This window comes from Streptomyces griseus subsp. griseus (assembly GCF_000720255.1).
Taxonomy (GTDB): domain Bacteria; phylum Actinomycetota; class Actinomycetes; order Streptomycetales; family Streptomycetaceae; genus Streptomyces; species Streptomyces griseus_I.
Genome location: NZ_JOJE01000005.1, coordinates 459,270 through 516,940, shown reverse-complemented (window position 1 = coordinate 516,940; position 57,671 = coordinate 459,270). Strand labels below are relative to the sequence as shown.

Genomic DNA, 57,671 nt, shown 5'->3' with positions numbered 1-57,671 from the left:
CGACGCTGCTCACGGCGCTGCACCGGCTGGGCAACGGGCTTGATCCGGTGGAGCCGCGTGGGGACCTGTCGTACGCGGCGAACTATCTGTACATGTTGACGGGCAAGGAGCCGGACCAGCGGCAGACCCGGGCCATAGAGCAGTACTTGATCTCAACCATTGATCACGGATTCAATGCGTCGACCTTCACAGCGAGGGTGATCGCCTCGACGGGTGCGGACATTGCGGCCTGTCTGGTGGGAGCTGTCGGAGCCCTGTCGGGACCCCTGCACGGTGGGGCCCCCAGTCGTGCGCTGGACACCCTGGACGCGATCGGCACCCCCGACCGCATCGACGCGTGGATCCGTGAACGTGTCCTCGCGGGCGACCGCATCATGGGCTTCGGCCACGCCATCTACCGCACGGAAGACCCCCGTTCCCGCATGCTGCGCGAGATCGCCCAGCACTTCGGCGGCCCTCGCGTGGACTTCGCCGTCGAGGTGGAGCGGCAGGTCGAGGCGATCCTGGCCGAGCTGAAGCCCGGGCGGGAGCTGCACACGAACGTCGAGTTCTACGCCGGCGTGGTCATGGAGCTGTGCGGTCTGCCGCGCGAGATGTTCACCCCGACGTTCGCGGCGGCACGGGTGGTGGGGTGGAGCGCCAACATCCTGGAGCAGGCGGAGGACAGGAAGATCATCCGTCCCGTGGCGCGCTATGTGGGCCCTGGAGCGCCGGTGGCCGTGCCGGCGGTGGCCTGATGGCACACGTGTGGCCTGGTGCCGTTCTGGCGCCAGGCCTCATCGGAGACTGACCGAGCAGTGACGGGGTGCCGGGCTGCTCGCCGGACGGGTGCCCGGCTCACTCGACGGTTGCGGTGGCCGGGGAGGACGACGGGAGGGTCAGGCGTCGGGGATGTCCGCTTTGGCGCGGATCAGGGTCTCCCGGCTGACGATGACGATGCGCTCGTAGTCGGCGCGGGAAGCATCGGCAGGCAGTTCTCGCTCAAGCGCCTCGGTGGCCTCCGTGCCGATGACGGCGAAGTTGCCGTCACTCAGCTCGAACACGTCCGGGCAGTTGGCTCCAGAGGTACTGCCACGGGCGCTCGGAGGCACACCGATGCGGCGCACGATCTTCAAGGGTTACCGGTCCTTACAGAAGATTTGGGCACATGCTCGGCAGCACGTTACTGGGATTCAGGAGGTGTACGTGTCTGCGTGGACAAAAGTCACCCAGCCGTGTCACTCGGCCGGAGGCTCGCCCACCACCCACCACTCGTCCGTGTCGGCCTCGTCGAGGTCCCTGATCAAGCCGTCGACCATCCGGCCGATCCTGGCCTCGTCGGACGAGTCCGTCAGGGTCGCGCGCTGAGCTCTGGAAGCCTCCCAGTACTCCCGCACGACGGGGCTCTGGAAGATCTCCCGCAGACGCCCGTAGAGCTCCTCCTGGTCGAGCATTCCGGCTCGGTAGAGGTGGTAGAGGTTTACGTACCACGCGTTGGCGTAGAAGAACTGGCGACGCTTCTCCGCCGGGATGCTCTTGTCGTACGTGTCGATCACGGACGCCAGGGAGGGGTCGTCGATCGCCTTGGCCAACAGTTCCCAGTGCATGCGCTGTTGATGCGCGAGAGCCTTGCGCTGCGAGGCCAGCTCCTCCAGTTCCAGCCTCCGCACCTCCAGCCGCGCCTCCTCGAGCCGTCGTTGACGCGCGGCCAGCGTCAGCCCGGCGGTGGCGAGCACCAGGCCGGCCGCGGCGGAGCCCAGCCTCCCCGCTTTGTTCCTCTGTGTGGCCATGTCAACCCCCGAATCAGGCAGCCGTCCGCCGGTCGTCGGAATGCGGGTCGACTGAGGGGGACCGGCGAGCAGTGGGCGGCGCTTGCCGTCTCCCAGGGTGCCGAGCGACTCTGGCCGGCGGGGAGGCGGAGAGGAGGCGCACGGAAGGAAGTGAGGGTCGCACGCTCCGGCGCCATGCCCAACGTCTGCCCCGCAAGTGCTGCTAACAATCGTTCACTTCGCGGTGATTCTTCCGGCTCGTATCCTGGGGCAACATTCAAAACTCGTACGTGCGCCGGGACCGCGAGCCGGTGCACACGTCGGTGTGAGAGAGGTCGCGCGTTGGGCCACAGCAGTCCGCCTCAGGTGCCGGTCGTCGTACTCGCCGGGTTCTTGGGCTCCGGGAAGACGACCCTGCTCAACCACCTCCTCCACCACAGTGGTGGCAGCCGCATCGGAGCCCTTGTCAACGACTTCGGCGCCATCGAGATCGACGCCATGGCCGTGGCCGGCGCGCTCGGCGACTCGACCGTCTCCCTCGGAAACGGGTGTCTGTGCTGCGCCGTCGACGCGAGTGAACTCGACGTCTACCTGGAGCGGCTCGCCAACCCCGCCACCGGCATCGACGTCGTCGTCATCGAGGCCAGCGGGCTCGCCGAGCCCCAGGAGCTGGTGCGCATGGTGCTGGCCAGCGAGCACCCGGGGATCGTGTACGGAGGGCTCGTCGAGGTCGTCGACGCGGCCGAGTTCGACGACACCCGCGCCCGGCATCCCGAGATCGACCGGCACCTCGCGCTCGCCGACCTCGTCGTGGTCAACAAGCTCGACCGCGCACCCGACGCCGAGCGCGTCCTCGGCCTCGTCCGGTCGCTCACGGACCGCGCCGCGGTCGTGCCCGCCCGTCACGGCCGGATCGACCCCGAGTTGCTCTTCGACTGCCGTCCGAGCGAGGAGCGCGTCGGGCAGCTCTCCTTCGACGACCTCCACCACGGATCCGGTGACGATCACGCGGGCCACCTGCACAGCTCGTACGACAGCCTGTCCTTCGCCTCCGAGGTGCCGCTCGACCCCCGGCGGCTGATGACCTTCCTGGACAGCCGGCCCGAGGGGCTCTACCGGATCAAGGGGTACGTCGACTTCGGCCCCTACGACGTGCGCAACCGCTACGCCGTCCACGCCGTCGGACGCTTCCTGCGCTTCTATCCGGAGCCCTGGGCGGATGCCGAGGACCGTCTCACTCAGCTCGTCCTCATCGGCTCCGGCATCGACGCGCCCGCCCTCGGCAAGGAACTCGAGGACTGCAAGAGCGACGCCCCACACGCCGACGAACACGGCATGTGGGGCGTCCTGCGCTACGTGCGGGACCCGGACGACGGACCGGAACCCCGCCGGTACGAGGACGACGTACCGGCGGATCCCCCCGACGTGCCGGCGGACCCCGGCGACGGGGTCCCCGAGGACTAGACCGGCCCGGCCACCACCGACACCGTCTTCGCCAGCGACACACCGGAGCCGTCCCGGCGCGGGTCCATCTCGGGGAGCTCGGCCGGGGTGCCGTTCTTCTGGGCGGCCAGGGCCGGGGCGGGTCCGGCCCAGGCCAACGACAGACAGTCCTCGCCCTTCAGGAACCGCTGGCAGCGCACGCCACCGGTCGCTCGGCCCTTGCGCGGATACTGGTCGAACGGAGTCAGCTTCGCCGTGGTCTGGACGGAGTCGTCCAACGTTCCGCGCGAGCCCGCGACCGTGAAGACCACCGCGTCCGCCGCCGGGTCCACCGCCGTGAAGGAGATGACCTTGGCGCCCTCGGCGAGCTTGATGCCCGCCACACCACCCGCGGGCCGGCCCTGCGGACGGACCTGGGCGGCCTGGTAGCGCAGCAGCTGGGCGTCGTCGGTGATGAAGACCAGGTCCTCCTCGCCCGTACGCAGCTCGACCCCGCCGACGATCCGGTCACCCTCCTTGAGGGTGATGACCTCCAGCTCCTCCTTGTTCGCCGGATAGTCCGGCACCACGCGCTTGACGACACCCTGCTCGGTGCCGAGCGCGAGGCCGGGGGAGGACTCGTCGAGCGTGGTCAGGCAGACCAGCGTCTCGTCGCCCTCCAGGGAGACGAACTCCGCGAGGGGCGCGCCGCCCGAGAGGTTCGGGGCGGACGCCGTGTCCGGCAACTGTGGCAGGTCGATGACGTTGATCCGCAGCAGACGGCCCGCCGAGGTGACCGCTCCCACCTCGCCGCGCGCCGTCGCCGGCACCGCGGAAACGATCACATCGTGCTTGACGCGCCGGGCGTCCGCGTCCTGGGCGGAGGGCTCGCCGTTCGCCGTACGGGCCAGCAGCCCCGTCGAGGACAGCAGGACCCGGCACGGGTCGTCCGCGACCTGGAGCGGGACCGCCGCCACCTGGGCGCCCGAGGACTCCAGCAGCACCGTACGCCGGTCGGTGCCGAACTTCTTGGCCACCGCGGCCAGTTCGGAGGAGACCAGCTTGCGCAGCTCGGCGTCCGACTCCAGGATCCGGGTCAGCTCCGCGATCTCCGTGTTGAGCCGCTCCTTCTCCGCCTCCAGCTCGATGCGGTCGTACTTGGTCAGACGGCGCAGCGGGGTGTCGAGGATGTACTGGGTCTGGATCTCCGACAGGGAGAAGCGCTCCATCAGGCGCTCCTTCGCCTGGGCGGAGTTGTCGCTGGAGCGGATCAGCCGGATGACCTCGTCGATGTCGACGAGCGCGGTGAGCAGGCCTTCGACCAGGTGCAGACGGTCGCGCCGCTTGCTCCGGCGGAACTCGCTGCGGCGGCGCACGACCTCGAAGCGGTGGTCGAGATAGACCTCGAGGAGCTCCTTCAGGCCCAGCGTGAGCGGCTGGCCGTCCACCAGCGCCACGTTGTTGATGCCGAAGGACTCCTCCATCGGCGTCAGCTTGTAGAGCTGCTCCAGGACGGCCTCCGGCACGAAGCCGTTCTTGATCTCGATGACCAGGCGCAGGCCGTGCTCACGGTCGGTGAGGTCCTTGACGTCGGCGATTCCCTGGATCTTCTTCGAGCCGACCAGGTCCTTGATCTTGGCGATGACCTTCTCGGGACCGACCGCGAAGGGCAGTTCCGTCACGACCAGGCCCTTGCGGCGCGCGGTCACGGTCTCCACCGACACCGTCGCGCGGATCTTGAACGTGCCGCGGCCGGTCTCGTAGGCGTCCCGGATGCCGGCCAGACCCACGATCCGGCCGCCGGTGGGCAGGTCGGGGCCGGGGACGTGCTTCATCAGCGTCTCGAGATCCGCGTTCGGGTGGCGGATCAGATGGCGGGCGGCCGCGATGACCTCGCCGAGGTTGTGCGGCGGCATGTTCGTGGCCATGCCGACCGCGATGCCGGACGCGCCGTTGACCAGCAGGTTCGGGAAGGCGGCGGGCAGGGCCACCGGCTCCTGCTCCTGGCCGTCGTAGTTCGGGTTGAAGTCGACCGTGTCCTCGTCGATCGACTCGGTCATCAGGCTCGTCGCCGCGGCCTGGCGGCACTCCGTGTACCGCATGGCCGCCGGAGGGTCGTCGTTGCCCAGCGAGCCGAAGTTGCCGTGTCCGTCGACGAGCGGTACGCGCATCGAGAAGGGCTGCGCCATGCGCACCAGGGCGTCGTAGATCGACGCGTCGCCGTGCGGGTGCAGCTTGCCCATCACCTCGCCGACGACGCGGGCACACTTCACATAGCCGCGGTCGGGACGCAGGCCCATCTCGTTCATCTGGTAGACGATGCGGCGGTGGACGGGCTTGAGGCCGTCCCGGGCATCGGGCAGGGCACGGGAGTAGATGACCGAGTACGCGTACTCGAGGAAGGAGCCCTGCATCTCGTCGACGACGTCGATGTCGAGGATCTTCTCCTCGTACGAGTCGTCGGGCGGCGGGGTCTTCGTGCTGCGGCGGGCCATCGCTGCCGGCTCCTCCTGATTCCTGGTGGTTCACCTACAGGGTGCTCAAGCCGGTGCGGGACACCGACGCGCCCCTTCGGCTCACTCACTTGCTGAAGCGTTTGACGGGATCTGATGCGGACCATTGTGGACCGTGGCACTGACAAGACGGGCCGGGACCCGGTGTACAACGCCCTGTCCGGCACCCGGAGGCGCCGCGTGCGCCCACCGGGCGGCCCCTCGGCACGACTGCCCGCAGGCTACGCCATCGCTGCCCGCGACCGGCTTCTCGCTCTCGGCGTACGACCTCCGGGAACTTCGCCGACTGTCCGCACGCTTGCATAAAGTGGCAGGACCAGCAGGAAATCCGCGGTCAAGCACGACCGCTCCCGCGATCGAAGGGATGTACATGCCCATGGGTCACACGGCCACAGCCCAGGCAGGCTCCGGCGGCCTGACAGCGACCGAGCACCGCCTGGCCAACGGCCTGCGCGTGGTGCTCTCAGAGGACCACCTGACCCCCGTCGCGGCGGTGTGCCTCTGGTACGACGTCGGTTCGCGCCACGAAGTCAAGGGGCGTACCGGCCTGGCTCACCTTTTCGAGCACCTCATGTTCCAGGGCTCCGGCCAGGTGAAGGGCAACGGCCACTTCGAGCTGGTGCAGGGCGCCGGCGGCTCGCTCAACGGAACCACCAGCTTCGAGCGCACCAACTACTTCGAGACCATGCCCGCCCACCAGCTGGAGCTCGCGCTCTGGCTGGAAGCCGACCGCATGGGCTCCCTGCTCGCCGCCCTGGACGACGAGTCCATGGAGAACCAGCGGGACGTCGTCAAGAACGAGCGCCGCCAGCGCTACGACAACGTCCCCTACGGCACCGCGTTCGAGAAGCTGACCGCCCTCGCCTACCCGGAGGGCCACCCCTACCACCACACTCCCATCGGCTCGATGGCCGACCTGGACGCGGCGACCCTGGAGGACGCGCGCGCGTTCTTCCGCACCTACTACGCGCCCAACAACGCGGTCCTGTCCGTGGTCGGTGACATCGACCCGGAGCAGACCCTGGCCTGGATCGAGAAGTACTTCGGGTCCATCCCCGGCCACGACGGCAAGTCCGCGCCCCGTGACGGAGCGCTGCCCGAGGTGATCGGAGAGCAGCTGCGCGAGGTCGTCGAGGAGGAGGTCCCGGCGCGCGCCCTGATGGCCGCCTACCGGCTGCCGCACGACGGCACGCGCGCGTGCGACGCGGCCGACCTGGCCCTCACCGTCCTGGGCGGCGGCGAGTCCTCCCGCCTGTACAACCGGCTCGTGCGGCGCGACCGCACGGCGGTCGCGGCAGGCTTCGGCCTGCTGCGGCTGGCCGGGGCGCCCTCCCTGGGCTGGCTGGACGTGAAGACCTCCGGCGACGTCGAGGTGCCGGTCATCGAGACCGCGATCGACGAGGAGCTCGCCCGGTTCGCCGAGGAAGGCCCCACGGCCGAGGAAATGGAACGCGCGCAGGCCCAGTTGGAGCGCGAGTGGCTGGACCGCCTCGGCACCGTCGCGGGCCGCGCCGACGAACTGTGCCGCTACGCCGTGCTGTTCGGCGACCCGCAGCTGGCCCTGACCGCCGTCCAGCGCGTGCTGGAGGTGACACCGGAGGAGGTCCGGGAGGTCGCCAAGGCCCGCCTGCGCCCCGACAACCGCGCGGTGCTCGTCTACGAGCCGACCGCCCCCGAAGCCCCCGCCGACCAGGACGAGAACGAGGAGGCGGCCCGGTGACCGAGCTCGCCACGATGGACTTCCACCCCCAGCCCCAGGCCGGCGATGCCAAGCCGTGGGCCTTCCCGGCCCCCGAGCGCGGCACCCTCGACAATGGCCTGACGGTCCTGCGCTGCCACCGCCCCGGCCAGCAGGTCGTCGCCGTCGAGGTCCTCCTGGACGCGCCCCTGGACGCCGAGCCGGCCGGCCTGGACGGCGTCGGCACGATCATGGCCCGGGCCTTCTCGGAAGGCACCGACAAGCACTCAGCCGAGGACTTCGCCGCCGAGCTGGAGCGCTGCGGTGCCACCCTCGACGCACACGCCGACCACCCCGGCGTACGCCTCAGCCTCGAAGTCCCGGCCTCGCGCCTGGAGAAGGCCCTCGGACTGCTCGCCGACGCCCTCCGTGCGCCCGCGTTCGCGGACAGCGAGGTCGAGCGGCTCGTCCGCAACCGTCTCGACGAGATCCCGCACGAGCTGGCAAACCCCTCGCGTCGTGCCGCCAAGGAGCTCTCCAAGGAGCTGTTCCCGGCCACCGCGCGCATGTCCCGGCCGCGCCAGGGCACCGAGGAGACGGTCGAGAACATCGACTCCGCGGCCGTGCGCGCCTTCTACGAGAAGCACGTCCGTCCCGCCACGGCCACCGCCGTGGTCGTCGGTGACCTCACCGATGTCGACCTGGACGCGCTCCTCGGCGACACCCTGGGCGCCTGGGCGGGCTCGTCGGCGCAGCCGCGGCCCGTGCCGCCGGTGACGGCCGACGACACCGGCCGCGTCGTCATCGTGGACCGCCCCGGCGCCGTGCAGACGCAGCTGCTCATCGGGCGCATCGGCCCCGACCGGCACGCGCGCGTGTGGCCCGCACAGGTGCTGGGCACCTACTGCCTGGGCGGCACCCTCACCTCCCGCCTGGACCGGGTCCTGCGCGAGGAGAAGGGCTACACCTACGGTGTCCGGGCGTTCGGGCAGGTCCTGCGGTCGACCCCCGACGGCTCGGGCGCCGCGATGCTCGCCATCAGCGGTTCCGTGGACACCCCGAACACCGGCCCCGCCCTGCAGGACCTGTGGACGGTGCTGCGCACCCTCGCGGCGGAGGGCCTCACCGACGCCGAGCGCGACGTCGCCGTGCAGAACCTCGTCGGTGTGGCGCCGCTGAAGTACGAGACCGCGGCGGCCGTCGCGAGCACGCTGGCCGACCAGGTCGAGCAGGGCCTGCCGGACGACTACCAGGCGACGCTCTACCAGCAGCTCGCCGCCACCGGCACCGTGGAGGCCACCGCGGCCGCCGTGAGCGCCTTCCCGGTGGACCGTCTGGTGACGGTCCTCGTCGGTGACGCCGCGCAGATCAAGGAGCCCGTCGAGGCCCTCGGCATCGGCGCGGTCACGGTGGTGTCCGCCGAGTAACGGCACACGCGTACAGGGGCCCTGGTGTCGGAACCGTCACCAGGGCCCCTTGATGTCCGAATTGGGGCAGAGGTTGCCTGTCTGGCCTGTGGGATGCGCTACAAAAGCCGCGATCGGTTTGAGGATTGAAAGTCGTCCCGCTTAGCGTCGTCCGGGCTGTTCGTCAGGCAGTGCGCCGTAAACCGCGGCACCGGACAGTCATCGCCGAGTCCCCGTACGGCGCGAGCCAGGGGAGCCGGGGACCCAACTTCGTAGTCCCTGGGGTGAATCGGACGCCCGCGCGTGTCGCGAGGGGGCCCGTAGGAGACCTTCCTGCTCCGAACCCGTCAGCTAACCCGGTAGGCGAGAAGGAAGGAAAGGACCACTCAACTTCATGGCGTTCACCTGCGCCACCGGGAAGCACCGTCGTCCCAGTCGCATCAAGCGCACCACCGCTCGCGCCGCGGGTGTCGCCGCGCTCACCACCACCGGCATCATCGGCGCGCTGAACGCGCCGGCGCTGGCCGCCGACACCGCCGTCGAGCAGACCGGTCTGACCCCCGTCGTCACCGTCGGCGACTCGGTCGCCGTCCGCGTCGACGAGCAGGCCGCGGCCCAGAAGGAGGCCGCGCAGCTGAAGGCGGCCGAGGAGGCCGCGCGCAAGAAGGCCGCAGAGGAGGCCGAGAAGGCGCGTGCGGAGGCCAAGCAGGCGCGCGAGGCCAAGGCCCGTGCCGTGCGCGCGGCCGAGCGCAAGCGCCTCAACGCCTTCGTGGCACCGATCTCCGGCTCCTACATCTCCACCGGCTACAAGACCGGCGGCTCCCTGTGGTCCTCGGGCAGCCACACAGGTGTCGACTTCCACGCCGCGAGCGGCACCCCCGTGCACGCGGTCGGCTCCGGCACCGTCGTCCAGACCGGCTGGGGCGGCGCCTACGGCAACCAGGTCGTGCTCAAGATGAGCGACGGCACGTACACGCAGTACGGCCACCTGTCGTCCATCGGAGTCTCGGTGGGCCAACAGGTCACGCCGGGCCAGCAGATCGCCCTCTCCGGTGCGACCGGCAACACGACCGGCCCGCACCTGCACTTCGAGGCCCGTACCTCCCCGGAGTACGGCTCGGACATCGACCCCGTCGCCTACCTCCGTCAGCACGGCGTCAACGTCTGACGAACAGATCAGAACAGATCGACGATCAGACGCAGGACATCCCGCGGCCCCGGCTCTCCGAGCCGGGGCTTTCGGCGTTTCTGGGACCCCGCTGTCCAAAAAATATCCATGGATTCCGGCCCGCCATCGGAAATTCCGGCTCGTTGCAATAGAGTCACTGACCACACGTCCATCGTCGACGTTTCACGGGGATTAAGGCGGAGGTCGGTCATGCGTATTCCGGCGCATTCGGTGTGCACGGCCATCCGGGACGACATCGTCGCGGGTGTCTACGAGCGCGGCAGCCGGCTCACCGAGGAACTCCTCGCGCGCCGCTACGGCGTCTCCCGCGTCCCCGTGCGCGAAGCTCTGCGCACACTGGAGGCCGAGGGCTTCGTGGTGACCCGACGGCACGCGGGCGCGTGCGTCGCCGAACCCACCGAGCAGGAGGCCGGCGACCTGCTGGAGATGCGCATGCTCCTGGAGCCGCTGGGCGCCTCCCGGGCCGCCCAGCGGCGCACGGAAGCCCATCTGAAGGTGCTGCGCGGGCTCGTCCGGCTCGGCCAGGAGCGGGCCAGGAGAGGCAGCAGCGACGATCTGCGCTCGCTGGGGAGCTGGTTCCACGAGACGCTCGCCCAGGCCTCCGGCAGCCATGCGATGACCTCCACGCTCACCCAGCTGCGCCACAAGATCGCCTGGATGTACGCCGTCGACGCCCCCGCCGACCCGGTCGAGTCCTGGGCGGACCACGGCGCGATCGTCGACGCGGTGGCGCGCGGCGACAGCGAGCGCGCGCGGGCGATCACGGCGCTGCACACCGAGCGGGCGACCGCCGCGCACCGGCTGCGCTTTTCCGCCGGGGAACGCCCGGAGCGTGTGAGGACTTCGCAACATCCCGTAAACATGTCGGGCCTGCGGCATTAACACGGGGGCCGTATACAAAGAGGGGATATTTGACGGAGGTGTATTTCCGCTGCCCTTTTCTCGCGCGCCGTGAATTTCTGGTGGCGCGCCTCACGTATGCCCGCTCGCCATTTTGTCCCCGAAATTGCGTGAGAAACAGCGAAGCCGCGCCGCCCGGAAGGGCGACACGGCTCCGTGCGTGCTGCGAGCGGTGCTCAGACCGTCTCGGGCAGGTCCTCCAGGCCCTCGGAGACCAGCTTCGCCAGCCGGTCGAGGGCGGCGTCCGCGCCGTCGGCGTCGGAGGCGAGGACGACCTCCTCGCCGCCCTGGGCGCCCAGGCCGAGGACGGCCAGCATGGAGGCCGCGTTGACGGGGTTGCCGTCGGCCTTGGCGATCGTCACCGGGATACCTGCGGCCGTGGCGGCCCGGACGAAGATGGATGCGGGGCGGGCGTGGAGGCCCTCGGCCCAGCCGACGTTGACGCGGCGCTCAGCCATGTGATGCTGCCCTTCGGTGCTCAGGTTGTCTAGACCAGTGTTCCACACGTGAAGCGTGGCGGGAACGGTCCTGCGTCCCGTTCCCCATGTGGTCGTCGGACCTCGGCCTCGATCCGACTTCCGTCCTCCACAGACTGCCTCGCGCCGTTGTCGGACGCGAGCCGTACTCTGGGCCCCATGCAGAGCGCGTCGGACCGGCACGAGTACCCCGCCCACTGGGAAGCCGACGTGGTGCTGCGCGACGGCGGCACCGCGCGCATCCGCCCCATCACCGTTGATGACGCCGAGCGCCTGGTCAGCTTCTACGAGCAGGTCTCGGACGAGTCGAAGTACTACCGCTTCTTCGCGCCCTACCCGCGCCTGTCCGCCAAGGACGTCCACCGCTTCACGCACCACGACTTTGTGGACCGGGTGGGACTCGCGGCCACGGTCGGCGGCGAGTTCATCGCCACCGTACGCTATGACCGCATCGGGGCCGACGGCATGCCCGCCTCCGCCCACCCGTCTCCCACCGCCACCCTTGCCGGAGGGCGCTTCGCGCCCGCCCCCGATATTCCCGACGAGGCCGAGGTCGCCTTCCTGGTCCAGGACGCCCACCAGGGACGCGGTGTCGCCTCCGCCCTGCTCGAACACATCGGGGCCGTCGCGCGCGAGCGCGGCATCCGCCGCTTCGCGGCCGAGGTGCTGCCCGCCAACACCAAGATGATCAAGGTCTTCACGGACGCCGGGTACACCCAGAAGCGCAGCTTCGAGGACGGCGTCGTACGCCTGGAGTTCGACCTCGAACCCACCGAACGCTCCCTCGCCGTGCAGTACGCGCGCGAGCACCGCGCCGAGGCGCGCTCCGTGCAACGGCTGCTCATGCCCGGGTCCGTCGCCGTCGTCGGTGTCGGACGCAGCCCCGGCGGCGTCGGCCGCAGCGTCCTCGACAACATCCGTGGCGCCGGCTTCACCGGCCGACTGCACGCCGTGAACAAGGCCTTCCCCGACGAGCTGAAGGAAATCGACGGAGTGCCCGCCCACCGCTCGGTGCGGGACATCGAGGGCCCCGTCGACCTCGCGGTCGTCGCCGTCCCCGCCGAGCACGTGCCCGAGGTCGTCGCCGAGTGCGGCGAGCACGGCGTCCAGGGGCTCGTCGTGGTCTCCGCCGGATACGCCGAGAGCGGTCCCGACGGACGCGAGCGCCAGCGCCAACTCGTACGGCACGCGCGCGCGTACGGCATGCGGATCATCGGGCCGAACGCCTTCGGGATCATCAACACCTCCCGGGACGTACGGCTGAACGCGTCCCTCGCCCCCGAGATGCCGCGCCCGGGGCGCATCGGACTGTTCGCCCAGTCCGGCGCCATCGGCATCGCCCTGCTCTCCCGGCTCCACCGCCGCGGAGGAGGCGTCACCGGCGTCACCGGCGTGTCCACCTTCGTCTCGTCCGGCAACCGCGCGGACGTGTCCGGCAACGACGTCCTTCAGTACTGGTACGACGACCCGGACACCGACGTCGTCCTCATGTACCTGGAATCCATCGGCAACCCGCGCAAGTTCACCCGCCTCGCCCGGCGCACGGCGGCGGCCAAGCCCCTGGTCGTGGTGCAGGGCTCCGGTTCCGCTCCCCAGGGGCACACCGTACGGGCGACGCGGTTGCCGCACACCACGGTGTCCGCCCTGCTCAGGCAGGCCGGGGTGATCCGCGTGGACACGATCACCGAGCTGGTGGACACCGGGCTGCTGCTCGCACGCCAGCCGCTGCCCACGGGCCCGCGCGTGGCGATCCTCGGGAACTCCGAGTCACTGGGGCAGCTGACCTACGACGCGTGTCTCGCCGAGGGCCTGCGGCCGTTGCCGCCGCTGGACCTGACGACCGGCGCCTCCGCGGAGGACTTCCGCGCGGCGCTGGCGCGGGCATTGGGGGACGCCACGTGCGACGCCGTGATCGTCACGGCGATTCCGGCGATCGGGGAGGCGTCGCCGGGCGAGGCGGAGCTGGCGGAGGCGCTGCGCTCGGCTGCGGCGGCCGAGCCCGCGAAGCCGGTGCTTGTCGTGCACGTCGAGCTGGGGGGACTCGCGGAGGCTCTGTCGGCTGCGACGAGTACGGCACCACAGGCCGGTTCCCAAGGACCCGGCGTTGTCGGCCGTTCCCACCCGTTCCGCCCGCTGGACCGACTGACCACCGCCGCCACGGAACCGCCGGCCATCCCGGCCGACGCCCACCTCATCCCCGCCTACCCCGCCGCCGAACGCGCCGTCCGGGCCCTCGCGGAAGGCGTGAAGTACGCGCAGTGGCGGCGCGAAGCAGCCCGGCCCGGGAAGGTGCCCGAGTACGACGACATCGACGAGAGGGGGGCCGCCGAGCTGATCGGCGGGTTGCTCGCGCGAGGTCAGGGGCTCACGCTCGGCACGGAGGCGACGTACGAACTGCTGCGGATGTACGGCGTCCACGTGCACCGCGCCGTGGCCGCGCCCACCCCCGGCGACGCCGTCGCGGCCGCGGGCACCCTCGGCTACCCCGTTGCCCTCAAGGCCACCGCCCCGCACCTGCGACACCGCGCCGACCTGGGCGGCGTACGGCTGGACCTCGCCGACGAGGAACAACTGCGCAGGGCGTACACCGAGTTGACCGGGCTGTTCGGAAAGCCGGAGGAGCTGCGGCCGGTCGTGCAGGGGATGGCTCCGCGCGGGGTCGACACCGTCGTCCGCGCGGTCATCGACCCGGCCGCCGGCGCGGTGCTCTCCTTCGGGCTCGCCGGCGCCGCCTCCCAGCTGCTCGGAGACATGGCGCACCGGCTCGTCCCCGTCACCGACCGGGACGCGACCTCCCTCGTCCGCTCCATCCGGACCGCGCCGCTCCTGTTCGGCTGGCGCGGCTCGACACCCGTCGACACGCCCGCGCTGGAAGAGCTGCTGCTGCGGGTGTCGCGGCTGGTCGACGACCACCCGGAGGTCGTCGCCGTCACCCTGGAACCGGTGGTCGTCGCGCCGCGCGGTCTGAGCGTGCTCGGCGCCTCCGTACGCCTGGCCCCGCCCCCCGCCCGGGACGACCTCGGCCCGCGGACACTCCCCGTGTACTGAGCGGCCCCGAGCGGTCCCTCGCAGTCAGTGCACCCCCGTAGGATGGAGGACATGGCCAAGACCAGTACGACGACCCAGGGGCTGCGAGCGGCGATCGAACGCAGCGGCTACTACCCGGCCCTCGTTGCCGAGGCGGTGGAGGCCGCCGTGGGCGGCGAGCCCATCCGGTCGTACCTGGTCCACCAGGAGACGACGTTCGACCAGAACGAGGTGCGACGGCACGTGACCGTGCTGGTCCTCACCGGCAACCGTTTCATCGTCAGCCACACCGACGAGCAGGCCGCCGACAGCACCTCCCCGACGCCGTACGCCACCACCTCCACGGAGTCGGTGAAGATCGGCCGGATCTCCTCGGTCGTCGTCAGCCGGGTCGTGGCCAACCCGGAGTCCTACAAGCCGGGCACGCTGCCCCGCGAGGTCGTGCTGACCATCGGCTGGGGCGCCGTCTCCCGCATCGACCTCGAACCGGCCGCCTGCGGTGACCCGAACTGCGACGCCGACCACGGATACACCGGCAACTCGACCGCGGACGACCTCAGCCTGCGCGTCAGCGAGGCCGGGGACGGCCCCGAGACGGTGCGCCAGGCCCTCGTCTTCGCACAGTCGCTCTCCGAGGCGACCGCGGACGTCACCCGCTGATGGTCCAGTCCGCCCCCTGGGACCACCCGGAACCGCTCGCGCCCGCCTCCGCGCCGCTTCCCGAGTACGGCAGCGGCTCCCTCGCCGACCTGCTCCCCACACTGGCCGCGGGCATGGGTGTGCCGGCGATGCAGGCCGCGATCCAGGAGCTCACCCCGGCCGACCGGAACTGTGTGTTCCTGATCGACGGCCTGGGCTGGGAGCAACTGAAGGCGCACCCGGACGAGGCCCCCTTCATGGCATCGCTCCTGGCGAGCTCCCGCGGAGGCACCGGCCGCCCGCTCACCGCCGGCTACCCGGCGACCACCGCGACCTCCCTCGCCTCGGTCGGCACCGGCCTCCCGCCCGGCGCGCACGGCCTGCCCGGATACACCGTCCGCAACCCGGCCACCGGCGAGCTGATGAACCAGCTGCGCTGGCAGCCGTGGACGGACCCCCGTGCCTGGCAGCCTCACCCCACGGTCTTCCAGCTGGCCGCCCAGGCGGGTGTCCACGCCGCCCAGGTGTCGTCCCCCACCTTCGCGAACACCCCGCTCACCAAGGTCGCGCTCAGTGGCGGAACGTTCCTGGGGCGGCTGACCGGCGAGGAGCGCATGGACCTCGCGGCCGAGCAACTGGCCGCCGGTGACCGTTCCCTCGTCTACACGTACTACGCCGAACTGGACGGTGCCGGACACCGCTACGGCATGGCGTCGGACACCTGGCACGGCCAGCTCATGTACGTCGACCGGCTCGTCCAGCGCCTGGCCGAGCAGCTGCCGCCGCGCACCGCGCTCTACGTCACCGCCGACCACGGCATGGTCGACGTGCCCTTCGACGAACAGCACCGGATCGACTTCGACGAGGACTGGGAGCTGCGCGCCGGAGTCGCCCTGCTGGGCGGCGAGGGCCGGGCCCGCCACGTGTACGCGGTCCCGGGCGCCGAGAACGACGTCGTGACCTGCTGGCGCGAGGTGCTGGGCGAGCAGTTCTGGGTGGCCTCACGGGACGAGGCGATCGCGGCGGGCTGGTTCGGCCCGCCCGACCGTTTCGACGACCGTGTGTACGCCCGCATCGGCGACGTGGTGGCCGCCGCGCACGACGACGTCCTGCTCATCGCGTCCGAGCGGGAGCCGAAGGAGTCGTCGATGGTCGGCAACCACGGTTCGATGACCCCTGCCGAGCAACTGGTCCCCCTGCTCGAAGTACGCTCCTGACGTACCGCCCGCTCCTCATGTCCCCTTTGCCGAAAGGTGCTCAACTCACCATGCCCGAGCTGGTGTTCTTCTCCGGAACCATGGACTGCGGGAAGTCGACGCTGGCTCTGCAGATCGAGCACAACCGCTCCGCACGCGGTCTGCAGGGCGTGATCCTCACCCGCGACGACCGCGCCGGAGAGGGCAAGCTGTCCTCCCGCCTCGGCCTGGTCACCGATGCGGTCGAGGTCGAGGACGGACAGGACCTGTACGCCTACCTCGTCGACCACCTCTCCCACGGCGGCCGCGCCGACTACGTGATCGCGGACGAGGCGCAGTTCCTGGCGCCGGAACAGATCGACCAGCTCGCGCGCGTGGTCGACGATCTGAGCGTCGACGTGTACGCGTTCGGCATCACGACCGACTTCCGCTCCAAGCTGTTCCCGGGCTCCCAGCGGCTCGTGGAGCTCGCCGACCGGGTCGAGGTGCTCCAGGTCGAGGCCCTGTGCTGGTGCGGCGCCCGCGCCACCCACAACGCCCGCACGATAGGCGGCGTCATGGTCGTCGAGGGCGCCCAGGTCGTCGTCGGCGACGTCAACCAGGCGGACGCCATCGGCTACGAGGTGCTCTGCCGACGGCACCACAGGCGCCGTATGACGGCCGCCACGTCCCGCGCGGCGGTGCTGTCGCCGGACGTACTGCCGGTCTCCTCGGTCTGAAGGACATCGAGGACCTGGTGGAGGCTCAGGCCGGCATCTGGGCTTTGGTCGAGCCGCCGGAGGGTGAGGAAGGCCTGGGCGGCGGTGACGCGGGTGACGTGGTGGTGCCGTCCGCGGTTCCAGGTGCGGCCCTCGAAGTGGTCCAGGCCCAGACCGTGCTTGAGTTCCCGGTAGTCGTGCTCGATCCGCCCGCCGTCGCCTGTCATGGTCACTGGTCCGCTCCTCGGGCAGGAACGTCTCCCACTCCAGCGGGCACGATGCGGTGTCGGTAGCCGCGTGCACGCTGACTGCGACCTGGCAGTTCGCCCGCTTGCCCAAAGCCCACATCGGCGATGGACTGCGATAACTCACCCCGCAGCCGTTCCACTTCCCCCAGCCCCATGCCCAGTCAGATGCCCGCCACCAGGCGAGATCACCCGAGGTGACGAAGCACTACCAGGCCGGTCACCCAGGCCCTTCGTCAGCTCGGATCCTGGATCAGGGAGAAGCGGGCACCCTCCGGGTCGGCCACGGTGGCCACGCGTCCGTGGAAGCTGTCCTGAGCCCCCTTCAGGACATGCCCACCGAGGTCGACGAGACGGTCCAGCGCCTCGTCCGTGTCGGCCACCTCGAAGTACGTCAGCCAGTGCGGACCCCGGTCCCGGGGCAGGGCGTGACCCACACCGTGGACGCCGGCGACCGGGTGACCGGCGACGCGCAGGGTGACGTAGTCGAAGTCGGCGGAGACCACCGGCTCCTCCTCGTAGCCGAACACCGTCTTGTAGAACTTGGTGACGCTCACGGTCTCGTAGGTCAGCAGTTCGTTCCACGCGGGCGTCCCGGGCACACCGGTGATGCGGGTGCCGTGGTGTGCCGCCGCTTCCCAGATGCCGAAGACGGCGCCGGACGGATCGGAGCCGATCGCGAGGCGCCCGGCCTCGGCGGCGTCCAGCGGCCCCACCCCGATGGTTCCGCCGCACAGCCGTACCGTTTCGGCCGTCAGGTCCACGTCGTCGGAGGCGAGGTAGGGCGTCCAGGCGATGGGCAGATGACGGTCGGGGGGCAGTTGCCCGATCCCGGCCACCTCGCGGCCGTCGAGCAGGGCCCGTACGTGGGGGCCGAGTTGATGCGGGCCGGGCTCGAACTCCCAACCGAACAGCTCACCGTAGAACTCCTGGGTCGCGGCCAGCCCGTGCACCATCAGGCTCACCCAGCAGGGCGTGCCGGGCACATACCGAGCGTGCGCTTCGCCGTTCCGGCCGGCGGGCCCCGGTGCCTCGGTCATCGTCTCTCTCTTCTCGGCCCCTCGCGGTGGCCGCGTTTTCGCTTCCGCTGTCCCGACCGGTGCCGATGCTGACACCACCCGTGGCGCCGGGTGCTCGGGCGCGCCGCTGGTATGCCGGTCCGTGACCGTGGGTTGCCCCGGGTGAGGTTCCCGGTTGGCTTCCGCACGCCGGTCGACCGGCATTGATCGGCTGTACCGCGCGTGCCCATTGCGGTACGCCCCGTGATCGGGCCTGTCCGGCGGAGCAGAGTAGCCGGACCTGGACGATGCGGCTACTCCGTGCGCGAGGATGGGGCCATGAACGCCATCATCTCCGCATCCGAACTCGCGGGCGCCGTGGCGGGGGAGAACCCCCCGGTCGTGCTCGATGTCCGCTGGCAGCTCAGCCTGGCCAAGGCGGCCGGGGAGCCGCCCTTCGACGGCCGGGCCGAGTACACGGCCGGGCACATCCCCGGCGCGGTCTACGTCGACCTCGACCAGGAGTTGGCCGCCGCACCCGGCGAGCGGGGCCGGCACCCGCTGCCCGACGTCGCGGAGTTCGGCGCTGCCATGCGCCGGGCCGGTGTGTCCGCGGGAACACCGGTCGTCGTGTACGACGGCGGGCAGGGCTGGGCGGCGGCCCGCGCGTGGTGGATGCTGCGCTGGACGGGTCACCCGGACGTGCGAGTTCTCGACGGCGGGTTGCCTTCCTGGCAGGGGCAGTTGTCGGTGGAGTCGCCCACGCCCGCGGAGGGCGACTTCGAGCCGGTGCCCACACCCGCCGACCTCCTCGACGCCGACGAGGCCGCGGCGCTGGCCCGCTCCGGAGTGCTCCTCGACGCGCGCGCGGGGGAGCGCTACCGCGGCGAGGTGGAGCCGATCGACCGGGTCGGCGGGCACATCCCCGGAGCGGTTTCGGCGCCTACCACCGAGAACGTGGGGCCGGACGGCCGGTTCCTGCCCGCCGAGGAGCTCAGGGACCGCTTCAAGGCGTTGGGAGCCTCCGACGGGACCGCCGTGGGCGTCTACTGCGGTTCGGGCGTCTCCGGGGCGCACGAGGTGCTGGCCCTGGCGGTGGCCGGGGTTCCGGCGGCGCTCTACGTCGGATCCTGGTCGGAGTGGTCCTCGGACCCCTCCCGGCCGGTCGCCGTGGGGCCCGACCCGCAGTAGCCCCGCCCCGGTACGCATGCGGACAGGGCCCGCGTCTCCTCGACGCGGGCCCCCGCCTCGTACGGTCGGCTACTCCTGCTTCTTGCGCCGGGTGCCGAACACGATCTCGTCCCAGCTCGGGACCGCCGCCCGGCGTCCCGGGCGGACCCCGTCCGCCTCGGCCTGGCGGTCGGTGGAGCCGACCAGTCGGTCGCGGTGGCTGCCGACCGAGCGGGGCATGAGGACGTCCGCGTACGCGGAACCGGCCGATGCGGCGGGAGCCGGGGGCTCCTCCTCGGCGGCGGCCGGTTCGTCCGGCGGTTCCTCCGTGGACTCCGTCGTCCGCTCCGGGACGACCAGGTCGCCTCTGAAGCTGGGCACGGCCTCCAACAGGCTGGTCAGCGAGTCCCGTTCGCCGGTGTTCTCCTCGACCGGCTCGGAGGCCTGCGCCGGCAGGCTCGGCCGGTCGGGGGCGCGCTCGAGCGTACGGTCGCGCGGCAGCCGGGCGATGCGTGGCACGAACGGGAAGCTGGGCTCGGGCGCGGCGAGGTCGTCGGACTCGCCGATCAGCGAGCGCGCCTCGTCGTCCACGGCCTGGACGAGCCGCCGCGGAGGGTCGTACGTCCAGCTCGCCGAGTGCGGTTCGCCCGCGACCAGGTAGACCAGGAGGACTTCCCAGGTGCCGTCGTCGCGGCGCCAGGAGTCCCACTGCACGGTGTCCTTGTCGGCGCCGCGCAGCAGCAGTCGTTCCTGTACGGCCTCGCCGAGTTGAGGTCCGGCGGCGTTCTCGCCGGGGCGGCGGACGGGTGTCTTGCGGGCCCGCTCCGCCATGAACGCCCGCTCGGCCAGCACGGGGCCCTCGAAGCGGCGTACGCGATCGACGGGGATGCCGGCCATCTGGGCGACCTCTTCCGCCGTCGCACCCGCACGTATACGCGCCTGGATGTCACGGGGGCGGAGATGGCTCTCCACCTCGATCTCGATCTGGCCGAGGCGGGGACGGTCACCGCGAACAGCGGCACGCAGACGCTCGTCGATAGGAAGCGTGTACTCCGTGCTGTCCGCAGCCTTCAGCACCAGCCGTGTGCCGTCATTCGAGACGGCCACGACACGCAGTTCGGGCATGGGGACCTCCCGGGTGGTGCCTGCCGACGTCACGTGCGTCGCTGCTTCCGCTAGTCGAGTGTGGCCTGCCCGGGTGCAGCCTGCCACAACCTTGCCGAGTTGCCCGGCGTGTCGGGCGCGGGCCCTGGTTCGCCGTTATGGCACGGTTACCTATTCGCAACGCTAAGTGACCAACTCCGTCACCCTGTGCAACTAGCCCCCTCCCGGCGATCCAGCAAGGCCCGGGACACCCTGGTGGGAGTCCGGGCCCAGTGCTCGACAGTACTCCATTTGGGCCACGTGCGTGGATTGGCGCGCCGCGCAACTTCGCGCAAGACACGGGACCTGGCCGCCTGTCACGTGATTTTTGGGATCTTGGAAGTGGCGTACTTCACGCAATTGGCGGAAACAGCACCATTGTTGCGCCCTCGCGCACTTCCTCGCGCCCCCTCAGTCTCCCCGCGCCCACTGCGGCCTTCCCCGCGAGCCCTCTCGCTCTCTGCGTCCCCGGAACTCTTTCTACGCCCCCAGAACCCTGCGCAGGTAATCGTTCTGGAACAGCCGGTCCGGATCGAGCCGGTCCCGCAGGGCCGTGAACTCGCCGAAGCGTGGATACACCCCGGAGAAGTACTCCGCGTCCCGCGTGTGCACCTTGCCCCAGTGCGGCCGGCCCTCGTGCGCGGTGAAGATGCGCTCCGCGGCCGTGAAGTACCCCTGATACGGCGTGCCCTTGACCATGTGGACGGCGATGTACGCGCTGTCGCGCCCCGAGGCGGTGGACAGGGTGATGTCGTCGGCGGGAGCGGTGCGCACCTCCACCGGGAAGCTGATCCGCAGGGGGGAGCGTTCGACCATGGCCTTCAACTCCCGCAGCACACCGGTCAGCGCCTCGCGCGGAACGGCGTACTCCATTTCCACGAAGCGCACCCGGCGCGGCGAGGTGAAGACCTTGTACGGGATGTCGGTGTAGGTGCGCGCGGACAGTGCCTTGCTGGAGATCTGCGCGATGGCCGGGATCGTGGCGGGGGCCGCCCGGCCGACCCACTGGGCCACCTGGAAGGCGCCGTTGGAGAGGAACTCGTCCTCGAACCAGCTCTGCAGCTGCGGGACCGGCTTCTCCGGGCCCGCGCTGCGGTTGTTGCGCTTGGTGTTGGTGTTGCCGGTGTGCGGGAACCAGTAGAACTCGAAGTGCTCGTTCTCCGCCCAGAGTTCGTCGAAGTCGGCGAGGACCCTGTCGAACGGCATCGGCTCCTCGCGTGCCGTGAGCAGGAAGATCGGCTCCACGGCGAACGTGATCGCGGTGATGACGCCGAGGGCGCCGAGGCCGATGCGGGCGGCCGCGAAGACCTCCGGATTCTCCTTCTCGGAGCAGGTGAGTACCGACCCGTCGGCCGTGACCAGCTCCAGCCCCCTGATCTGCGCTGCGATCGAACCGGACTCGCGGCCCGTGCCGTGGGTGCCGGTGCTGGTCGCCCCCGAGACCGTCTGCTCCATGATGTCGCCCATGTTGGTGAGCGACAGGCCCTCCCGCGCGAGCGCCATGTTGAGTCGCTTGAGCGGGGTGCCGGCCTCGACCGTGACGGTCATGGCCTCCCGGTCAATGTTGCGTATACCGGTCAACAGTTGAGGGCGAATCAACAAACCGTCGGTGGTGGCGATCGACGTGAACGAGTGCCCGCTTCCGACCGCCTTGACCTTGAGACCGTCCTCGGCGGCCCGGCGTACGGCCGCGGCAAGTTCCTCGACCGAGGCGGGCTCGACCTCCCGCGCGGGGCGGGCGGCGACGTTGCCTCCCCAGTTACGCCACGTGCCGTTCCTGCCGCTCGCTGTGCTGCTCAACGGTGCCTCCCCGACGCGGAGCCGGCCTGCTGAGCCGGCGATACCCCAGAAAACCGACCGCGACCGCGACGGCCCCGGCCACCGCCGGAACCCCGTACCCGGCCCGCGCACCGGCCGCGTCGATCACCCAGCCGGCCACGGAGGACCCGAGCGCGACCCCGACCGCGAGCCCCGTGCTCACCCAGGTCATGCCCTCGGTCAGTTGTGCGCGTGGTACGTGCTCCTCGATGAGGGACATGGTCGTGATCATCGTGGGTGCGATGGACAGTCCCGCAACGAAGAGCGCCACGGCCAGAAACGGCAAGTTTCCGACCAGTAGGAGGGGGATCATACTCACGGCCATCATGAAGACGCCCAGCAGCCAGCGACGTTCGGGCGCCCCCGCGAAGCGCATCAGCCCGAACACGATGCCCGCGACGCAGGATCCCGCCGCGTAGAGCGCGAGGACGACGCTCGCGGCGCCCTTGTGGCCCCGCTCGTCGGCGAAGGCGACGGTGACCACGTCCACGGCTCCGAAGATCGCCCCGGTCGCCACGAAGGTGGCCACCAGCACCTGGAGACCGGCCGACCGCAGCGCCGTGCCGCCGCCGCGCTGCCCGCGCGGGTGCGGCACGGGCTCGGTGGCGCGCTGCGCGGTCAGCCAGAAGACCCCCACGGCCAGGAAGCAGGCCGCCAGCAGAGGCCCCGCCTCCGGGAACCATGCCGTCGACAGGCCGATGGAGATGATCGGCCCGAAGATGAAGCACACCTCGTCCACCACGGACTCGAAGGAGTACGCGGTGTGCAGCTGCGGGGTGCCCCGGTACAGCGCCGCCCACCGTGCGCGGATCATCGCCCCGAGGCTCGGCACGGAGCCGACGCCCGCGGAACAGACGAACAGCACCCAGTCCGGCCAGCGGTAGTGCGCGGCCAGCAGCAGCGCGGCCGCCGAGGTGAGCGCGACGAGCGTCGCCGGACGCAGCACCCGGCGCTGCCCGTACAGGTCCACCAGCCGTGAGATCTGCGGCCCGAGCACCGCGGCCGCCAGCGCGACGGTCGCCGACAGCGCGCCCGCGAGTCCGTAGCGCCCGGTCAGCTGGGAGATCATCGTGACCACGCCGATGCCCATCATCGACAGCGGCATCCGGCCGATGAACCCCGCAGCGGAGAAACCCTTGGAGCCGGGGGCGGCGAACAGGGCGACATAGGGGCTGGGCACGTGGCTCTCCGGTGGGTCCGGTCACGCGTGGGCGACGGTGCGGTACGGCGTGAACGAAGGGGGCTCGTAAGGTCCGTATGCAGTCCATACAGCTTACGAGGGTTAGGTCACCCTAACCCACCGGACGGGTCCCGCACCCCAGTGGTCACCCCACCGTTTCCCGGCTGTCGGTGCCGGGTGGCAGGATCGACTCATGCCAGACGCGCTCGATGCCCCCCCTTACGACGCCCTGCTGCTGCTCTCCTTCGGCGGCCCGGAAGGCCCGGACGACGTGGTCCCCTTCCTGGAGAACGTGACGCGAGGGCGCGGCATCCCCAAGGAACGCCTCAAGGAAGTCGGTCAGCACTACTTCCTCTTCGGCGGGATCAGCCCCATCAACGACCAGAACCGTGCTCTGCTGGACGCCCTGCGCAAGGACTTCGCCGACCACGGCCTGGATCTGCCGATCTACTGGGGCAACCGCAACTGGGCCCCGTACCTGACCGACACCCTGCGCGAGATGGCCGCCGACGGCCGCCGCCGCGTCCTCGTCCTCGCCACCAGCGCCTACGCCTCGTACTCCGGCTGCCGCCAGTACCGCGAGAACCTCGCCGACGCGCTGGCCGCGCTGGAGGCCGAGGGGCTGACGGAGCTGCCGAAGGTCGACAAGCTGCGCCACTACTTCAACCACCCCGGCTTCCTCGACCCCATGATCGACGGGGTCATCGCATCCCTGGCGGACCTCCCCGACGACGTCCGGGCCGGGGCCCACATCGCCTTCACCACGCACTCCATCCCGACCTCGTCCGCGGACACCTCCGGCCCGGTCGAGGACCACGGCGACGGCGGCGCCTACGTCAAGCAGCACCTGGACGTGGCCGCGCTCATCGCCGAGGCCGTCCGCGAGCGCACCGGCGTCGACCATCCCTGGCAGCTCGTGTACCAGTCCCGCTCCGGCGCCCCCCAAATTCCCTGGCTGGAGCCCGACATCTGCGACCACCTGGAGGAGCGTCACGCCGCCGGGGTCCCCGCCGTCGTGATGGCTCCCATCGGCTTCGTCTCCGACCACATGGAGGTTCTGTACGACCTCGACACGGAGGCCAAGGCCAAGGCGGAGGAGCTGGGTCTGCCGGTGCGTCGCTCCGCCACGGTCGGCGCGGACCCGCGGTTCGCCGCGGCGATCCGCGATCTCGTTCTCGAACGCGCCGCGGCCGAGAGCGGTAGCCGGGTCACGCCCTGCGCCCTGGGAGCACTGGCCCCGAGTCACGACCTCTGCCCGGTCGGCTGCTGCCCGGCCCGCGCCCCCCGCCCCGCCGCCGCGGGCGCCGACAGCCCCTACGCGTGAGGAGCCCCCGTGACCGACTCCCTGCACCCGGACCTGCTCAAGCTCGCCCACGAGGCCGCCCGCCGGGCCGGCGAACTGCTGCGTGACGGCCGCCCGGCCGACCTCGCGGTCGCCGCGACCAAGTCGAGCCCCATCGACGTCGTCACCGAGATGGACATCGCCGCGGAGCGGCTGATCACCGGCCTCATCTCCGACCACCGCCCCGACGACGGCTTCCTCGGCGAGGAGGGCGCCGCCACCGAGGGCACCACCGGCATCCGCTGGGTGATCGACCCCCTCGACGGCACCGTGAACTACCTCTACGGGCTGCCCACCTGGTCCGTCTCCATCGCCGCCGAGGAAAACGGCGAGACCGTCGCCGGCGTGGTCGTCATCCCGATGCGCGGCGAGACCTACCACGCCGTGCGCGGCGGTGGGGCCTGGGCCACCGGCGCCTGGGAGGGCGAGCGCAGGCTGACCTGTCGCCCGGCCCCGCCCCTGGACCAGGCCCTGGTCTCCACCGGCTTCAACTACGTCACCGAGGTCCGCGCCCACCAGGCCGAGGTCGCCCACCGCCTGATCCCCCTCCTGCGCGACATCCGCCGCGGCGGCTCCGCCGCGGTCGACCTGTGCGACCTGGCCGCAGGCCGCCTCGACGGCTACTACGAACGCGGTCTGCACCCCTGGGACCTCGCCGCCGGCGACCTCATCGCCCGTGAGGCGGGCGCCCTGACCGGTGGACGGCCCGGAGAGGGCCCCTCACGCGACCTGGCAGTCGCAGGCACCCCCGGCGTCTTCGAGCCCCTACAGCGCCTCCTGGAGGATTTCGGGGCCTGGCACGACTGACCGGGCACGACTGACTGGCACGATCCGTGCCGAGACGGCACAAGCAGGGCCCCCGGTGCTGGATTCACCGGGGGCCCTGCTTGTGCTGCGCCGATCAGACGCTGAACGCGCCGACTTCCACACCGTGGTCGGCGGCGAGGCGGCGCAGGTCGTCGAGCTCGGCCTGTTCCACCTCGACGAGGAAGTCGTCGCCCTCGTCGCGAGCCCGCGTCAGGTCGGACTCGGTCGCCCTTATGCGCTGCAGAAGTCCTGCGGTGAATGCGTCCATGCTGCGCCCCCTCGTCCTGGGTCGTCGTGGGTCGATGGCACGGGGGTGTGCCGGTTCGGAAGGGGCGATCACGTCTCCAGTAGGTGCCCAGCGCTGCCCGGGCTGGGCGGCGACGGTGCCGGGCACCCACGCCCACTCTGCTGCAAGCGGCCGCGGAGTGCCGCATGGTGGTACGGCACATGCAGAGCGTGATCGCGGGGTGTAAAGCCGTCCTCCCCCCGCTCCCTTCCGCGGAAACCTCAACGGAACGAGAAAATCTGGCATTCCCCCGCCTCATACCTGCCCTTCAGACTCCGCCCACCGTCTTACAGCCGACTTATGGCCGAAAAGGGCAGGATGGAGCCACACACCCGTCAACACTCCTGCCCGCGTGCGTCCACTGAGCGCTACGCGGGTGGACACAGGAAGGACAAGCGACGTGCGCGTACTCGTCGTCGAGGACGAGCAGCTGCTCGCCGATGCGGTGGCCACCGGACTGCGCCGGGAGGCCATGGCCGTCGACGTCGTGTACGACGGTGCGGCCGCCTTGGAGCGCATCGGCGTCAACGACTACGACGTGGTCGTCCTCGACCGTGACCTCCCGCTCGTGCACGGCGACGACGTGTGCCGCAAGATCGTCGAGCTGGGCATGCCCACGCGCGTGCTGATGCTCACGGCGTCCGGCGACGTCAGCGACCGTGTCGAGGGCCTGGAGATCGGCGCCGACGACTACCTCCCCAAGCCCTTCGCGTTCAGCGAGCTGACGGCACGCGTGCGTGCCCTGGGCCGTCGCACGAGCGTGCCGCTGCCACCGGTCCTGGAGCGCGCCGGGATCAAGCTGGATCCGAACCGCCGCGAGGTCTTCCGCGACGGCAAGGAGGTCCAGCTCGCGCCCAAGGAGTTCGCCGTCCTGGAGGTGCTCATGCGCAGTGAGGGCGCGGTCGTCTCCGCTGAGCAGCTGCTGGAGAAGGCCTGGGACGAGAACACCGACCCGTTCACCAACGTCGTGCGCGTCACCGTGATGACGCTCCGCCGAAAACTGGGCGAGCCCGCGGTCATCGTCACCGTCCCCGGCTCCGGCTACCGGATCTGATCCCCCGTGGCCGCGTCCCCCGCGCCTCCTCAGGCGCCCCCGAAGCCCACGTGGGACCCCCGGAGGCCGCAGCCCCCGTTCCCCTGGCTGCGCCCGACCATCCGGATACGCCTCACGCTGCTCTACGGCGGCATGTTCCTGATCGCCGGCATCCTGCTGCTGTCGATCATCTACCTGCTGGCCGCCAACGCGCTCAACGTCGGCAGTGAGCTGCCTTTCAAGATCATCTCGGGCCAGGTGGCGAGCGACGTCTGCAACTTCCCGGCGCGACCGACCGCCTCCGAGCTCAACAGCGCCATGAACGATTGCGTCAACGAGCAGCGCCGGCACGCCCTGGACGACCTGCTCAGCCGCTCCCTGCTGGCCCTGCTGGGCCTGGCGGTCATCGCCTTCGCCTTCGGCTACGCCATGGCGGGGCGAGTGCTGTCCCCGCTCGGCCGGATCACCCGTACCGCACGAGCGGTGGCCGGCTCGGACCTGTCCCGCCGTATCGAGCTGGACGGGCCCGACGACGAGCTGAAGGAGCTGGCCGACACCTTCGACGACATGCTGGAGCGGCTCCAGCGGGCCTTCACGGCCCAGCAGCGTTTCGTCGGGAACGCCTCGCACGAGCTGAGAACTCCGCTGGCGATCAACCGCACGCTGCTGGAAGTGCATCTTTCGGACCCGCAGGCGCCCGTGGAGCTGCAGCAGCTCGGCAAGACGCTGCTGGCGACCAACGAGCGCAGCGAGCAGCTCGTGGAAGGGCTGCTGCTGCTCGCCCGCAGCGACAACCAGATCGTCGAGCGCAAGCCGGTGGACCTGGCGGAGGTGGCCTCGCAGGCCATCGACCAGGTGCACGGCGAGGCGGAGGCCAAGGGCGTGGAGATCCGCGGCAAGCGGGAGCCCGCGGTCGTCCAGGGCAACGGCGTGCTGCTGGAGCGGATCGCCCTGAACCTGGTGCAGAACGCCGTGCGGTACAACGTGCCGGAGGGCGGCTGGGTCGAGGTCTTCACCGAGGTCGAGCACGGCCAGGCGGTCCTGTTGGTCTCCAACACCGGGCCGGTCGTGCCGGCGTACGAGATCGACAACCTCTTCGAGCCGTTCCGGCGGCTGCGTACGGAGCGCACGGGCAGTGACAAGGGAGTGGGCCTCGGCCTCTCCATCGTCCGGTCCGTGGCACGGGCGCACGGGGGGCACATCGTGGCCACTCCGCGCGATGGGGGAGGGCTGGTGATGCGAGTCACCCTGCCCGTCTGAGATCATGTCGCGACACACGCGGGGTTGTTCGCTTTGCGCGGAATCCTCGGGACCCCGACCACGGGTCTTCGTGTGTGATCGATCACAAGGGCGATTTACTGGCCATCCACTCTCCGTGATCATGACTGTCGCCGAAAAGCCGGGAAAATCCGGGTTTTCGGGGGTCTTGATCACGGGAAGTACACGGTGAGACGCCTTTGAAGAGCGGCATTCGGACCGTGTACGGTCCCGATCGCCATCCATGCCGATCACTCTTGGGGAGTCGGGTTGGGTGTCGATTGAGTAACAGACCTTGATGTGAGGCAAAATCTCCGCCTCGGGTCGGGCACAAGTCCGGCCTCTCACGCGTTACGTGCGGGAGACACCGCAGACACCCAGAGGGGGAGAGCGACATGGCAACCGACTACGACACCCCACGCAAGACCGATGACGACGTCGACTCGGACAGCCTTGAAGAGCTGAAGGCGCGACGCAACGACAAGTCGGCTTCCGCGGTCGACGTCGACGAGTTCGAAGCCGCAGAGGGCCTCGAACTGCCGGGCGCCGACCTCTCGAACGAGGAGCTGGCCGTCCGAGTACTGCCCAAGCAGCAGGACGAGTTCACGTGCATGAGCTGCTTCCTGGTGCACCACCGCAGCCAGCTGGCCCGGGAGAAGAACGGGCAGCCGATCTGCCGCGACTGCGACTGAGGGCGGGTCGGCCGTGACTGGCTCGACCCCTCCTCGGAAGCGCCGCTTCCCCTGGAAGGGAGCGGACAAAGGACCGGACCACGGTCCTCACGGTGTGCGTGACGACGAGCGAGGCTCGTCCCACGGGGAAGCAGTTCCCGGGGGACAGGCCTCGCTCGAACCGGCGGGAGACCGGGTCGACCTCCCGGCGCCGGTGCATGGCCCCGCGCCCGTCGCCCGGCGGCGGGCCGCGGAGATCCGGAGCAGGGCCGGGGAGATGGCCAGGGAAGGCGTCCGCAAGGGCGGTGACCGCGCCAAGGCGGGTCTGGCGTACCTCGCCGACCGGATCATCGAGATCGCCCCGCGCGTGCCCGTACGCGACCTGCAGACGCTCCGCGGGCAGTTCCCCGGGCTGGGACCCGAGGAGATCGCGGACAAGCTCGTGGCGGGCGCCGCGAGTGCCACGGCGACGGTCGGAGCGGGGATCGGGGCGGCGGCGATGCTGCCCGTGCCACCCGCGATGCCGGCCGAACTGGCCGCCGAGATCACCGGGGTCGCGGCGATCGAGCTGAAACTCATCGCCGAACTCCACGAGGTGTACGGCGTGCGGCCGCCCGGAAATCTGAAGGACCGCAGCACCGCCTACCTGCGCTCGTGGTCGGGGGAGCGCGGTATCGACGCGATGAAGCCGTCGTCGGTCGACGCGGCCCTCGGGGGCCGGATGAAGCGCGAACTCCGCCAGCAGATCATGAAGCGGATGGTGCGCGACCTGCCCAACCTGATGCCGTTCATGGTGGGAGCCGCCGTCGGCGCCGTCATGAACCGGCGTGACACCAAGAAGGTCGCCGCACGGATCCGGACGGACCTGCGCAAGATGCAGGTGCCATGGGACGCGCTGCCCGCTCTGCCGCCGCTGGAGACCCCGGCGGACCCCCTCACGATGGGGGAGGTCCCCAGGCAGCTCGGCTGGCGCAGGAGCCCTAGGAGCTGACGGCGCTCGGCTTGCTGCGCTCGGCTTCCTGCTCCCGGCCTCCCGCGTCCGTGCTACGCGGCGGCGGTCCGCGCGGCTTCGAGGGCCTTGGCGAGACGTTCCGGCTCCCGCGTCGACAGGTACAGGTACGGCGTCGGGTCCTCGGGGTCGGTGACCTCCACGCGCAGGGCGGTGGGGACGTAGGCGCGCAGCAGCAGGAAAGCGCGGGTGTCGGCCTTGTACGTGCGCCAGGCCCGGGCCTCCTCCGCGTCCAGGACCTCCGCCTCGCCGAGGGCTGCCACCGGGATCTTCGCCTCGCCGGCCAGCAGGGAATCGCCCACCACCCGGATGCGCACCGAGCCGTAGGAACTGGCCGCGACGGCCGCGACCGCGGTGCCGCCGACCAGGCCGCCGAGCATCGGCAGGGTGCCGAACGGAAGCAGGACGAGGGCGAACGCGACGCCCACCAGGAACGAGATGAACCACCAGGAGCGGGGGGCGGTGAGGCGTTCTTCGTACAGGGCCGCGGAGAGCTGCATGGGCCAAGCTTGGCACGGTGCCCGGATGTGGCCGACGCGCGGGTAAGGTCTGCGGCTGTGAGTGGTACTTCCCCAGCTGTCGATCCTCCGTCCGACGCCGTGAAACCGGTGCGGCACCCCGATGCTCCCGCACCCGGTGAGCTCCTCGGTGCCCACTACGAACAGTGTTTTGGGTGCGGCGGCGGGCAGTCGCACGGACTCCACCTGCAGGCGCGGGCCGGTGAGGGTGTCACCATCACCGCGGAGTTCACCGTGCAGTCCGCCCACCAGGGGGCGCCCGGCCTCGCCCATGGCGGAGTGCTGACGAGCGCCCTCGACGAGACGCTCGGATCGCTGAACTGGCTGCTGCGGAAGATCGCTGTGACCGGCCGGCTGGAGACCGACTTCGTGCGGCCGGTGCCCGTGGGCACCACGCTGTACCTGGAGGCCGAGGTGACCGCCGTGGCCGGACGCAAGATCTACTCGACCGCCACCGGCCGTATCGGCGGACCCGAAGGAGCCGTGGCCGTCCGGGCCGAGGCGCTCTTCATCGAGGTCCACGTCGAGCACTTCGTCAACCACGGCCGCGAGGAAGAGATCCAGGCCGCGATGAGCGACCCGGACCAGGTCCGGCGCGCCCGCGCCTTCGAGGTGAACCCGTGAGCGCCGTGAGCCCCACCGGCCCCGTCGGCCGTGAGCAGGTGAACGTCCTGATCCGCCGCGTCGACCCCGAGGTACCGCTTCCGGCGTACGCGCATCCCGGTGACGCGGGGGCCGATCTGCGGACCACCGAACGGTGTGAACTGCGGCCGGGTGAACGGGCGGTGCTGCCCACCGGGGTGTCGATCTCCCTGCCGGAGGGGTACGCGGCCTTCGTGCATCCGCGGTCGGGCCTTGCCGCCCGGTGTGGTGTAGGCCTTGTGAATGCCCCGGGGACGGTTGATGCCGGGTACCGTGGGGAGATCAAGGTGATCGTGGTGAATCTCGATCCGCGCGAGCCCGTGCGGTTCGAGCGCTTCGACCGGATTGCCCAACTGGTTGTCCAGCAGGTCGAGAGGGTCCGCTTCCAGGAGGTGGCGGAACTTCCCGACTCGGCGCGGGCCGAGGGGGGCTTCGGGTCCACCGGTGGTCACGCCGCCGTGGACGGCGAAAGCGGCACAAGCGGTCAGGCCGCCGTGGGCGGCGCGACGGGTGGGAATCGATACGCTTCGGTCGTATCCGACCGGGAAGGACAGTGACGTGTTCGGACGTCGCAAGAAGAGGGATGCCGCCGAGGACGCGGCCGGCGAGGCCGAGCAGGTCGTCGACAGTGTCGACACTGAGGCGGACGAGGAAGACGGCACGCGCGAGCGTGTGAGGCTCGAGCCGGAGCCGCGCCCCGACGGGCCCTGGGACAGCTCCGAGGTGCGTGACCCGGCCGACGGCCGGGTGGACCTCGGTGGTCTGTTCGTGCCGGGCGTCGACGGGATGGAGCTGCGGGTCGAGGTCGCGGGCGACGCGATCGTCGCGGCGACGGTCGTCCTGCGCGACAGCGCCATCCAGCTCCAGGCCTTCGCCGCGCCCAAGCGCGAGGGCATCTGGGGCGAGGTGCGCGAGGAGATCGGCGCCGGGATCACCCAGCAGGGCGGCATCATCGACGAGGTCGAGGGGCCGCTGGGCTGGGAGCTGCGCGCTCAGGTGCCGGTGCAGCTGCCGGACGGGACGGGCGGTTTCCAGGTGGTGCGGTTCGTCGGTGTGGACGGGCCCCGCTGGTTCCTGCGCGGTGTGATCTCGGGTCAGGGTGCGGTGCAGCCGCAGGCCGCCGGTCTGCTCGAGCAGATCTTCCGGGACACGGTCGTGGTGCGCGGTGAGGGCCCGATGGCGCCCCGCGACCCGATCGTCCTGCAGCTGCCGAACGACGCTCAGATGGTGCCCGAGGGCGTGCAGCAGGACGAGGGCGCGTCGCGCTTCTCCGGTGGCATGGGGCAGCTTCAGCGGGGCCCGGAGATCACCGAGGTCCGCTGACGAGCGAAGCAACGACAGGGCCGCACCTCTTGGGGTGCGGCCCTTTCGCATGCCCGCATGAGTGGGCATCCCGGTCTCGTGTGAACCGATGCGGGGGGCTCGTCCGATGAGGCAGTGAGGGCCAACGAGCCGGTGCCTGGGGACGAGGGGAGAGGACATGAAACGGGGGATCACAGGTGGGCGGCAGTTCATGTCCGGGGCGTCAGGGTTGCGTCAAAGGTGCCCCCGGATCGCCCTGTCGCCCCCTTCGTCGGCATCGTTGGCCGTAAGGTCGACGCTGCGTAGGCGGGGGTCACCGGAAGACAATGAGGCCATGGCACGCGGCAAGCTTCGGATCTACGTCGGTGCGGCACCGGGCGTCGGCAAGACGTACGCGATGCTGTCCGAGGCACACCGGAGGGTCGAGCGGGGTACCGACTGCGTGGTCGCCCTGGTGGAGCACCACGACCGGCCGCGCACCGAGGTCATGCTGCACGGGCTCGAGCAGGTCCGGCGCAGGGAGCTCGAGTACCGGGACGCCGAGTTCACCGAGATGGACGTCGACGCCGTCCTGACCCGCCACCCCCAGGTGGCCCTGGTGGACGAGCTGGCCCACACCAACGTCCCCGGCTCGCGCAACGCCAAGCGGTGGCAGGACGTGGAGGAACTCCTCACCGCCGGGATCGACGTGGTCTCGACGGTGAACATCCAGCACCTGGAGTCGCTGGGCGACGTGGTCGAGTCGATCACGGGGGTGCGCCAGCGGGAGACCGTGCCCGACGAGGTGGTCCGCCGCGCCGACCAGATCGAACTCGTGGACATGTCACCGCAGGCCCTGCGCCGGCGCATGGCCCACGGCAACATCTACAAGCCCGACAAGGTCGACGCGGCCCTCTCCAACTACTTCCGGCCCGGCAACCTCACCGCCCTGCGGGAGCTGGCGCTGCTGTGGGTGGCGGACCGGGTCGACGCGTACCTGAAGCAGTACCGCAGCGAGCACCAGGTCTCGACGATCTGGGGATCGCGCGAGCGCATCGTGGTCGGTCTGACCGGCGGCCCCGAGGGCAGGACGCTGATCCGGCGGGCGGCCCGACTGGCGGAGAAGGGCGCCGGCGGCGAGGTGCTCGCCGTGTACATAGCGGGCAGCGACGGGCTGACCTCCGCCTCGCCCAAGGAACTCGCCGTGCAGCGGACCCTCGTCGAGGACCTCGGCGGTACGTTCCACCATGTCGTCGGAGACGACATACCGGCCGCGCTGCTCGCGTTCGCCCGTGGCGCCAACGCCACCCAGATCGTCCTCGGCTCCTCGCGCCGCAAGAGCTGGCAGTACGTCTTCGGGCCGGGCGTCGGCGCGACCGTCGCCCGGGAGTCGGGGCCCGACCTCGACGTGCACATCGTGACCCACGACGAGGTCGCCAAGGGGCGTGGACTGCCGGTGGCGCGGGGCGCACGGCTCGGCCGGGCCCGGATCATCTGGGGATGGCTGGTCGGCGTGGCCGGCCCGGTGATCCTCGCGGTGCTGCTGAACACCGTCGACCTCGGTCTCGCCAACGACATGCTGCTGTTCCTGGCGGTGACGGTCGCCGCGGCGCTGCTCGGCGGGCTCTTCCCGGCACTCGCCTCGGCGGCCTTCGGTTCGCTGCTGCTGAACTACTACTACTCGCCGCCGCTGCACCGGCTGATGATCGCCGACCCGAAGAACATCGTCGCCATAGCGATCTTCGTGGCTGTCGCGGTGTCGGTGGCCTCGGTGGTTGACCTGGCGGCCCGCCGGACCCATCAGGCGGCGCGGCTGCGCGCGGAGTCGGAGATCCTCTCCTTCCTGGCGGGCAACGTCCTGCGCGGCGAGACGAGCCTGGAGGCCCTGCTGGAGCGGGTGCGCGAGACCTTCGGTATGGAGTCCGCGGCGCTGCTGGAGCGGCGCAGCGACGTCGACCCGTGGACCTGCGCGGGCCATGTCGGTCTGGGGCGGCCGGTGGACCGGCCGGACGAGGCGGATGTGGACGTGCCGGTCGGCGATCACATGGCGCTGGCGCTCACGGGCCGCGTGCTGCCCGCCGAGGACCGCAGGGTGCTGGCCGCGTTCGGCGCCCAGGCCGCCGTGGTGCTGGACCGCCGTCGCCTCCAGGAGGAGGCCGACCAGGCCCGCGCGCTGATCGAGGGCAACCGCATCCGCACCGCGCTGCTGGCCGCCGTCAGCCATGACCTGCGGACCCCGCTGGCCGGGATCAAGGCGGCGGTGTCCAGCCTGCGGTCCGACGACGTGGCCTGGTCCGAGGAGGACCAGGCGGAGTTGCTGGAGGGCATCGAGGAGGGCGCCGACCGGCTCGACCACCTGGTGGGCAACCTGCTGGACATGTCACGGCTCCAGACCGGTACGGTCACCCCGCTGATCAGGGAGATCGACCTCGACGAGGTGGTGCCGATGGCGCTCGTCGGGGTGCCCGAGGACAGCGTGGACAGCGTCGACCTGGACGTCCCGGAGAGCCTGCCCATGGTCGCCGTGGACCCGGGGCTGCTGGAGCGGTCCGTGGCCAACCTCGTCGAGAACGCAGTCAAGTACAGCCCGCACGGCGGGGCGGTACTGGTCGCCGCGAGTGCCATCGCCGACCGGGTCGAGGTGCGCGTCGTGGACCGGGGGCCAGGAGTGCCGGACGACGCGAAGGAGCGCATATTCGAGCCCTTCCAGAGGTACGGTGACGCTCCGCGCGGAGCGGGGGTGGGCCTCGGCCTCGCCGTCGCGCGCGGATTCGCCGAGGCCATGGGCGGCACCCTCAACGCCGAGGACACCCCTGGAGGCGGCCTCACCATGGTGCTGACGCTCCGCGCGGCGGGAGCGCGGGCCGAGGGCCACGCAGCGGACTCCGTGCGAGTGGATCCCGTGGAACCGGAGAGGCAGGTCTCATGACCCGGGTGCTTGTGATCGACGACGAGCCGCAGATCGTGCGCGCCCTCGTGATCAACCTCAAGGCACGCAAGTACGAGGTCGACGCGGCGCACGACGGCGCCACCGCCCTGCAGCTGGCGGCCGCGCGCCATCCCGACGTGGTCGTCCTGGACCTGGGCCTGCCCGACATGGACGGCGTAGAGGTGATCAGGGGACTGCGCGGCTGGACGCGCGTGCCGATCCTGGTGCTGTCCGCCCGGCACTCCTCGGACGAGAAGGTTCAGGCGCTGGACGCGGGCGCCGACGACTACGTCACCAAGCCCTTCGGCATGGACGAGCTGCTGGCTCGGCTGCGGGCCGCAGTCCGGCGTGCGGAGCCGAACGGGGACGGTGAGGACGACGTGCTGGTGGAGACCGGGGAGTTCACGGTCGACCTGGCCGCGAAGAAGGTGCACCGGGGCGGGAGGGACGTACGGCTGACGCCCACGGAGTGGCACCTGCTGGAGGTGCTGGTGCGCAACACGGGGCGGCTGGTCAGCCAGCGGCAGCTGTTGCAGGAGGTGTGGGGGCCGTCGTACGGGACGGAGACGAACTACCTTCGGGTGTACATGGCCCAGTTGCGAAGAAAGCTGGAGGCCGATCCGTCGCACCCGAAGCACTTCGTCACGGAGCCGGGGATGGGCTACCGATTCGAGAAGTGAGCAGGGCTCCGCGGGGGCTCCGCCCGTGAGTGCGATGCTGTCGGCGGGCCCCGGTACGCTTCAGATATGACTGCTGTTCCTCGTTCCGAAAAGCCGGTGGGCCGGTTCCGGCGCATGCTCGACCGGCTTTCCTCGTCCCAGGAGGACCTGGAGTCGGAGGAACTGCGCGAGGATGCCGAGACGGCCGGATGCACCCGTATCGGTGACTGCCATGACCGGCAGATCGTGACGGTTACTGGTACCTTGCGCACGGTCACCCTGCGACCGCGTGCGGGCGTCCCGGCCCTGGAGGCCGAGCTGTTCGACGGCTCCGCAGCGCTGGACGTGGTGTGGCTCGGCAGGCGTTCCATAGTGGGCATAGAACCGGGGCGCAAGCTGATCGCATCCGGCCGGATCTCGATGAGCCGCGGCCGCCGGGTGCTGTTCAACCCCAAGTACGAACTCAGGCCCCTCGGACGGGAGTAGCCGGTGACGTCGCTCGACAAGCCGACCGAAGACACTCAGCAGCAGGATGCCCGGGCGGTGACGGAGGCCGCGCTGTTCGAGGCGTTCGGCGGGGTGCGGGGCATGGTCGAGACGGTGGTGCCCGGCCTCCTCTTCGTCACCATCTTCACGATCAACAAGGACCTGCACATGTCCGCGATCGCCGCGCTCGCGGTGTCGCTGGTCCTGGTCGTGGTGCGGCTGGCCATGAAGGACACCGTGAAGCACGCCTTCAGCGGTGTCTTCGGCGTCGCCTTCGGTGTGGTCTTCGCGATGATGACCGGCAATGCCAAGGACTTCTACCTGCCCGGCATGCTCTACACGCTGGGTCTGTCGCTGGCCTACATCATCACGGCCCTGTGCGGGGTACCGCTGATCGGTCTGATTCTCGGCCCGGTCTTCAAGGAGAACCTCTCCTGGCGCACGCGGAACCCGGGACGCAAGAAGGCGTACACCAAGGCCAGTTGGGCCTGGGGTCTGATCCTTCTCGCCAAGTGCGCGATCCTCTTCCCGCTGTACTGGTGGGCGAACACGTCGCAGCTGGGCTGGGTGCTGGTGGCGCTGAAGATCCCGCCGTTCCTGCTGGCCGTGTGGCTGACGTGGGTGTTCCTGGCGAAGGCGCCCGCGCCGATCGACGTCTTCGCGGAGATGGAAGCGGCGGAGAAGGCGGAGCAGGAGAAGGCGGAGGAGGAGAAGGCCGCGGAGGCGGCCGGTGGGCGGCACCGTCGGGACGTGTAGTGCGCGGCGTGTGTGTGGTTGTGCCCGGGGGCTGCCGCCCCCAGACCCCCGCTTCGGCCTGAACGGCCTCGTCCTCGGACGCCGGACGGGCTGACTTTGCCCGACCGGCGTCCAAGAGGATGACCTGCCAACGTCGCGACGTCAGCTCGACGCGTCCTCCCGCCGTACCGACAGCAGGTCCTCCAGCTGTTCCTCCCGGGCCGGTGCGGCCACGAAGAGCAGCTCATCGCCCGCCTCCAGGGAGTCGTCGCGGGAGGGGGTGAGGACGCGGGTGCCGCGGATGATGGTGACCAGCGAGGTGTCCTCGGGCCACTCGACGTCGCCGACCTGGGTACCGGCCAGGGCGGACTCCTCGGGGAGGGTGAGTTCGACGAGGTTGGCGTCGCCGTGGCTGAAGCGCAGCAGCCGGACCAGGTCGCCGACGCTCACCGCCTCCTCGACCAGGGCCGACATCAGGCGCGGGGTCGAGACGGCGACGTCCACGCCCCAGGACTCGTTGAAGAGCCACTCGTTCTTCGGGTTGTTGACCCGGGCGACGACACGCGGGACGCCGTACTCCGTCTTGGCCAGCAGGGAGACGACCAGGTTGACCTTGTCGTCGCCCGTCGCGGCGATCACGACGTTGCAGCGCTGGAGCGCCGCCTCGTCCAGCGAGGTGATCTCGCAGGCGTCGGCGAGCAGCCACTCCGCCTGCGGGACGCGCTCGACCGAGATGGCGGTCGGCGCCTTGTCGACGAGGAGGACCTCGTGGCCGTTCTCCAGGAGCTCGCCCGCGATCGAGCGCCCCACGGCACCGGCTCCGGCAATGGCGACCCTCATCACTGACCGCCTTCCTGCGGGCCCTCGGCGAACGCCGCCTCGACCTTCTCGACGTCGTCCGTTCGCATCATCACGTGCACAAGGTCGCCCTCCTGCAGCACCGTCTGCGACGTGGGCAGGATCGCCTCGCCGAGGCGGGTCAGGAACGCCACGCGGACGCCCGTCTCCTCCTGCAGCTTGCTGATCTTGTGGCCCACCCAGGCGGCCGAGGCGTGCACCTCGGCGAGCTGGACACCGCCGGTCGGGTCGCGCCACAGCGGCTCGGCGCCGGACGGCAGCAGGCGGCGCAGCATCTGGTCGGCCGTCCAGCGGACCGTGGCGACGGTCGGGATGCCCAGGCGCTGGTAGACCTCGGCGCGCCGGGGGTCGTAGATGCGGGCGGCGACGTTCTCGATGCCGAACATCTCGCGGGCCACGCGCGCGGCGATGATGTTGGAGTTGTCGCCGCTGGAGACGGCGGCGAAGGCGCCGGCCTCCTCGATGCCCGCCTCGCGCAAGGTGTCCTGGTCGAAGCCGACTCCGGTGACCCGGCGGCCCCCGAAGGAGGAGCCCAGGCGGCGGAAGGCGGTGGGGTCCTGGTCGATAACGGCGACCGTGTGCCCCTGTTGCTCCAGGTTCTGGGCGAGAGCGGAACCTACTCTGCCGCAGCCCATGATCACGATATGCACGGCCTTACACCACACTCCCCGCAGACCGGGCGGTCTGCGTCAACGTCTTGCTCATGTCCCTCTCTCGGCTCGCCGGACAACAGGCACGGCCTGGGTGCGGGCCGCCAGGCACCATCATGCCGGTGATTTCCGGCTGTGCTCCTGCTCGGGGCCGGGGCGCGCGCCGCCGACTGCCCGCGTCCAACGTATCGGTAGCGCGCGAGCGCGGCCGAAGCGCCCGAGGCGTCAGGCGGGCGGAGGGTTGGTCCACACGCGTACGTCCGTGTCGGGGCGGCCGACCTCGAAGCCGCCGTCGACGGCGTGCCGGGCGAGCAGCTCCCGCAGACGGGCGTCGAACTCCGGAAGGGCCTCGCCGAACAGGTGAGGAACCGAGAACGACATCGAGTACTGCTCCGCGACGACGTCGTCGACGGTACGGTGCAGCGTCCCCCCGCCCTTCACCACGATCCGGCGAGGTCCGACGAATCTGGTCCGGGCCAGTACCTCCTCCTCGTCGCCGGGGGTGCCCTGCCGCAGCAGGGTGCGGCCGGCGCGTCTGACCTCGCCCAGGTACTCGCGGACGAGCGCGTCGATCTCCGTGCGGGGGATCCCCCCGTCCGTGGGCCGCTCTGTCTTCACGTCGGCGATGTGCACGAGATGGCCACCGGTTCGCAGGGCCCGGCGCAGGTCGCGGGCGACACGGGCGCGATCCATCCAGTGGAACGACTGCCCGAAGACGGCCATGTCGATCTCACCGTCCTCGAAGGAGACCCGCTCGGCCGGCCGGGTGAGCCAGGTGATGGTGGTGATCCCGGCGGTGGCCGCGAGCTCCCGGCCCCGCTCGATCATGTCCGGGTCGGGGTCCACCGCGACGGTCCGCGCGAAGTGCCCGGCGAGCAGGCGGGCGAGGGTGCCCGGTCCGCAGCCGAGGTCCGCGAGGGTGCCCGTGCCGTCGAGCGCCAGTTCGGCGGCGAGGACGTCGGCGAGACCGTCCGCGTACGGCAGCCGCCCGCGCTCGTAGTGCTCGGCCGCGCCCTTGAACAGGTGGTCGTCCCATTCTTCGAACAGGGGACGGCCCCTCGCGTGCTCGCGCTCTCGCGCGATGTCCTGATCCGGCACAGCCGTCCTTCCTGTGCGGGGCCGCCCCGGTCCCGTCCCCAGCGGACCTTCCCCGTCAGCGGCGAGTGATGCTCCGCACGCTCCACACGGTCAGGAAGCCGAGGCCGAGGAGCGCGGCGGCGGCGCCGACGAGCACGGCGATCGCGGGCATGGAACCTCCCGAGGGCGAGGACAGACGGAATCCAGACATCTAGGCACGGGAGCGGCCGAGGCCGGGCTTTCCGTCGCGTTCCGGTCCCGGATTTCACTCGTGAGGCAGAACGGTCCCGGGGTACGGGCGAGGCGACGGACGGGGCTCTGACCACACCGGACGGACCGAGCCGCGGGGGACGGTGGGCCTGCCCGTGTTCGACGCCGTACGATCCTCTGTTGTGTCCAAACTGACCGACGTGCCCAAGCGGATTCTGATCGGGCGCGCACTGCGCAGTGATCGGCTCGGAGAAACGCTCCTGCCGAAGCGCATCGCCCTACCCGTTTTCGCCTCCGACCCGCTGTCCTCCGTCGCTTACGCGCCAGGCGAGGTGCTGCTGGTCCTGTCCATCGCGGGCGTGTCGGCGTACCACTTCAGCCCCTGGATCGCGCTCGCGGTCGTCGTGCTGATGTTCACGGTGGTCGCCTCATACCGGCAGAACGTCCACGCCTACCCCAGCGGCGGCGGCGACTACGAGGTGGCCAACACCAACCTCGGCCCCCGGGCGGGTCTGACGGTCGCCAGCGCCCTGCTCGTCGACTACGTCCTCACCGTCGCCGTGTCGATCGCCTCCGGCATCGAGAACCTCGGCTCCGCGATCCCGTTCGTGGTCGAGCACAAGACGGCCTGCGCGATCGCGGTGATCGTGCTGCTGACGCTGATGAACCTGCGCGGCGTCAAGGAGTCCGGCAAGCTCTTCGCGATTCCCACGTTCGTCTTCGTCGCGGGCGTCTTCATCATGATCGCGTGGGGCGCGTTCCGCGGGCTGGTGCTCGGCGACACCATGCGGGCGCCGACGGCACAGTTCCACATCAAGGCCGAACACCAGGGCCTCGCCGGCTTCGCCCTCGTCTTCCTGCTGCTGCGTGCCTTCTCCTCCGGCTGTGCCGCGCTCACCGGTGTCGAGGCGATCTCCAACGGCGTCCCGGCCTTTCGCAAGCCCAAGTCGAAGAACGCGGCGACCACGCTGGCCATGATGGGCCTGCTCGCCGTCACCATGTTCTGCGGCATCATCGTGCTCGCCCTGGTCACCGACGTGCGGATGGCGGAGAACCCGGCCACCGACCTGCTGAAGAACGGTGTCGCGGTCGGCTCCGGCTACGTACAGAACCCGGTGATCACCCAGGTAGCCGAGGCCGTGTTCGGCAAGGGCAGCTTCCTGTTCATCGTGCTCGCCGCGGCGACGGCCCTGGTGCTGTTCCTGGCGGCCAACACCGCCTACAACGGCTTCCCGGTGCTCGGCTCGATCCTCGCCCAGGACCGCTACCTCCCGCGCCAGCTGCACACCCGCGGTGACCGCCTCGCCTTCTCCAACGGCATCGTGCTGCTCGCGGGCGCGGCCGTGCTGCTGGTGTGGATCTACGGCGCGGACTCGACCCGGCTGATCCAGCTGTACATCGTCGGCGTGTTCGTGTCGTTCACGCTCAGCCAGACCGGCATGGTCCGGCACTGGAACCGTCACCTCGCCACCGAGACGGACCTGGCCAAGCGCCGCCACATGGTGCGCTCGCGCGCCATCAACGCCTTCGGTGCCTTCTTCACCGGCCTCGTCCTGGTCGTCGTCCTCGTCACCAAGTTCACCCACGGCGCCTGGGTCGCCCTGCTGGGCATGGTGATCTTCTACGCCACTATGACCGCGATCCGCCGTCACTACGACGGCGTCTCGGCGGAACTCGCCGCCCCCGAGGGCCCCAGCGACGACAGCGTCCGCCCGTCCCGCGTCCGTTCGGTGCTGCTCGTCTCCAAGATCCACCGCCCCGCCCTGCGCGCCCTGGCCTACGCCAAGCTGATGCGCTCGGACAGCCTGGAGGCGCTCACCGTGAACGTCGACCCGGCCGAGACGAAGGCGCTGCGCGAGGAGTGGGAGCGGCGCGGCATCGACGTACCGCTGAAGGTGCTCGACTCGCCGTACCGCGAGATCACGCGGCCGATCATCGAGTACGTCAAGGGCCTGCGCAAGGAGTCGCCGCGCGACGCGGTCTCCGTGATCATCCCCGAGTACGTGGTCGGCCACTGGTACGAGCACCTGCTCCACAACCAGAGCGCGCTGCGGCTGAAGGGCCGGCTGCTGTTCACGCCGGGCGTGATGGTGACGTCGGTGCCGTATCAGCTCCAGTCCTCCGAGGCGGCGAGGCGGCGAGCCCGCAAGCAGGCGGAGTGGAACGCGCCGGGATCGGTGCGGCGGGGTCCGCTCGGGGAGCGGACGAAGGAGTCGTCGGCATCCGGGAGCTCCACGAGCTCCGGGAGCTCCACGAGCTCCGGGAGCTCCACGAGCTCCGGGAGCTCCACGAGCTCCGGGAGCTCCACGAGCTCCGGGGGCTCCGGGACCTCCGGGACCTCCGGGAAGAGCTGAGTCCGCGTCTGCTGCCGCTGCTCGCGGAGCGCGCGTGAACGGCCGGAGGGCACCCACGTAGACTGGTGGGCTGTTGTCCGGCCGTTCCCCCTTCTCGATCTGGAGTCACCCCGCCATGCAGGCAGAACCGAAGAACCCGCAGGCGGAGAAGTCCCTGGTCGGGGCGGAGTACGAGGTCGAGATCGGCCCCGTGGCCCACGGCGGCCACTGCATCGCCCGTACGTCCGAGGGACAGGTGCTGTTCGTCCGTCACGCGCTGCCGGGCGAGCGCGTCGTGGCGCGTGTGACGGAGGGCGAGGAGGGGGCCCGTTTCCTGCGCGCGGACGCGGTCGAGGTGCTGACGGCGTCGAAGGACCGCGTCGAGGCGCCCTGTCCCTTCGCGGGTCCCGGCCGCTGCGGCGGCTGCGACTGGCAGCACGCCAAGCCCGGTGCCCAGCGCCGGCTCAAGGGCGAGGTGATCGCCGAACAGCTCCAGCGGCTCGCGGGCCTCACGCCCGAGGAGGCCGGCTGGGACGGCACGGTGATGCCGGCCGAGGGCGACAAGCTGCCGGCCGGTGAGGTGCCCGGGTGGCGGACGCGTGTGCAGTACGCCGTCGACGCCGAGGGCCACGCCGGTCTGCGCCGGCACCGCTCGCACGAGGTGGAGCGGATCGACCACTGCATGATCGCCGCGCCGGGCGTCGACGAGCTGGGCGTCGAGAAGCGCGACTGGACCGGCATGGAGTCGGTCGAGGCGATCGCGGCGACCGGTTCACAGGACCGCCAGGTCATCCTGACGCCACGGCCGGGCGCGCGCCTGCCCATCGTCGAGCTGGACCGGCCCGTGTCCGTCATGCGGGTCGGGGAGAAGGACGGGGGCGTCCACCGCGTCCACGGCCGCCCCTTTGTCCGCGAACGCGCGGACGACCGTACCTACCGCGTCGGCAGCGGCGGCTTCTGGCAGGTCCACCCGAAGGCCGCGGACACTCTGATCACGGCCGTCATGCAGGGCCTGCTGCCGCGCAAGGGCGAGATGGCGCTGGACCTGTACTGCGGCGTCGGCCTCTTCGCGGGCGCCCTCGCCGACCGGCTCGGCGAGAAGGGCGCCGTGCTCGGCATCGAGTCCGGCAAGCGCGCCGTCGAGGACGCCCGCCACAACCTCGCCGACTTCGACCGCGTGCGGATCGAGCAGGGCAAGGTCGAGGCCGTACTGCCGCGCACGGGGATCACCGAGGTCGACCTGATCGTCCTGGACCCGCCGCGCGCGGGGGCCGGCCGGAAGACCGTCGAACACCTCGCTTCCCTCGGGGCACGCCGGATCGCGTACGTGGCCTGCGACCCGGCGGCGCTGGCCCGGGACCTGGCGTACTTCCGCAGCAAAGGGCGTTTCGCAGCGGGGCACGGGTCGAGAACGCTCTGCCTCAACTCCGTGAGGGACGGGGTCGGGAAATGTTTGACGCTCGTTCGACGCTGATTCTGACGGAGCCTGACGCGGTCGTCCTGGATCAGATAGCGCGGGTCGATCGGCAGCCGGCCGTAAGTGATGTCGTCATGGTGGGGCGAGCGCGAGTCCAGCTCCGGTGAGGCAGCCGTCGAGGAGGTCGTGGCGGTACGGGAACTGACGCAAGCCTCGCCGGACGGCGGTGATCAGGTCATGGGGGTCGGCCAAAGCGCGGTTGATCGTGGGAGGGTGTCCCAGACCAGAACGATCGGGCCGCCGAGTTGCTGGATAAGCGGCGCCGTGAGCGGCCCCGAACGCGCACGACGGGAGTACGGCCGCAGTGGGACCAGGTATGGGCGGTCGGTGGCGTCATCGAGAAACCGGCCTCGTTGCCGAGGTGGCCCGGGGCGTGGTGCCGGGATTACTCCCGGTCCGTTTCCCCGGACCTCTCGCCGAACCTACTGTTGACATCTCCAGCCAGCCGCCGCCGACATCCTCCTGATGGAGTCAGGGCGCTGCGGCCTGCCTGATTCGGCCGGGACGAGACTCTGCGTCGTGACGCTCGTTGGACGCTCCAGGCCCCGAGCAGCCGTCTGGAGCGGGCCGCATACTCGCATTGAACTGCGATTATGGCAGCTCCCGCTTCATTGATCGTGATCTCGCCGACGCTGCCGCCGCGGGTGAGGCGCCCGGTGGCGGAGCGAACACGGCAAGGCGGATGACCTGATGCGGCATGAGGTCATCGTTCGTACTGCGGGGTCCACTGGGTGCGTACGACGGCCGCCCGCAGATCCTCCTCGGTCGCATCCGGTGCGACGCCGTCTTCGACGGCCGCCACCGCCGCGGCCACGGCGATCTCCCGGGCAGCCTCGCGCATGTCCCGCAGTGGTGGCAGCAGCGGTGCGGGGCCGACGTCGTCCGTTGCGGATCCTGCGGCGCACCGGCCCACGGCGCGGGCGGCGGCGACCATCATCCGGTCGGTGACCCGGGTCGCCCGGGCGGCCGCCACTGCGAGGCCGATGGCCGGGAAGACGTACACGTTGTTGGCCTGCGCCACCGGTACTTCGCGGCCGTCGATTTTCAGGGGCGGGAACGGCGAGCCGGTGGCGACCAGGGCCCTGCCGTCCGTCCAGCGGGCGAGGTCGGCCGGGTCTGCCTCGGAGTGCGAGGTCGGGTTGGACAGGGGGAAGATCACCGGCCGATCGCAAACGGACGCCATCTGCCGGACGATCTCCTCGGTGAAGGCGCCCTTCGCGGTGGACAGGCCGATCAGTACGGTCGGCTCCACCCGGCGGACTACCTCGGCAAGGCCGTACGACTCCTGCTCGTCGCTGCGGGCGTACACGCGCTGCTCCTCGCTGAGCCCGTCGCGTGAGGCCACCAGCAGTCCCTCGACGTCCACGAACCAGAAGCGTGAGCGGGCCTCGTCCTGCGACAGGCCGTCCTCCGTCATCGCCGTACGGATCATGTCGGCCACCCCGACCGCCGCGGAGCCCGCACCGAGGATCACGATCCGCTGGTCGGTCAGGCGGGTGCCCGCGACCGTGGTGGCCGTGGTCAGCGCCCCGAGAACGACGCCGGCCGTGCCCTGGATGTCGTCGTTGAAGGTCAGCAGCCGGTCCTGGTAGCGGGTGAGGATCGGGCGGGCGTGGGCGGTCGCGAAGTCCTCCCACTGCAGCAGCGTGCCGGGCAGTTCGGCCTCCACCGCCGACACCAGCGACTCCACCAGCTCCTCGTACGCGGCGCCCGTGACGCGGCGCTCCCGGCGGCCCAGGTAGTGCGGATCGGCCAACAACTCCTCGTTGTCCGTCCCGGCGTCCAGGAAGATCGGCAGCGTACGCGCCGGATGGATGCCGCCGATGGCGGTGTAGAGGCTCAGCTTGCCGATCGGGATGCCCATTCCGCCGACACCCTGGTCGCCCAGCCCCAGGATGCGCTGACCGTCGGTGACGACGATGACGTCCACGGCCGGGTGCGGGCGGTTGCGCAGGATCTCCCGGAAGCGGTGCCGGTCCTCGTACGACAGGAACAACCCGCGCGGGCGGCGGTAGATCTCGCTGAAGCGCCGGCACGCCTCGCCGACGGTCGGCGTGTAGACGACGGGCAGCATCTCCTCCAGGTGGCCAGTGACCAAGCGGTGGAAGAGGATCTCATTGGTGTCCTGCAGCTGGCGCAGGTAGATGTGCCGGTTCAGCGGCTTGTCGTAGCCCAGGAACGCCTCGTACGCGCGGTCGGCCTGTTCGTCGAGCGTTTCCACGGCGGGCGGAAGCAGCCCGTCGAGACCGAGCGCGGCCCGCTCCTGGGGGTCGAAGGCGGTGCCTTTGTTGCGCAGGGGATCTGCGAGCAGGGCTGTGCCGCGAGGGGATTCGTTCACTGTCATGGTGGTTCGTCTTCCCTGGATACCTGCGCATGGACGCAAAGCCGTCGGCAAGGAACGGTCATCACTCCGTCGAGGTCGAGCCGACGTCCGGGATCTCCCCGACCCTGACCGCCGAGGGGGCCGAAGCGTTGTTCGGCTCAGGGAAGTGCCGCGGTCACCAATGCCCAACACCGGTGAGCGCCTCGGTTCCCGGCTGCGTCCGCTCCACCCGCTCCGCCTCTCCCTCACCCTCAGATCATGCGGACATGGGCGAAGGGGCCACGGGATGTCAGTCCTCCGGCCACGCCCAAATCGCCCATCCGTGCAGCGGTGTTCGACCCGATCACATGTGCACGGCTCCCGCATACGAGGTGACGGTCACTGCCCCGAGACGGCGCAGGACGCGCCGCCGCTCGGTGCAGGACCGGGTCGGTCGGTCTCCGGCGCGAAAGCGACCGGGATCGTTTACGCGCGACGCGCCAACGCGGCACGCAACTCAGCCAAGATCAGATCCGACAGGGCCACACCCGCCGGCCCGAGTCGGGGCACTCGACCATCCCGGAGCAAGACGGTGGCGGCAGGCCGCAGACTGAGAGCAAGGTTCACGGGGCGGGTCGGTATGGCCGGTCGGTCATCGCCGGGGACCGTGCCAGTCCAGGACGAGGACAGTGGCGTCGTCCTTGAGGTTGCCCCGGCACGCATCCAGTACCGCGGTCGTCAGGGTGCGGACGGCCTCCCTGGGATGTGAGGCGCGGGTGTCGCGCACGAGAGAGGCCAGGTCGACAGCCGCGGCACCGCGTTCCTGCATGCCGTCGGTGAGCAGGATCAGGCGGTCACCGGGGCGCAACTGAAGCTCCTGGAGCCGGTAGGAGGTGGGCGCTGCCACGCCGAACGGCAGGTTGACGGCGAGCTTGACCTCCTCGACCTCGGCGGCGCCCTCGCGCAGGCGCAGAGGCCAGGGATGTCCCGCGTTGACCAGTTCGCAGGTACCCGTCTCGAGGCGGACGCACAGCAGTTGTCCGGTGGCCAGTCCGCGACTGTGGGTCAGCAGGGCCTCGTGGGCACGCCGGGCCTGCTGGAGCGCGTCGCAGCCGCTGCGGCGGGCGCCGCGCAACGCACCCATGAGCAATGTGGCCAGCAGGGCGGAGTCGGTGTCGTGCCCCATGGCATCGGTGATGGACAGGTGCAGGGTGTCCCGATCGAGGGTGTAGTCGTACGTGTCGCCGCCGATGTCGTCGGCCGGCACCAGTCCTGCGGCGAGGGTGAACTGGGGGGCCTCACAGCAGGAGGCCGAAGGAAGCAACTGGTGCTGGATCTCGGCGGCCAGGCTGGTCCGGGTGGTGCGTCGGCCCGCGTGGTACAGATCGGTGAAGCGCCGGTCCGTGACGATGATGTAAGCAAGCGCGTGGGCCGCGTCGCTGATCTGTCCGAGCACGGTATCGTCGGTGTGCTGCAGCGTCACCTCCAGCACACCGATGCAGTCGCCGCGGTTGGTCACCGGCGAGATCACGCGTCTGCCGCCCTGGCCGTCCGGTTCCACATGCTGGCGCTGGCCGCGGAGAACCGTGTCGTAGACGCTGCCTCGCAAATCGATCCGCTCGGCACCGTCCGCCGTGTCACCCTCGGCGGGCGCGGTCAGACGCAGCAACCGCTGCCCCACAAGATCGGCGAACAGGAACGACACACGCTCCGCCCCGAAGCGCTTGCGCAGGTCCTGCGCGATTACGCCGACGGATTCCCCGGGCGGCGCGGCCTCCGCAGCGGCCAGAAGCTCGCCCAGTTCCAGATCCCCGCCACCCATGGCAACCTCCCGTCCGATGTCGCCACTGATTCCCCGGGTTTCGCCGACCTCACCTGGGACGTCCATCACGCCCGCCACGGCGTCTCCCCTTACGGCCGGTCCCTCGGCGCGGCGCGAAGGTCGCGCCCGCAGTGCGCCGACGCGCGGCCTCGCCGCCGCCCCGGCACCAGCCCGGGCCCGGAAACCTGTGGGGCCGGGGAGCGACTGCGCAAGACGTGCCTGTCGGGCCCAACCCGCCGAGAAGCGTGCCCTGCCGTGACGCTCGTTTGACGCTCCGGCATCATCACAGCCCGTCCCCGGACGTAGGTTCGCAGCGGGGCACGGGTCGAGAACGCTCTGCCTCAACTCCGTGAGGGACGGGGTCGGGAAATGTTTGACGCTCGTTCGACGCTGATTCTGACGGAGCGTGACGCGGTCGTCCTGGATCAGATAGCGCGGGTCGATCGCCAGCCGGCCGTGACGTCCTGGTACCGGGGGACCACGGGGCGGGCAGGGGCGCAGCGCGCGCCTCAGCTGGCCATTGAGCGCCTCCATCAACTGTGACCGCGTTTCGGTGACGACTACGGTCAGTGCATCGGCGGTCCGCACTTCGTCGAGGCTGTCCTTCACGCAACCATGGTCGGGACCGATCGAGTCGTCGGCTGATTTGTTGAGGGGCAGAGGGCGCGAAATGGATGTTCGGCAGCTGGAGTACTTCCTTGCGATTGTTGATCGTGGGGGGTTCAACCGTGCGGCCTCGGCTCTGTATGTGTCGCAGCCGTCGCTGTCGCAGGCCGTGCGGGCGCTGGAGCGTGATCTGGGCTCCGAGCTGTTCCACCGCATCGGGCGCAGGGCGGTGCTGACGGAGGCCGGAAGAGCCCTGATCGAGCCTGCCCGGGAGGCCGTACGGAGTCTGGAGACGGCGCGGGCGAGTGTGGCGGCGGTGCATGAGCTGCGTGAGGGGCGCCTGGATGTGGCATCGATGCCGTCGCAGGCGGTGGAGCCGCTGACGAGTCTGGTGAGTGCCTTCAGCCACCGGTATCCCGATGTCTCCGTAGCCATCAAAGCGGCGTTCACCTCGCGTGATGTGATCGACATGGTGCGCACGGGTGCCGTGGAGCTGGGGCTTTTGGCGTCTGCCGGTCCCCTCTCCGACAAGGAGGTCGTCTCCCATGCGCTGGGGCGGCAGCGTTTTGTGCTGATGGTGCCGGCCGACGGCCCGTTCGCCGGCCGGACGGCGGTGGAGTGCCGGGAGCTCGCGGGACAGCGGCTGATCGTCGGGCAGCCGGGTACGGGGATGCGCGCCTATGTCGACGCGCTGCGGGAGCAGGGCATCGAGTTCGCCGTCGCCGCCGAGACCGAGCATCGTGTGTCGCTCATGCCCCTGGTGCTGGCCGGGGTCGGGCTCGCGGTGGTGACGGATTCCTGGCGGGACGTCGCCCGGCGGCTGGGCGCCCGCGTCCTGGACATCGAGCCGGAGACGACCTTGGACATCGCCCTCGTCAGCCGCCGCGGCAGCCTGTCGCCGGCGGCCGCCGCGTTCGTGACGGCCGCCACCTCGGCCGCCGACAGCTGATAGGCACTGCTTATAAGGAAGATCCGCTTTGCGTCTTGGACGCCCCGCGGACCGCTTTGCTGCAATCGACGGCATGACGACGAACCACCGCATTGCCCTGATCCCCGGCGACGGCATCGGCGCCGAGGTACTGCCCCCAGCACAGCAGGTGCTCGATGTTCTCGGCCGCCGCCACGGCTTCAGCCTGTCCTACACGTCGTACGACGACTGGTCGTGCGAGCGGTACCTGCGGGAGGGCGCCATGATGCCCGCCGACGGGATCGATCAGCTGCGCGACAAGGACGCGATCCTGCTGGGAGCGGTGGGGTATCCGGGGGTGCCCGACCATGTCTCGCTGTGGGGGTTGCTGATCCCGATCCGGCGCAGCTTCCGCCAGTACGTCAACCTCCGGCCCATCCGTGTCTTCGAAGGCATCGACAGTCCGGTGCGCGGCGCACGGCCGGGCGAGGTCGATCTCGTCGTCGTGCGGGAGAACGTCGAGGGCGAGTACAGCGAGATCGGCGGACGGCTGAACCAGGGCACGTCCGAGGAACTGGCCGTCCAGGAGGCCGTGTTCACCCGGGCCGGGGTCACCCGTGTCGCCGACTACGCGTTCTCCCTCGCTGCCCGCCGCCGGGGGAAGGTCACTTCCGCCACCAAGTCCAACGGCATCATCCACACCATGCCGTTCTGGGACGAGCTGATCTCCGAGCGGGCCGCCGAGCACCCCGGCGTCGCCTGGGACCAGGAGCACATCGACGCGCTGGCGGCCAAGTTCGTCCTCGACCCGGCCCGCTTCGACGTCGTCGTCGCCTCCAACCTCTTTGGCGACATCCTCAGCGACCTCGCGGCCGCGGTCGCCGGATCCATCGGCATCGCCCCGGCGGCCAACCTCAACCCCGAGCGCGACTTCCCCTCGATGTTCGAGCCGGTGCACGGCTCCGCGCCCGACATCGCGGGCCAGGGCATCGCCAACCCGCTGGGCGCGATCTGGTCCGCGGCCATGATGCTCGACCACCTCGGCCATCCCGCCGCGGCCAAGGACATCACGGACGCGATCGCCTCGGTCCTGGCCAAGACCGATACCCGCACCCGTGACCTGGGCGGAACCGCGACCACTGCCGAGTTCACCGACAAGCTGATCGAGCTGCTCTGAGCCGTCTCCCTATCGGTGGGCGGCAGGGACGGCGCCGCCTGGGTGGGGGAGCCCGGGCGGCGGTCCAGACGGTCAGGTGCTGGTTGGGATCGGTGTTGGCGGTGAGCGTGTCCCAGTCCAGGGCCAGTTCGCCGACGACCGCTTCTTCGTGCCCACGGTGCGGGCGGCGACGTGGTGATCGCCCCACCAGCGGGCGAACTGCTTGTCGCGCAGGGACAGTTCGCCGCCAGTTCGATCAGGCGGGGGTTTTCCGGATACTGGGGAGGCCCGCGCGTTCCACGCCGCTTCCTGGGCTACCGCGTCACCGTCTGCGACGCCCGCCCCGTCTTCGCCACCGCCGCACGCTTCCCGCACGCGGACGAAGTGGTGGTCGACCGGCCCCACCGCTACCTGGAACGCACCGAGGTGGACGAGCGTACGGCCCCTTGCGTCCTCACGCACGACGCCAAGTTCGACATCCCTTTGCTGCGCCTGGCACTCGACCTGCCCGTCGCCTACGTCGGGGCCATGGGCTCCCGGGCCATACCCGGCGCGTAGCGGGCGACAGGTCCGAGCCCGCGGGCGGCTCGTTCACCCCGGTCCGAAATGCCGTGCGCGTGGGCGTCTGTTGGCCGGCGGCCCCCCTCGGCAACGGATCCACCGATGAGTGTCCGGTGACGTGAGCCGATACTGAGGGCTGTCGCTGACAGGGGAGGGCGCGACCGCGGACGTCCGTCGACAGCGGAAGACCCCGGCCGTGAACACGGCTGGGGTCTTCCGCTGTGCGAAGCCGCCGGCGGTGGCGGCGGCTCGGCTCAGTCGGCGGCGAGCAGGTGGGCGGGGGCGATCCGGGACAGCCCCCGGATCGGCACCGTCAGAGCCGCCACCACCAGGGCGGTCGCCGCGAGCGTGGCCAGCAGCGCGGCGCCGGCGACCGGGATCAGGTGACCGTGCAGCACGCCCCGGCCGAGGGTCAGCACCCCGGCCAGACCGGCCACCGCACCGGACAGGCCGCCCAGCAGAGCCAGTCCGATTCCCTCGTAGAGGGTCAGCTTCGCCAGCTCGCGGTTGGTCCAGCCGGTCGCCCGCAGCACCGCGAGATCGGCGGCGCGTTCGCGCTGCGAGATGACCAGGACGTCGATGGCGCCGGCGGCGCCCAGCAGCAGGGAGAGGGCGACGCTGAGGTAGTCGGCCTCGCGCGCCTGCGCCACCACGGCACTGCCGAGCAGCGACCCGGCCACCTCGCCCCGGAAGGCCAGCGTCAGGGCGAGCAGCACAGTGAAGGCGGCCACTCCCAGCGCCAGCCCTGCCGCACCCAGCAGCGTGCGGCCCCGCACCCGCAGCAGGTTGAACATGGCCAGTCCGGCCACCGAACGCACCGGGTGCGCGCGGCGGGCCGCCGTCACCGGGGGCCGGACGGCTTCCATCGGTCCCAGCCGGGTGGCGAGCCAGGCGGGGATCAGGCCCGCCGCCGTGGCCAGGAGGAGCGCCACCGGGAGCACGAGGAGTGACTTGGCGCCGGCTTCGGGCTGGCCCAGTACCCGGCCCAGCACGTACGCGAGCACCGTGCCCACGGCTCCGGCGGCGAGGCCGATCAGCGCCAGTTCGGCGAGGACCAGGCGGAGCACTTCGCCACCGCTCCAGCCGAGGCAGCGCAGCGTGCCGATCTCGGTGCGACGTGAGCGCACCGAGGCCAGCGCGGCCTGGCCGAGGAAGAGTGCGCACACGACGAGGACCAGCACGAAGAGCACCGCGCTCTTGGTGTCCACCGCCCGGAGAATGCGCAGTGCCACGCCCTTGGCGACCCAACGCTCCGTCACCTGTGCCGAGTCGCCCAGTGCCACCGTCTGCGGTGCAGGCGAGCTGCCGACGGTGACGTCGACCTGGAGCCGGGGGTAGGTGGCACGAATCTTCCCGGCCACCGCGTTCACCCGCGCCCGGGAGGCGGTGTCGACGCCGGTCACTCCTGCCACCCGGATCCTGATCGCGCTGACCGGCGCCTTGTCCTGGAGGCTCGGGACCCGACGGCTTTTGGTGAGCGCGGTGATGGAGTCCATCGTCGTCAGCATGGTGGGCGGCGGGCTGACGTAGCCGCCCAGGTTGCGGTCGGGCTGCAGGGGCTTGCCGTGAAGCTTCGCTCGGGTCGCGCTGTCCGCACCGGTTACCTGCGGCGTCTGGTAGGTCTCCAGCGGGGTGTCGGACAGGGGTGAGAAGCCGGGCAGTCTGCCGGTGTCATAGCGGCCGACCAGGTGGACGAAGGGATTGGGCAGGCGTCCGGAGTCCACGCCGTCGCACCTACCCAGTCCGATGCAGCTCGTGGCGGCGTGACTGGTCACCTTCCGGTACTGGGTGCCCTGGTGGTTCTCCTCGGGGACGTTGGGAAAGGGCTGCCGGTTCGAGTTGGTGATCCACAGGCTGGGCTTCTGCGGGGGCTGCGGCTGCGCAGCGAGGTCGCCGTCGGAGGTCCGGCGGTAGGTGACCGGGCCGACCGTCCAGTAGCTGCCGGTGTCGAACGAGTCCTCGGTCAGTGCCTTCCGGTAGCCCTTGCTCAGGTCGACGCGGGTCGTGCCCACCGTGGTGCCGTGCAGGTTTCGGACGAAGCTGGCGGCTGTCGGGTTGCCCAGTTTCGAGGGCAGCTCGGCCGGGTCGCCGACGTCGAGCCGCTCGACCGTGGCGTCGAGCGTGCCGGTGGTCAGCGGGGTGTCGCTGAGCAGCGCCGGGATGTAGGAGTCGTGCTGTCCGTGGACGCTCCTGGCGCCCGACACCCTCCACGGCTTGTCCTGCTCGGTGAGCATCCGGCCCGAGGCGATGGTGTCGCCCAGGCCCACCAGCCGGTCCTCGGCCACCGGGTCGATGGCGGCCAGCAGCACGGGGTAACTGACCGGAACGTCGATCGTGGCCTTGTCCTGGCCGGACTGGCAGTTCATCCGCGAACTCAGGTCCGGGTCGAACGGCGACCTGTCCCTGAGGTCCTCGGCGATGATGTTCGGCTTCAACGGCAGATCCAGGTTGAACTCGGTCTGCTCGGTCTTGTCCCGGTTGAAGTAGAAGCAGACGTCGTACTTCCCCTTGATCCGGTACCGCTGGGTGCTCTTGTCGGCCGCACCCGTCTCCAGGGTGTCGGACTCGAAGAGGCCGTCCGACTCCGATGCCGACGTCAGGGGGGAGCGGGTGAGGTAGACGTACTCGTCCGAGGTGCGGTAGCTGCCCAGTCCGGAGGTGAGCGTAGGGCTGATGCGCAGGATCTGCCGGGACGCCTTCCCGTCCAGGAAGCGGGACACGTCCACCGTGACGGTGCTCGCCACCATGAGATAGCCGATGTTGGCGACCGGTGCGGCCACGTCGATCCCGGCCATGCCGCGGATGCGCCGGTACTGGTCGATGGTGATGCCGCCGAACGTGCCGGACAGGAAGTTCGGCGTGACCAGACCGCTCCGCCGCTCCACGTCCGTCTGCGAGTCGGGCGGGCGTACCAGGACGTCGTACGCGGAGCGTGCGTTCTTCCGTACCGTGCCCACGGTGGTCGCCTGGCTCGTGCTCACCGTCGCGGTCAGCAGGGTGAAACTGGTCGCCGCCACCAGGATTCCGGCGGCCAGGGCCAGCGCGCGCCCGCGCCGCCGCCGTAGCTGGTCGAGAATCATCACCATCACGGGCGCAGGCCCCCCAGCCGGTGCAGCACGTCGCCGGACGGTGTGATCCGCTGGTCCGAGGTGATCCTGCCGTCCTGCAACCGCACCACCCGGTCGCCGCCCGCGGCAACCTCGGCGTCGTGCGTGGCGATCAGCATCGTCATCCCGTAGCGCTCGCGCAGCGACATCAGCAGGTCGATGATCTCCCGCCCGATGACGCTGTCCAGGTTGCCCGTGGGCTCGTCGGCCAGTAACAGTCCCGGCCGGTTGATCAACGCCCGTGCGACGGCGACGCGTTGCTGCTGGCCGCCCGACAACTGCGAGGGCAGGGCGTCGGCCCGCTGGTCCAGGCCCACAGCTTCGAGCAGCTCCATGCCACGCGCACGCCGGTCGAAGTCCACTCTGCGCGGCAGGACGGGGGCGAGCACATTGTCCAGCGCGGTCAGCGCGGGCAGCAGGTGGAAGCGCTGGAAGACGAAGCCGACACGCCGCCGGTGACGGTCCAGGTCTCGGGGTATCAGTTGTGTGCCGTCGATCTCGACGTGCCCCTCGTCGGGCTGGTCCATGCCGCCCGTCACATGCAGGACGGTGGATTTGCCGGCGCCGGACGGCCCGGTCAGCATCACCACCTCGCCGGCCGCGACCTCCAGGTCGATCTCGTCCAGAGCGGTCAGGCCGGGATACCGGCGGCTCACCCCGCGCAACGTCACGCTCACAGCCATGTATGCAGCCTCGCCCTCGTACATCGCGCACGTACATCGCCGCCCCTGCATTGCGACAATTCAGGGGTATGTTGTCACAATGTAGAAGGGACGTGTATGCCGCTCCACCACGCCGTGCTCGCGCTGCTGACCCGGCGACCGAATCACGGATACGAACTCAAGGCCCGGTTCGAGGAGGCCGTCGGCCCGCAGTGGGGCGGCCTGAACATCGGTCACCTCTACCAGATCCTCGAACGGCTGGTCCGTGACGGCTATGTCTCGCGCTCGCAGGTCACGCAGACCGACCGGCCCGACAAGAACCTCTACACACTCACCGAAGCGGGCGAGGCCGAGCTGCGCTCGTGGGCGACCACCGCCTGGGTGCGCGTCGGCGGCTTCCGCGACGAGCTGTTCCTGAAGCTCCTCGGCGCTGTCGCGCTGGGCCCGCAGGCCCTGGCCACACTGATCGAGTCGCAGCGGCAGACGTACCTGTCGGAGCTTGCGGGCCTGGCGCAGCAGCGCCGCGCCCACGCCGACGAGCCGCTGGTCGCCGTCCTGATCGACGCCGCCATCGCGCACACCAAGGCCGACCTCGGACTGCTGGACAGCGCCGAACAGCATCTGGGCCCGCTCGCCACGGCACAGAGCGCGCAGGCGCCGGAGCGCTCACCCTCACGGGTACGGGACGACGCCGACGAGGCTCCGAGGGGCAGGGCGGGATGAGAGGGGGCCGTACGCGCGGGGATGAGTTGTCGACCGTTTACGCTCGTTTGACGCCAGGTGGCCTCGTGACCCGGGTGGGAAACCGCCAGGACGCCTCGGTCTGGTTGCCGCTCGCGTCGCAGGCGTACCGCTCGCTCCAGCCGTCAGCGGTGACGACGGTGACGCGGCCGACCGGGTCGAGGTCGAAGGCACGGGTGCCCGAGAGTTGGTCAGCGGGTGTGATGAGTGGCCTTTGGCGCGGTAGAGGCAGCGCGGAAGCCTCTCAGCCTTGGGGCGGTGGTGTCAGCCGAGGCGCCACTGCTGGTTGCTGCCGCCGTTGCAGTCCCACAGTTTGACCGGTGCGCCGTTGGCGGTGGAGGCCCCGGCCACATCCAGGCACAGCCCTGACTGGACGCCGGTGATGGTGCCGTTGGAGTTGAGGTTCCATTGCTGGTTGGTGCCGCCGTTGCAGTCCCAGATCGCGACTTTTGCGCCGGTTGCGGTGCCGGCCGCGTCGAGGCACTTCGCACCGCCGTAGACGGTGAGCTGCTTGGCCGGCGTACTGGTCCAGGATTGGTTCGTCTGGCCGTTGCAGTCCCAGATCTGCGTCTGGGCGCCGTTGGTCTGCGAAAGGCCGGGTACGTCCAGGCACTTGCCCGAACCGGTGGCGTGGACAGGACCTGTGGTGGTGCCGCCGGAACCTCCCGAGCCGTCGAGTCCGAAGAAGGCGATGGCCCGGGCCGCCATACCGCTGGAGGGCAGGGCGTGCCCGACACCCTGGACGCTGATCGCCTCGACCGGTGCATGTGCGGTGGCGGAGCCATAGCGGGTGCGGGTCCAGCCGGTCTGCGGGGAGTCGGTGAGGGCCGGTGTCTGGCTCACCCCGAGCACATTGGTCCACTGCTTGATCTCTTCACCGAAGTTCGCGTAGTAGAGCGCTTCGTCCTCGGTGCCGTGCCACAGCTGCATCCGCGGCCGGGGGCCGGTGTACCCGGGGTAGGCGGCCCGGACGAGGTCGCCCCACGCCTGAGGGGTCTTGGTGATCTGGCCGGTGGCGCAGGCGCTGTTCCAGCCGGAGCCGTCGGTGGTGGCGAAACAGCCGAAAGGCACGCCCATGAATGCCGCACCCGCCTTGAACAAGTCGGGGTATGCGCCGAGCATGACATTGGTCGTCATCGCGCCGGACGAGGCACCGGTGACGTAGACCCGGTCGGCGTCGGCGTTCATGTTCCGCACGGTGTACCGGACCATCGAGGCGATACTCGTGGGATCACTGCCCCCGTCATGCTTGAGCGCCTGGGGCGAGGAGACGTCGAAGCACTGCCCGCTGACGTTCGCGTCCGGGTAGACGACGATGAACCCGTACTGGTCGGCAAGGCGGGCGAACTCCGTGCCGGAGTAGAAGGCGGGCCCCGTGCCGGTGCAGTAGTGCACCGCCACCAGCACCGCCGGGTGTGCCGGAGCGCTGTCGGGTACGTAGGTGTACATCCGCAGGTTGCCCGGGTTGCTGCCGAAGTCCGTCACCTCCTTCAGCGACGCGGCCGACGCGGTGGTGGCCGAGGTGCCGGTCAGTACGAGCGCCGCGATCAGCGGCGAGATCCCCATCAGCAGGGCTACCAGTACGTCCTTGACGCTTCTCTTCTTGGACTTCGGGGACATGACGCTGTCCTTTCTGCAATCCAGCACGGCCGGGACGAAGACCAGGCGGTGAAGCGCTTCGACAGGCACGCGTGCTGCGGTGAACGGCTTCGGCTGGATGCCGACCCGCGGGATCGGCCTGGTCCGGCGGTGGCTCGCTTCAGGCTCTGGCATCAGGCCCGGCGGGTACGAGCGAGGGCGGCCCGCCCTGACGAAGGACCGGGACGCCGCACCGCGTCGCGGCGACGGTGAAGTGAAGCTGTTTGCCCAGCCGGCTTGGAGATTGCCTCGCCGACCCGACCGCCTGGACGAGACGGTTGCCTGGCCCCTCCGGGCAAGCCGTGCTGGGCTCCTGGCCGGCGTGTGACCCGTCGACGCTCAGGCGATCGACGACGGGCGTGAGCTGGTTCAGGGATCCCATCTTTTCGTCGCCGCGGAGCCGCGACGGAGGGGTGTCGATGTGCTTCGGGAACGGTCGTTGCGACCGCGCAACGACGGTGGC

At 70.5% G+C, this 57,671-nt stretch carries 47 protein-coding genes, 5 pseudogenes and 1 riboswitch (1 of these 53 only partly in view); of the genes and pseudogenes, 30 read left to right on the top strand and 22 right to left on the bottom strand.

Features of this window, described 5'->3' with window-relative positions:
• Positions 1–737: the 3' portion of a citrate synthase/methylcitrate synthase gene (locus tag IG99_RS10435; protein WP_037672076.1), read on the top strand. It extends 430 nt beyond the left edge of the window; 737 of the gene's 1,167 nt are visible here — the last part of the coding sequence; its start codon lies beyond the left edge, outside the window; it ends in the stop codon at positions 735–737.
• A gap of 141 nt (positions 738–878) precedes the next feature.
• On the opposite strand, the gene IG99_RS10430 is transcribed toward IG99_RS10435, so the two are convergent.
• On the bottom strand, positions 879–1,115 hold the full coding sequence (locus IG99_RS10430; RefSeq protein WP_107055875.1) for a hypothetical protein: 237 nt from the start codon (positions 1,113–1,115) through the stop codon (positions 879–881).
• A 102-nt stretch (positions 1,116–1,217) separates the two neighbouring features.
• Complete coding sequence (locus tag IG99_RS10425) at positions 1,218–1,769, bottom strand: DUF6082 family protein (protein WP_037672074.1); 552 nt, start codon at positions 1,767–1,769, stop codon at positions 1,218–1,220.
• Between the two features lie 345 nt (positions 1,770–2,114).
• On the opposite strand from IG99_RS10425, the gene IG99_RS10420 reads away from it, so the two are divergent.
• A complete protein-coding gene (locus IG99_RS10420; RefSeq protein WP_394297997.1) occupies positions 2,115–3,212 on the top strand; it encodes a CobW family GTP-binding protein in 1,098 nt (365 codons plus the stop codon).
• On the opposite strand, the gene IG99_RS10415 is transcribed toward IG99_RS10420, so the two are convergent.
• Positions 3,209–5,665, bottom strand: coding sequence for a DNA gyrase/topoisomerase IV subunit A (locus tag IG99_RS10415; protein ID WP_037672072.1), 2,457 nt, complete (start codon positions 5,663–5,665; stop codon positions 3,209–3,211). The genes IG99_RS10420 and IG99_RS10415 overlap by 4 nt on opposite strands.
• 388 nt (positions 5,666–6,053) lie before the next feature.
• Between IG99_RS10415 and IG99_RS10410 the strand changes: the two genes are divergently transcribed.
• From IG99_RS10410 to IG99_RS10395, 4 genes are all read left to right on the top strand, one after another.
• Complete coding sequence (locus IG99_RS10410) at positions 6,054–7,403, top strand: M16 family metallopeptidase (RefSeq protein ID WP_037672322.1); 1,350 nt, start codon at positions 6,054–6,056, stop codon at positions 7,401–7,403.
• A complete protein-coding gene (locus IG99_RS10405) occupies positions 7,400–8,788 on the top strand; it encodes a M16 family metallopeptidase (protein ID WP_037672070.1) in 1,389 nt (462 codons plus the stop codon). Before IG99_RS10410 ends, IG99_RS10405 begins: the two co-directional genes overlap by 4 nt.
• A gap of 192 nt (positions 8,789–8,980) precedes the next feature.
• A riboswitch (cyclic di-AMP (ydaO/yuaA leader) is annotated at positions 8,981–9,147 on the top strand.
• Between the two features lie 14 nt (positions 9,148–9,161).
• The gene (locus IG99_RS10400) at positions 9,162–9,935 is read left to right on the top strand and encodes a M23 family metallopeptidase (RefSeq protein ID WP_037672069.1); all 774 of its coding nucleotides are present in this window, start codon (positions 9,162–9,164) and stop codon (positions 9,933–9,935) included.
• 210 nt (positions 9,936–10,145) lie between these two features.
• Entirely contained in the window at positions 10,146–10,838 is a 693-nt protein-coding gene (locus IG99_RS10395; protein WP_037672067.1) for a GntR family transcriptional regulator, read from the top strand.
• Between the two features lie 194 nt (positions 10,839–11,032).
• On the opposite strand, the gene IG99_RS10390 is transcribed toward IG99_RS10395, so the two are convergent.
• On the bottom strand, positions 11,033–11,314 hold the full coding sequence (locus IG99_RS10390) for an HPr family phosphocarrier protein (protein ID WP_037672066.1): 282 nt from the start codon (positions 11,312–11,314) through the stop codon (positions 11,033–11,035).
• A gap of 177 nt (positions 11,315–11,491) precedes the next feature.
• Here IG99_RS10390 and IG99_RS10385 point away from each other — a divergent pair, with 177 nt between their 5' ends.
• The 4 genes from IG99_RS10385 to IG99_RS10370 are packed head-to-tail and all read left to right on the top strand — an operon-like array spanning position 11,492 to position 16,913.
• Complete coding sequence (locus IG99_RS10385) at positions 11,492–14,380, top strand: bifunctional acetate--CoA ligase family protein/GNAT family N-acetyltransferase (protein WP_037672064.1); 2,889 nt, start codon at positions 11,492–11,494, stop codon at positions 14,378–14,380.
• A 51-nt stretch (positions 14,381–14,431) separates the two neighbouring features.
• Positions 14,432–15,019: a DUF5998 family protein gene (locus IG99_RS10380; protein WP_037672320.1), complete on the top strand. Its 588-nt coding sequence runs from the start codon at positions 14,432–14,434 to the stop codon at positions 15,017–15,019.
• On the top strand, positions 15,019–16,215 hold the full coding sequence (locus IG99_RS10375) for an alkaline phosphatase family protein (protein ID WP_037672062.1): 1,197 nt from the start codon (positions 15,019–15,021) through the stop codon (positions 16,213–16,215). The genes IG99_RS10380 and IG99_RS10375 overlap by 1 nt, the downstream gene beginning before the upstream one ends.
• A gap of 50 nt (positions 16,216–16,265) precedes the next feature.
• Complete coding sequence (locus tag IG99_RS10370) at positions 16,266–16,913, top strand: thymidine kinase (protein WP_037672060.1); 648 nt, start codon at positions 16,266–16,268, stop codon at positions 16,911–16,913.
• Positions 16,914–16,942: 29 nt separating this feature from the next.
• Here IG99_RS10370 and IG99_RS51960 read toward each other — a convergent pair.
• The 3 genes and pseudogenes from IG99_RS51960 to IG99_RS10360 all read right to left on the bottom strand — a co-directional run.
• A pseudogene (locus tag IG99_RS51960) lies at positions 16,943–17,101 on the bottom strand (IS701 family transposase); the annotation flags it as partial.
• Between the two features lie 7 nt (positions 17,102–17,108).
• Positions 17,109–17,240: pseudogene (locus IG99_RS51955) on the bottom strand (transposase); the annotation flags it as partial.
• 133 nt (positions 17,241–17,373) lie between these two features.
• Complete coding sequence (locus IG99_RS10360) at positions 17,374–18,177, bottom strand: VOC family protein (RefSeq protein WP_037672057.1); 804 nt, start codon at positions 18,175–18,177, stop codon at positions 17,374–17,376.
• A 297-nt stretch (positions 18,178–18,474) separates the two neighbouring features.
• Between IG99_RS10360 and IG99_RS10355 the strand changes: the two genes are divergently transcribed.
• The gene (locus IG99_RS10355) at positions 18,475–19,326 is read left to right on the top strand and encodes a sulfurtransferase (RefSeq protein ID WP_037672056.1); all 852 of its coding nucleotides are present in this window, start codon (positions 18,475–18,477) and stop codon (positions 19,324–19,326) included.
• A 69-nt stretch (positions 19,327–19,395) separates the two neighbouring features.
• Here IG99_RS10355 and sepH read toward each other — a convergent pair whose 3' ends face one another.
• From sepH to IG99_RS10340, 3 genes are all read right to left on the bottom strand, one after another.
• The gene (gene sepH, locus IG99_RS10350) at positions 19,396–20,430 is read right to left on the bottom strand and encodes a septation protein SepH (RefSeq protein WP_037672055.1); all 1,035 of its coding nucleotides are present in this window, start codon (positions 20,428–20,430) and stop codon (positions 19,396–19,398) included.
• Positions 20,431–20,928: 498 nt separating this feature from the next.
• Positions 20,929–22,248: a D-arabinono-1,4-lactone oxidase gene (locus IG99_RS10345; RefSeq protein WP_037672054.1), complete on the bottom strand. Its 1,320-nt coding sequence runs from the start codon at positions 22,246–22,248 to the stop codon at positions 20,929–20,931.
• Positions 22,208–23,446 carry an MFS transporter gene (locus IG99_RS10340; protein WP_037672052.1) on the bottom strand — a complete coding sequence of 413 codons (1,239 nt, stop codon included), beginning with the start codon at positions 23,444–23,446 and terminating at the stop codon, positions 22,208–22,210. The genes IG99_RS10345 and IG99_RS10340 overlap by 41 nt, the downstream gene beginning before the upstream one ends.
• Before the next feature lie 193 nt (positions 23,447–23,639).
• Between IG99_RS10340 and IG99_RS10335 the strand changes: the two genes are divergently transcribed.
• Positions 23,640–24,770, top strand: coding sequence for a ferrochelatase (locus tag IG99_RS10335; protein ID WP_037672050.1), 1,131 nt, complete (start codon positions 23,640–23,642; stop codon positions 24,768–24,770).
• A 9-nt stretch (positions 24,771–24,779) separates the two neighbouring features.
• Positions 24,780–25,595 (top strand): inositol monophosphatase family protein, encoded by an 816-nt coding sequence (locus IG99_RS10330; RefSeq protein WP_037672048.1) that lies wholly within the window; start codon positions 24,780–24,782, stop codon positions 25,593–25,595.
• Positions 25,596–25,689: 94 nt separating this feature from the next.
• Here IG99_RS10330 and IG99_RS49545 read toward each other — a convergent pair whose 3' ends face one another.
• Complete coding sequence (locus tag IG99_RS49545; protein ID WP_199815480.1) at positions 25,690–25,863, bottom strand: hypothetical protein; 174 nt, start codon at positions 25,861–25,863, stop codon at positions 25,690–25,692.
• Between the two features lie 418 nt (positions 25,864–26,281).
• Between IG99_RS49545 and IG99_RS10325 the strand changes: the two genes are divergently transcribed.
• From IG99_RS10325 to IG99_RS10310, 4 genes are all read left to right on the top strand, one after another.
• Positions 26,282–26,935 carry a response regulator transcription factor gene (locus tag IG99_RS10325; protein ID WP_030605557.1) on the top strand — a complete coding sequence of 218 codons (654 nt, stop codon included), beginning with the start codon at positions 26,282–26,284 and terminating at the stop codon, positions 26,933–26,935.
• 6 nt (positions 26,936–26,941) lie between these two features.
• Complete coding sequence (locus IG99_RS10320; RefSeq protein ID WP_037672045.1) at positions 26,942–28,174, top strand: sensor histidine kinase; 1,233 nt, start codon at positions 26,942–26,944, stop codon at positions 28,172–28,174.
• Positions 28,175–28,566: 392 nt separating this feature from the next.
• Positions 28,567–28,863 (top strand): DUF4193 domain-containing protein, encoded by a 297-nt coding sequence (locus IG99_RS10315; protein ID WP_003993510.1) that lies wholly within the window; start codon positions 28,567–28,569, stop codon positions 28,861–28,863.
• Positions 28,864–28,876: 13 nt separating this feature from the next.
• Positions 28,877–29,833 carry a hypothetical protein gene (locus IG99_RS10310; protein ID WP_078947617.1) on the top strand — a complete coding sequence of 319 codons (957 nt, stop codon included), beginning with the start codon at positions 28,877–28,879 and terminating at the stop codon, positions 29,831–29,833.
• 53 nt (positions 29,834–29,886) lie between these two features.
• Here IG99_RS10310 and IG99_RS10305 read toward each other — a convergent pair whose 3' ends face one another.
• Positions 29,887–30,351, bottom strand: coding sequence for a DUF3093 domain-containing protein (locus IG99_RS10305; RefSeq protein WP_037672041.1), 465 nt, complete (start codon positions 30,349–30,351; stop codon positions 29,887–29,889).
• A gap of 57 nt (positions 30,352–30,408) precedes the next feature.
• Between IG99_RS10305 and IG99_RS10300 the strand changes: the two genes are divergently transcribed.
• From IG99_RS10300 to IG99_RS10270, 7 genes are all read left to right on the top strand, one after another.
• On the top strand, positions 30,409–30,993 hold the full coding sequence (locus tag IG99_RS10300; RefSeq protein ID WP_037672039.1) for a PaaI family thioesterase: 585 nt from the start codon (positions 30,409–30,411) through the stop codon (positions 30,991–30,993).
• Positions 30,994–30,998: 5 nt separating this feature from the next.
• Entirely contained in the window at positions 30,999–31,568 is a 570-nt protein-coding gene (gene dut / locus IG99_RS10295) for a dUTP diphosphatase (protein ID WP_037672318.1), read from the top strand.
• A gap of 1 nt (position 31,569) precedes the next feature.
• Positions 31,570–32,334 carry a DUF3710 domain-containing protein gene (locus IG99_RS10290; RefSeq protein WP_037672037.1) on the top strand — a complete coding sequence of 255 codons (765 nt, stop codon included), beginning with the start codon at positions 31,570–31,572 and terminating at the stop codon, positions 32,332–32,334.
• A gap of 313 nt (positions 32,335–32,647) precedes the next feature.
• A complete protein-coding gene (locus tag IG99_RS10285; protein ID WP_037672035.1) occupies positions 32,648–35,221 on the top strand; it encodes a sensor histidine kinase in 2,574 nt (857 codons plus the stop codon).
• A complete protein-coding gene (locus tag IG99_RS10280; RefSeq protein ID WP_037672033.1) occupies positions 35,218–35,901 on the top strand; it encodes a response regulator in 684 nt (227 codons plus the stop codon). Before IG99_RS10285 ends, IG99_RS10280 begins: the two co-directional genes overlap by 4 nt.
• A gap of 66 nt (positions 35,902–35,967) precedes the next feature.
• Positions 35,968–36,366, top strand: coding sequence for an OB-fold nucleic acid binding domain-containing protein (locus tag IG99_RS10275; protein ID WP_063768301.1), 399 nt, complete (start codon positions 35,968–35,970; stop codon positions 36,364–36,366).
• Between the two features lie 3 nt (positions 36,367–36,369).
• A complete protein-coding gene (locus IG99_RS10270) occupies positions 36,370–37,122 on the top strand; it encodes a DUF3159 domain-containing protein (RefSeq protein ID WP_037672031.1) in 753 nt (250 codons plus the stop codon).
• 141 nt (positions 37,123–37,263) lie between these two features.
• Here the strand turns inward: IG99_RS10270 and IG99_RS10265 are convergent, their stop codons facing one another.
• The 3 genes from IG99_RS10265 to IG99_RS10255 form a co-directional block, all read right to left on the bottom strand.
• The gene (locus IG99_RS10265) at positions 37,264–37,941 is read right to left on the bottom strand and encodes a potassium channel family protein (RefSeq protein WP_037672030.1); all 678 of its coding nucleotides are present in this window, start codon (positions 37,939–37,941) and stop codon (positions 37,264–37,266) included.
• On the bottom strand, positions 37,941–38,609 hold the full coding sequence (locus IG99_RS10260; RefSeq protein WP_037672029.1) for a potassium channel family protein: 669 nt from the start codon (positions 38,607–38,609) through the stop codon (positions 37,941–37,943). Before IG99_RS10260 ends, IG99_RS10265 begins: the two co-directional genes overlap by 1 nt.
• Positions 38,610–38,834: 225 nt before the next feature.
• The gene (locus IG99_RS10255) at positions 38,835–39,707 is read right to left on the bottom strand and encodes a class I SAM-dependent methyltransferase (protein WP_158973168.1); all 873 of its coding nucleotides are present in this window, start codon (positions 39,705–39,707) and stop codon (positions 38,835–38,837) included.
• Between the two features lie 371 nt (positions 39,708–40,078).
• On the opposite strand from IG99_RS10255, the gene IG99_RS10250 reads away from it, so the two are divergent.
• Together IG99_RS10250 and IG99_RS10245 are read left to right on the top strand one after the other, a co-directional pair.
• The gene (locus IG99_RS10250; RefSeq protein WP_078947635.1) at positions 40,079–42,250 is read left to right on the top strand and encodes an APC family permease; all 2,172 of its coding nucleotides are present in this window, start codon (positions 40,079–40,081) and stop codon (positions 42,248–42,250) included.
• A 115-nt stretch (positions 42,251–42,365) separates the two neighbouring features.
• Complete coding sequence (locus tag IG99_RS10245) at positions 42,366–43,703, top strand: class I SAM-dependent RNA methyltransferase (protein WP_078947616.1); 1,338 nt, start codon at positions 42,366–42,368, stop codon at positions 43,701–43,703.
• 253 nt (positions 43,704–43,956) lie between these two features.
• On the opposite strand, the pseudogene IG99_RS52360 reads toward IG99_RS10245, so the two are convergent.
• The 3 genes and pseudogenes from IG99_RS52360 to IG99_RS10235 form a co-directional block, all read right to left on the bottom strand.
• Positions 43,957–44,061, bottom strand: a pseudogene (locus IG99_RS52360) (transposase); the annotation flags it as partial.
• 348 nt (positions 44,062–44,409) lie between these two features.
• Positions 44,410–46,050 (bottom strand): NAD-dependent malic enzyme, encoded by a 1,641-nt coding sequence (locus IG99_RS10240; protein ID WP_078947615.1) that lies wholly within the window; start codon positions 46,048–46,050, stop codon positions 44,410–44,412.
• A 610-nt stretch (positions 46,051–46,660) separates the two neighbouring features.
• Positions 46,661–47,830 carry a PP2C family protein-serine/threonine phosphatase gene (locus IG99_RS10235; protein WP_037672028.1) on the bottom strand — a complete coding sequence of 390 codons (1,170 nt, stop codon included), beginning with the start codon at positions 47,828–47,830 and terminating at the stop codon, positions 46,661–46,663.
• Between the two features lie 670 nt (positions 47,831–48,500).
• Between IG99_RS10235 and IG99_RS10230 the strand changes: the two genes are divergently transcribed.
• Together IG99_RS10230 and IG99_RS10225 are read left to right on the top strand one after the other, a co-directional pair.
• Positions 48,501–49,385: a LysR family transcriptional regulator gene (locus IG99_RS10230; RefSeq protein WP_037672027.1), complete on the top strand. Its 885-nt coding sequence runs from the start codon at positions 48,501–48,503 to the stop codon at positions 49,383–49,385.
• A 73-nt stretch (positions 49,386–49,458) separates the two neighbouring features.
• Positions 49,459–50,520, top strand: a complete 1,062-nt coding sequence (locus IG99_RS10225) for a tartrate dehydrogenase (protein WP_037672025.1) — start codon at positions 49,459–49,461, stop codon at positions 50,518–50,520.
• On the opposite strand, the pseudogene IG99_RS50180 reads toward IG99_RS10225, so the two are convergent.
• Positions 50,492–50,780 (bottom strand): annotated as a pseudogene (locus IG99_RS50180) (MmyB family transcriptional regulator); the annotation flags it as partial. The gene IG99_RS10225 and the pseudogene IG99_RS50180 sit on opposite strands and share 29 nt — an antisense overlap.
• Before the next feature lie 22 nt (positions 50,781–50,802).
• Here IG99_RS50180 and IG99_RS45185 point away from each other — a divergent pair.
• Positions 50,803–51,039, top strand: a pseudogene (locus tag IG99_RS45185) (XdhC family protein); the annotation flags it as partial.
• A 275-nt stretch (positions 51,040–51,314) separates the two neighbouring features.
• Here the strand turns inward: IG99_RS45185 and IG99_RS10215 are convergent.
• Together IG99_RS10215 and IG99_RS10210 are read right to left on the bottom strand one after the other, a co-directional pair.
• Positions 51,315–54,146, bottom strand: a complete 2,832-nt coding sequence (locus IG99_RS10215; protein ID WP_234311801.1) for an FtsX-like permease family protein — start codon at positions 54,144–54,146, stop codon at positions 51,315–51,317.
• Positions 54,146–54,850 carry an ABC transporter ATP-binding protein gene (locus IG99_RS10210; protein ID WP_037672308.1) on the bottom strand — a complete coding sequence of 235 codons (705 nt, stop codon included), beginning with the start codon at positions 54,848–54,850 and terminating at the stop codon, positions 54,146–54,148. The genes IG99_RS10215 and IG99_RS10210 overlap by 1 nt, the downstream gene beginning before the upstream one ends.
• Before the next feature lie 96 nt (positions 54,851–54,946).
• On the opposite strand from IG99_RS10210, the gene IG99_RS10205 reads away from it, so the two are divergent.
• On the top strand, positions 54,947–55,552 hold the full coding sequence (locus IG99_RS10205) for a helix-turn-helix transcriptional regulator (RefSeq protein ID WP_051865133.1): 606 nt from the start codon (positions 54,947–54,949) through the stop codon (positions 55,550–55,552).
• A gap of 282 nt (positions 55,553–55,834) precedes the next feature.
• Here the strand turns inward: IG99_RS10205 and IG99_RS10200 are convergent, their stop codons facing one another.
• Positions 55,835–57,190, bottom strand: coding sequence for an extracellular catalytic domain type 1 short-chain-length polyhydroxyalkanoate depolymerase (locus IG99_RS10200; protein ID WP_037672022.1), 1,356 nt, complete (start codon positions 57,188–57,190; stop codon positions 55,835–55,837).
• Between the last annotated feature and the right edge of the window lie 481 nt (positions 57,191–57,671).

Bases quoted from the DNA above. Each gene is read 5' to 3' on its own strand.
- IG99_RS10425 (WP_037672074.1), bottom strand. From the start codon at position 1,769: ATGGCCACACAGAGGAACAAAGCGGGGAGGCTGGGCTCCGCCGCGGCC.
- IG99_RS10415 (WP_037672072.1), bottom strand. From the start codon at position 5,665: ATGGCCCGCCGCAGCACGAAGACCCCGCCGCCCGACGACTCGTACGAG.
- IG99_RS10410 (WP_037672322.1), top strand. From the start codon at position 6,054: ATGCCCATGGGTCACACGGCCACAGCCCAGGCAGGCTCCGGCGGCCTG.
- IG99_RS10400 (WP_037672069.1), top strand. From the start codon at position 9,162: ATGGCGTTCACCTGCGCCACCGGGAAGCACCGTCGTCCCAGTCGCATC.
- IG99_RS10395 (WP_037672067.1), top strand. From the start codon at position 10,146: ATGCGTATTCCGGCGCATTCGGTGTGCACGGCCATCCGGGACGACATC.
- IG99_RS10390 (WP_037672066.1), bottom strand. From the start codon at position 11,314: ATGGCTGAGCGCCGCGTCAACGTCGGCTGGGCCGAGGGCCTCCACGCC.
- IG99_RS10385 (WP_037672064.1), top strand. From the start codon at position 11,492: ATGCAGAGCGCGTCGGACCGGCACGAGTACCCCGCCCACTGGGAAGCC.
- IG99_RS10380 (WP_037672320.1), top strand. From the start codon at position 14,432: ATGGCCAAGACCAGTACGACGACCCAGGGGCTGCGAGCGGCGATCGAA.
- IG99_RS10375 (WP_037672062.1), top strand. From the start codon at position 15,019: ATGGTCCAGTCCGCCCCCTGGGACCACCCGGAACCGCTCGCGCCCGCC.
- IG99_RS10370 (WP_037672060.1), top strand. From the start codon at position 16,266: ATGCCCGAGCTGGTGTTCTTCTCCGGAACCATGGACTGCGGGAAGTCG.
- IG99_RS10360 (WP_037672057.1), bottom strand. From the start codon at position 18,177: ATGACCGAGGCACCGGGGCCCGCCGGCCGGAACGGCGAAGCGCACGCT.
- IG99_RS10355 (WP_037672056.1), top strand. From the start codon at position 18,475: ATGAACGCCATCATCTCCGCATCCGAACTCGCGGGCGCCGTGGCGGGG.
- sepH (WP_037672055.1), bottom strand. From the start codon at position 20,430: ATGCCCGAACTGCGTGTCGTGGCCGTCTCGAATGACGGCACACGGCTG.
- IG99_RS10335 (WP_037672050.1), top strand. From the start codon at position 23,640: ATGCCAGACGCGCTCGATGCCCCCCCTTACGACGCCCTGCTGCTGCTC.
- IG99_RS49545 (WP_199815480.1), bottom strand. From the start codon at position 25,863: ATGGACGCATTCACCGCAGGACTTCTGCAGCGCATAAGGGCGACCGAG.
- IG99_RS10315 (WP_003993510.1), top strand. From the start codon at position 28,567: ATGGCAACCGACTACGACACCCCACGCAAGACCGATGACGACGTCGAC.
- IG99_RS10305 (WP_037672041.1), bottom strand. From the start codon at position 30,351: ATGCAGCTCTCCGCGGCCCTGTACGAAGAACGCCTCACCGCCCCCCGC.
- IG99_RS10285 (WP_037672035.1), top strand. From the start codon at position 32,648: ATGGCACGCGGCAAGCTTCGGATCTACGTCGGTGCGGCACCGGGCGTC.
- IG99_RS10280 (WP_037672033.1), top strand. From the start codon at position 35,218: ATGACCCGGGTGCTTGTGATCGACGACGAGCCGCAGATCGTGCGCGCC.
- IG99_RS10275 (WP_063768301.1), top strand. From the start codon at position 35,968: ATGACTGCTGTTCCTCGTTCCGAAAAGCCGGTGGGCCGGTTCCGGCGC.
- IG99_RS10265 (WP_037672030.1), bottom strand. From the start codon at position 37,941: ATGAGGGTCGCCATTGCCGGAGCCGGTGCCGTGGGGCGCTCGATCGCG.
- IG99_RS10245 (WP_078947616.1), top strand. From the start codon at position 42,366: ATGCAGGCAGAACCGAAGAACCCGCAGGCGGAGAAGTCCCTGGTCGGG.
- IG99_RS10240 (WP_078947615.1), bottom strand. From the start codon at position 46,050: ATGACAGTGAACGAATCCCCTCGCGGCACAGCCCTGCTCGCAGATCCC.
- IG99_RS10235 (WP_037672028.1), bottom strand. From the start codon at position 47,830: ATGGGTGGCGGGGATCTGGAACTGGGCGAGCTTCTGGCCGCTGCGGAG.
- IG99_RS10230 (WP_037672027.1), top strand. From the start codon at position 48,501: ATGGATGTTCGGCAGCTGGAGTACTTCCTTGCGATTGTTGATCGTGGG.
- IG99_RS10225 (WP_037672025.1), top strand. From the start codon at position 49,459: ATGACGACGAACCACCGCATTGCCCTGATCCCCGGCGACGGCATCGGC.
- IG99_RS10215 (WP_234311801.1), bottom strand. From the start codon at position 54,146: ATGGTGATGATTCTCGACCAGCTACGGCGGCGGCGCGGGCGCGCGCTG.
- IG99_RS10210 (WP_037672308.1), bottom strand. From the start codon at position 54,850: ATGGCTGTGAGCGTGACGTTGCGCGGGGTGAGCCGCCGGTATCCCGGC.
- IG99_RS10205 (WP_051865133.1), top strand. From the start codon at position 54,947: ATGCCGCTCCACCACGCCGTGCTCGCGCTGCTGACCCGGCGACCGAAT.
- IG99_RS10200 (WP_037672022.1), bottom strand. From the start codon at position 57,190: ATGTCCCCGAAGTCCAAGAAGAGAAGCGTCAAGGACGTACTGGTAGCC.